Source organism: Paraburkholderia sp. FW306-2-2C-D06C, from assembly GCF_058781505.1.
Genome location: NZ_JBYSWU010000011.1, coordinates 1 through 55,939, shown reverse-complemented (window position 1 = coordinate 55,939; position 55,939 = coordinate 1). Strand labels below are relative to the sequence as shown.

Annotated in this window: 55 protein-coding genes (1 of these 55 cut by a window edge); 27 read left to right on the top strand and 28 right to left on the bottom strand. The window is 63.9% G+C overall.

Annotation, left to right across the window (positions count from 1 at the left end):
- The 3 genes from AC3WLT_RS10805 to AC3WLT_RS10795 form a co-directional block, all read right to left on the bottom strand.
- Nucleotides 1-519, bottom strand: the 5' end (the start) of a protein-coding gene (locus AC3WLT_RS10805; RefSeq protein WP_492591873.1) for an ABC transporter substrate-binding protein. 606 nt of this gene lie to the left of the window's left edge; only the first 519 of its 1,125 coding nucleotides appear in the window; the start codon lies at nt 517-519; its stop codon lies beyond the left edge, outside the window.
- Nucleotides 520-632: 113 nt separating this feature from the next.
- The gene (gene ugpQ, locus AC3WLT_RS10800) at nt 633-1,418 is read right to left on the bottom strand and encodes a glycerophosphodiester phosphodiesterase (RefSeq protein WP_492591974.1); all 786 of its coding nucleotides are present in this window, start codon (nt 1,416-1,418) and stop codon (nt 633-635) included.
- Nucleotides 1,419-1,454: 36 nt separating this feature from the next.
- Entirely contained in the window at nt 1,455-1,787 is a 333-nt protein-coding gene (locus AC3WLT_RS10795; RefSeq protein WP_492591872.1) for a hypothetical protein, read from the bottom strand.
- A 197-nt stretch (nt 1,788-1,984) separates the two neighbouring features.
- Here AC3WLT_RS10795 and AC3WLT_RS10790 point away from each other — a divergent pair, with 197 nt between their 5' ends.
- Complete coding sequence (locus AC3WLT_RS10790) at nt 1,985-2,755, top strand: DeoR/GlpR family DNA-binding transcription regulator (RefSeq protein ID WP_492591871.1); 771 nt, start codon at nt 1,985-1,987, stop codon at nt 2,753-2,755.
- Nucleotides 2,756-2,816: 61 nt separating this feature from the next.
- Here the strand turns inward: AC3WLT_RS10790 and AC3WLT_RS10785 are convergent, their stop codons facing one another.
- A complete protein-coding gene (locus AC3WLT_RS10785) occupies nt 2,817-4,484 on the bottom strand; it encodes a Na/Pi cotransporter family protein (protein ID WP_492591870.1) in 1,668 nt (555 codons plus the stop codon).
- 212 nt (nt 4,485-4,696) lie between these two features.
- Here AC3WLT_RS10785 and AC3WLT_RS10780 point away from each other — a divergent pair, with 212 nt between their 5' ends.
- Nucleotides 4,697-5,380, top strand: a complete 684-nt coding sequence (locus tag AC3WLT_RS10780; RefSeq protein ID WP_492591869.1) for a histidinol-phosphatase — start codon at nt 4,697-4,699, stop codon at nt 5,378-5,380.
- Between the two features lie 54 nt (nt 5,381-5,434).
- Here AC3WLT_RS10780 and AC3WLT_RS10775 read toward each other — a convergent pair whose 3' ends face one another.
- From AC3WLT_RS10775 to AC3WLT_RS10750, 6 genes are all read right to left on the bottom strand, one after another.
- Nucleotides 5,435-6,304, bottom strand: coding sequence for an ABC transporter permease subunit (locus AC3WLT_RS10775; protein ID WP_492591868.1), 870 nt, complete (start codon nt 6,302-6,304; stop codon nt 5,435-5,437).
- Nucleotides 6,301-7,098: a taurine ABC transporter ATP-binding protein gene (locus tag AC3WLT_RS10770; protein ID WP_492591867.1), complete on the bottom strand. Its 798-nt coding sequence runs from the start codon at nt 7,096-7,098 to the stop codon at nt 6,301-6,303. Before AC3WLT_RS10770 ends, AC3WLT_RS10775 begins: the two co-directional genes overlap by 4 nt.
- Before the next feature lie 44 nt (nt 7,099-7,142).
- Nucleotides 7,143-8,165, bottom strand: coding sequence for a taurine ABC transporter substrate-binding protein (tauA, locus tag AC3WLT_RS10765; protein WP_492591866.1), 1,023 nt, complete (start codon nt 8,163-8,165; stop codon nt 7,143-7,145).
- A gap of 300 nt (nt 8,166-8,465) precedes the next feature.
- Nucleotides 8,466-9,485 carry a lipoyl synthase gene (gene lipA / locus AC3WLT_RS10760; protein WP_492591865.1) on the bottom strand — a complete coding sequence of 340 codons (1,020 nt, stop codon included), beginning with the start codon at nt 9,483-9,485 and terminating at the stop codon, nt 8,466-8,468.
- A gap of 13 nt (nt 9,486-9,498) precedes the next feature.
- Complete coding sequence (gene lipB, locus AC3WLT_RS10755) at nt 9,499-10,224, bottom strand: lipoyl(octanoyl) transferase LipB (RefSeq protein ID WP_492591973.1); 726 nt, start codon at nt 10,222-10,224, stop codon at nt 9,499-9,501.
- 96 nt (nt 10,225-10,320) lie between these two features.
- Complete coding sequence (locus tag AC3WLT_RS10750; RefSeq protein WP_492591864.1) at nt 10,321-10,647, bottom strand: DUF2917 domain-containing protein; 327 nt, start codon at nt 10,645-10,647, stop codon at nt 10,321-10,323.
- 98 nt (nt 10,648-10,745) lie between these two features.
- Here AC3WLT_RS10750 and AC3WLT_RS10745 point away from each other — a divergent pair, with 98 nt between their 5' ends.
- Entirely contained in the window at nt 10,746-11,714 is a 969-nt protein-coding gene (locus AC3WLT_RS10745) for a transcriptional regulator GcvA (RefSeq protein WP_492591863.1), read from the top strand.
- Between the two features lie 6 nt (nt 11,715-11,720).
- Here AC3WLT_RS10745 and AC3WLT_RS10740 read toward each other — a convergent pair whose 3' ends face one another.
- The 10 genes from AC3WLT_RS10740 to AC3WLT_RS10695 all read right to left on the bottom strand — a co-directional run bounded on the left by AC3WLT_RS10740 (nt 11,721) and on the right by AC3WLT_RS10695 (nt 20,452).
- Nucleotides 11,721-11,933 carry a DUF493 family protein gene (locus AC3WLT_RS10740; protein WP_492591972.1) on the bottom strand — a complete coding sequence of 71 codons (213 nt, stop codon included), beginning with the start codon at nt 11,931-11,933 and terminating at the stop codon, nt 11,721-11,723.
- A 28-nt stretch (nt 11,934-11,961) separates the two neighbouring features.
- Nucleotides 11,962-12,921 (bottom strand): D-amino acid aminotransferase, encoded by a 960-nt coding sequence (locus tag AC3WLT_RS10735; RefSeq protein WP_492591862.1) that lies wholly within the window; start codon nt 12,919-12,921, stop codon nt 11,962-11,964.
- A 13-nt stretch (nt 12,922-12,934) separates the two neighbouring features.
- Nucleotides 12,935-14,164, bottom strand: a complete 1,230-nt coding sequence (locus tag AC3WLT_RS10730) for a D-alanyl-D-alanine carboxypeptidase family protein (protein WP_492591861.1) — start codon at nt 14,162-14,164, stop codon at nt 12,935-12,937.
- A 321-nt stretch (nt 14,165-14,485) separates the two neighbouring features.
- Nucleotides 14,486-15,130 (bottom strand): alpha/beta hydrolase, encoded by a 645-nt coding sequence (locus AC3WLT_RS10725; RefSeq protein ID WP_492591860.1) that lies wholly within the window; start codon nt 15,128-15,130, stop codon nt 14,486-14,488.
- An 8-nt stretch (nt 15,131-15,138) separates the two neighbouring features.
- Complete coding sequence (locus AC3WLT_RS10720; RefSeq protein ID WP_492591859.1) at nt 15,139-15,462, bottom strand: (2Fe-2S) ferredoxin domain-containing protein; 324 nt, start codon at nt 15,460-15,462, stop codon at nt 15,139-15,141.
- 121 nt (nt 15,463-15,583) lie between these two features.
- Nucleotides 15,584-16,744, bottom strand: coding sequence for a VanZ family protein (locus AC3WLT_RS10715; protein WP_492591858.1), 1,161 nt, complete (start codon nt 16,742-16,744; stop codon nt 15,584-15,586).
- 31 nt (nt 16,745-16,775) lie between these two features.
- Nucleotides 16,776-17,402, bottom strand: a complete 627-nt coding sequence (locus AC3WLT_RS10710) for an ABC-type transport auxiliary lipoprotein family protein (RefSeq protein WP_492591857.1) — start codon at nt 17,400-17,402, stop codon at nt 16,776-16,778.
- Between the two features lie 38 nt (nt 17,403-17,440).
- Entirely contained in the window at nt 17,441-18,427 is a 987-nt protein-coding gene (locus tag AC3WLT_RS10705) for an MlaD family protein (protein ID WP_492591856.1), read from the bottom strand.
- Nucleotides 18,428-18,443: 16 nt separating this feature from the next.
- Nucleotides 18,444-19,322, bottom strand: coding sequence for an ABC transporter ATP-binding protein (locus AC3WLT_RS10700; RefSeq protein WP_492591855.1), 879 nt, complete (start codon nt 19,320-19,322; stop codon nt 18,444-18,446).
- Nucleotides 19,319-20,452 carry an MlaE family ABC transporter permease gene (locus AC3WLT_RS10695; RefSeq protein ID WP_492591854.1) on the bottom strand — a complete coding sequence of 378 codons (1,134 nt, stop codon included), beginning with the start codon at nt 20,450-20,452 and terminating at the stop codon, nt 19,319-19,321. Before AC3WLT_RS10695 ends, AC3WLT_RS10700 begins: the two co-directional genes overlap by 4 nt.
- Nucleotides 20,453-20,557: 105 nt before the next feature.
- Here AC3WLT_RS10695 and AC3WLT_RS10690 point away from each other — a divergent pair, with 105 nt between their 5' ends.
- The 3 genes from AC3WLT_RS10690 to AC3WLT_RS10680 are packed head-to-tail and all read left to right on the top strand — an operon-like array spanning nt 20,558 to nt 22,565.
- Nucleotides 20,558-21,463, top strand: a complete 906-nt coding sequence (locus tag AC3WLT_RS10690) for a biotin--[acetyl-CoA-carboxylase] ligase (RefSeq protein WP_492591853.1) — start codon at nt 20,558-20,560, stop codon at nt 21,461-21,463.
- The gene (locus AC3WLT_RS10685; protein WP_492591852.1) at nt 21,460-22,275 is read left to right on the top strand and encodes a type III pantothenate kinase; all 816 of its coding nucleotides are present in this window, start codon (nt 21,460-21,462) and stop codon (nt 22,273-22,275) included. Before AC3WLT_RS10690 ends, AC3WLT_RS10685 begins: the two co-directional genes overlap by 4 nt.
- A 50-nt stretch (nt 22,276-22,325) precedes the next feature.
- Nucleotides 22,326-22,565 carry a hypothetical protein gene (locus AC3WLT_RS10680; RefSeq protein ID WP_492591851.1) on the top strand — a complete coding sequence of 80 codons (240 nt, stop codon included), beginning with the start codon at nt 22,326-22,328 and terminating at the stop codon, nt 22,563-22,565.
- Between the two features lie 36 nt (nt 22,566-22,601).
- On the opposite strand, the gene rfaE2 is transcribed toward AC3WLT_RS10680, so the two are convergent.
- The 6 genes from rfaE2 to AC3WLT_RS10650 form a co-directional block, all read right to left on the bottom strand.
- Nucleotides 22,602-23,084 carry a D-glycero-beta-D-manno-heptose 1-phosphate adenylyltransferase gene (rfaE2, locus tag AC3WLT_RS10675; RefSeq protein ID WP_492591850.1) on the bottom strand — a complete coding sequence of 161 codons (483 nt, stop codon included), beginning with the start codon at nt 23,082-23,084 and terminating at the stop codon, nt 22,602-22,604.
- Between the two features lie 146 nt (nt 23,085-23,230).
- The gene (locus tag AC3WLT_RS10670) at nt 23,231-24,103 is read right to left on the bottom strand and encodes a ferritin family protein (protein WP_175151516.1); all 873 of its coding nucleotides are present in this window, start codon (nt 24,101-24,103) and stop codon (nt 23,231-23,233) included.
- 591 nt (nt 24,104-24,694) lie between these two features.
- Complete coding sequence (locus tag AC3WLT_RS10665) at nt 24,695-25,525, bottom strand: PhaM family polyhydroxyalkanoate granule multifunctional regulatory protein (protein ID WP_492591849.1); 831 nt, start codon at nt 25,523-25,525, stop codon at nt 24,695-24,697.
- Nucleotides 25,526-25,720: 195 nt separating this feature from the next.
- A complete protein-coding gene (locus AC3WLT_RS10660) occupies nt 25,721-26,617 on the bottom strand; it encodes an enoyl-CoA hydratase/isomerase family protein (protein WP_492591848.1) in 897 nt (298 codons plus the stop codon).
- 48 nt (nt 26,618-26,665) lie between these two features.
- Nucleotides 26,666-27,886: an ABC transporter substrate-binding protein gene (locus AC3WLT_RS10655; protein WP_492591847.1), complete on the bottom strand. Its 1,221-nt coding sequence runs from the start codon at nt 27,884-27,886 to the stop codon at nt 26,666-26,668.
- A gap of 324 nt (nt 27,887-28,210) precedes the next feature.
- Complete coding sequence (locus AC3WLT_RS10650) at nt 28,211-29,194, bottom strand: fumarylacetoacetate hydrolase family protein (protein ID WP_492591846.1); 984 nt, start codon at nt 29,192-29,194, stop codon at nt 28,211-28,213.
- Between the two features lie 163 nt (nt 29,195-29,357).
- On the opposite strand from AC3WLT_RS10650, the gene AC3WLT_RS10645 reads away from it, so the two are divergent.
- From AC3WLT_RS10645 to AC3WLT_RS10615, 7 genes are all read left to right on the top strand, one after another.
- Complete coding sequence (locus tag AC3WLT_RS10645) at nt 29,358-30,266, top strand: IclR family transcriptional regulator (RefSeq protein ID WP_492591845.1); 909 nt, start codon at nt 29,358-29,360, stop codon at nt 30,264-30,266.
- Nucleotides 30,267-30,350: 84 nt separating this feature from the next.
- Nucleotides 30,351-31,661: a DUF3108 domain-containing protein gene (locus AC3WLT_RS10640; protein ID WP_492591844.1), complete on the top strand. Its 1,311-nt coding sequence runs from the start codon at nt 30,351-30,353 to the stop codon at nt 31,659-31,661.
- Between the two features lie 161 nt (nt 31,662-31,822).
- Nucleotides 31,823-32,611: an alpha/beta fold hydrolase gene (locus tag AC3WLT_RS10635; protein WP_492591843.1), complete on the top strand. Its 789-nt coding sequence runs from the start codon at nt 31,823-31,825 to the stop codon at nt 32,609-32,611.
- Between the two features lie 118 nt (nt 32,612-32,729).
- On the top strand, nt 32,730-32,987 hold the full coding sequence (locus AC3WLT_RS10630) for a BTH_I0359 family protein (protein ID WP_007179533.1): 258 nt from the start codon (nt 32,730-32,732) through the stop codon (nt 32,985-32,987).
- A gap of 363 nt (nt 32,988-33,350) precedes the next feature.
- Complete coding sequence (locus AC3WLT_RS10625) at nt 33,351-34,421, top strand: homocysteine S-methyltransferase family protein (protein ID WP_492591842.1); 1,071 nt, start codon at nt 33,351-33,353, stop codon at nt 34,419-34,421.
- Nucleotides 34,422-34,508: 87 nt separating this feature from the next.
- On the top strand, nt 34,509-37,235 hold the full coding sequence (gene metH, locus AC3WLT_RS10620) for a methionine synthase (RefSeq protein WP_492591971.1): 2,727 nt from the start codon (nt 34,509-34,511) through the stop codon (nt 37,233-37,235).
- A 158-nt stretch (nt 37,236-37,393) separates the two neighbouring features.
- A complete protein-coding gene (locus tag AC3WLT_RS10615) occupies nt 37,394-37,603 on the top strand; it encodes an acid-shock protein (protein ID WP_492591841.1) in 210 nt (69 codons plus the stop codon).
- 148 nt (nt 37,604-37,751) lie between these two features.
- Here the strand turns inward: AC3WLT_RS10615 and AC3WLT_RS10610 are convergent, their stop codons facing one another.
- Complete coding sequence (locus AC3WLT_RS10610) at nt 37,752-38,078, bottom strand: DUF1840 domain-containing protein (protein WP_492591840.1); 327 nt, start codon at nt 38,076-38,078, stop codon at nt 37,752-37,754.
- Nucleotides 38,079-38,523: 445 nt separating this feature from the next.
- On the opposite strand from AC3WLT_RS10610, the gene argS reads away from it, so the two are divergent.
- The 6 genes from argS (at nt 38,524) to AC3WLT_RS10580 (ending at nt 45,486) form a co-directional block, all read left to right on the top strand.
- Nucleotides 38,524-40,314 (top strand): arginine--tRNA ligase, encoded by a 1,791-nt coding sequence (gene argS / locus AC3WLT_RS10605; protein ID WP_492591839.1) that lies wholly within the window; start codon nt 38,524-38,526, stop codon nt 40,312-40,314.
- A 61-nt stretch (nt 40,315-40,375) separates the two neighbouring features.
- Nucleotides 40,376-41,194, top strand: coding sequence for an SPOR domain-containing protein (locus tag AC3WLT_RS10600; protein ID WP_492591838.1), 819 nt, complete (start codon nt 40,376-40,378; stop codon nt 41,192-41,194).
- Between the two features lie 170 nt (nt 41,195-41,364).
- Nucleotides 41,365-42,003 carry a thiol:disulfide interchange protein DsbA/DsbL gene (locus AC3WLT_RS10595; RefSeq protein WP_115099464.1) on the top strand — a complete coding sequence of 213 codons (639 nt, stop codon included), beginning with the start codon at nt 41,365-41,367 and terminating at the stop codon, nt 42,001-42,003.
- Nucleotides 42,004-42,019: 16 nt separating this feature from the next.
- Nucleotides 42,020-42,793, top strand: coding sequence for an SDR family oxidoreductase (locus tag AC3WLT_RS10590; RefSeq protein ID WP_492591837.1), 774 nt, complete (start codon nt 42,020-42,022; stop codon nt 42,791-42,793).
- Nucleotides 42,794-42,796: 3 nt separating this feature from the next.
- The gene (locus tag AC3WLT_RS10585; RefSeq protein ID WP_492591836.1) at nt 42,797-43,645 is read left to right on the top strand and encodes a helical backbone metal receptor; all 849 of its coding nucleotides are present in this window, start codon (nt 42,797-42,799) and stop codon (nt 43,643-43,645) included.
- Nucleotides 43,646-43,899: 254 nt separating this feature from the next.
- Nucleotides 43,900-45,486: an ABC transporter substrate-binding protein gene (locus tag AC3WLT_RS10580; protein ID WP_492591835.1), complete on the top strand. Its 1,587-nt coding sequence runs from the start codon at nt 43,900-43,902 to the stop codon at nt 45,484-45,486.
- 99 nt (nt 45,487-45,585) lie between these two features.
- On the opposite strand, the gene AC3WLT_RS10575 is transcribed toward AC3WLT_RS10580, so the two are convergent.
- The gene (locus tag AC3WLT_RS10575; protein ID WP_492591834.1) at nt 45,586-46,659 is read right to left on the bottom strand and encodes an MBL fold metallo-hydrolase; all 1,074 of its coding nucleotides are present in this window, start codon (nt 46,657-46,659) and stop codon (nt 45,586-45,588) included.
- 187 nt (nt 46,660-46,846) lie between these two features.
- On the opposite strand from AC3WLT_RS10575, the gene AC3WLT_RS10570 reads away from it, so the two are divergent.
- The 8 genes from AC3WLT_RS10570 to AC3WLT_RS10535 all read left to right on the top strand — a co-directional run bounded on the left by AC3WLT_RS10570 (nt 46,847) and on the right by AC3WLT_RS10535 (nt 55,582).
- A complete protein-coding gene (locus AC3WLT_RS10570) occupies nt 46,847-47,251 on the top strand; it encodes a MerR family transcriptional regulator (RefSeq protein WP_492591833.1) in 405 nt (134 codons plus the stop codon).
- Nucleotides 47,252-47,482: 231 nt separating this feature from the next.
- A complete protein-coding gene (gene aceK / locus AC3WLT_RS10565) occupies nt 47,483-49,321 on the top strand; it encodes a bifunctional isocitrate dehydrogenase kinase/phosphatase (RefSeq protein WP_492591832.1) in 1,839 nt (612 codons plus the stop codon).
- A 94-nt stretch (nt 49,322-49,415) separates the two neighbouring features.
- Complete coding sequence (can, locus tag AC3WLT_RS10560; protein ID WP_492591831.1) at nt 49,416-50,192, top strand: carbonate dehydratase; 777 nt, start codon at nt 49,416-49,418, stop codon at nt 50,190-50,192.
- The gene (locus tag AC3WLT_RS10555) at nt 50,185-51,378 is read left to right on the top strand and encodes an acetyl-CoA C-acetyltransferase (protein WP_492591830.1); all 1,194 of its coding nucleotides are present in this window, start codon (nt 50,185-50,187) and stop codon (nt 51,376-51,378) included. The genes can and AC3WLT_RS10555 overlap by 8 nt, the downstream gene beginning before the upstream one ends.
- Nucleotides 51,379-51,387: 9 nt before the next feature.
- Entirely contained in the window at nt 51,388-52,065 is a 678-nt protein-coding gene (locus AC3WLT_RS10550) for an SDR family oxidoreductase (RefSeq protein WP_492591829.1), read from the top strand.
- A 36-nt stretch (nt 52,066-52,101) separates the two neighbouring features.
- Complete coding sequence (locus AC3WLT_RS10545; RefSeq protein WP_492591828.1) at nt 52,102-53,232, top strand: acyl-CoA dehydrogenase family protein; 1,131 nt, start codon at nt 52,102-52,104, stop codon at nt 53,230-53,232.
- Nucleotides 53,233-53,239: 7 nt separating this feature from the next.
- Entirely contained in the window at nt 53,240-53,689 is a 450-nt protein-coding gene (locus AC3WLT_RS10540) for a YchJ family protein (protein ID WP_492591827.1), read from the top strand.
- A 621-nt stretch (nt 53,690-54,310) separates the two neighbouring features.
- Complete coding sequence (locus AC3WLT_RS10535) at nt 54,311-55,582, top strand: dienelactone hydrolase family protein (protein WP_492591970.1); 1,272 nt, start codon at nt 54,311-54,313, stop codon at nt 55,580-55,582.
- The last annotated feature ends 357 nt before the right edge of the window (nt 55,583-55,939 follow it).

Genomic DNA, 55,939 nt, shown 5'->3' with positions numbered 1-55,939 from the left:
CTTGAGCAGATCGCTCCAGTCGGCCGGCGCCTTGTCGATCATGTCGGCATTCACTTCGAACGACAGCACGCCGTAGTAATCGCCGTACCAGTAGCCGTCGGCATCTTTCGACTCTTTGGGAATCGAGTTCCACGATGCGACCTTATACGGCTGCAACAGACCTTCCGCCTTCGCGCTCGGACCGAAAGACAAGCCCACGTCGATTACGTCAGGCGCTTGCGGACCTTTATTGCCCTTGTTCGCCTTGATCGCTTCGATTTCGTCGCCCGAGCCAGCATCCGGATTCAGCTCGTTGATCTTGATGCCGTATTTCTTCTGAAAGCCGGCGACCAGCTGACCGTAGTTGCACCAGTCGTGCGGCAACGCGATCACGGTCAGTTGACCTTCCTGCCTGGCGGCGGCGATCAGTGCGTCGAGCGGCGCGGCCGAAGCGCTGCTCACGCCGGCTGCGGCAACACCCGCAGCGGCGGACATCGAGAGTAAGCGTGCTAACGCGCGAACTAACGCGGTACGGTTCATGGTCTTCCCCATCCTCTGCCGAAATTGCTACGTTTGGAAAATTTCTGATGCGAGTTCTGTGGGCGCACTTGCGCTTGTTTGTGCATGCCTGGATTCACGCGCCCACGCCATGCTCAGCCCGGATTCGCCGGTGCGGAAAACATGTCGTGGTCCAGTTTATCGATGCGATCCGTGCAAATCATGTCAACGCCCCACTGCGCTAGAAGCCGCGCGCGCGCCGGGTCGTTCACCGTATAGGCCAGCACGCGCAAGCCGGCCGCGTGGATCTCGGCGACCAGCGGCTCGGTCAGATGCCGGTGACTCGCGTGCAACGACACGCAGTCCAGTTCGCGCACGATGCGCAGCCAGTCTGCCGGCACATCCTCGAACAGCATGCCGCGCTGTAGTGAAGGCGCCGCGTCGCGCGCTGCGGCGAGCGCGTCGAAAGAAAACGACGAAAGCAGTGGCGGCGTCCGAGCTTGCCAAAGCGTCAGCGCGCCGCTTGCCACCAGACGCCCGGTGATCTCGTCACGGCCCGGACACGGTTTGATTTCGATGTTGGCAGCGATGCCGTCGCGCGCGCAGCGCTCGGCCGCTTCGGCGAGTGTCGGCAGGCGCGTGCCGGCGAATTGCGGCCCGAACCAGGCGCCAGCGTCGAGCCCGGCGAGTTGCTGCCACGTGTGCCCGGCGGCTGCGCCGTGGCCGTTGGTGGTGCGCTCGAGCGTGTCGTCGTGCAGCAGAAAAAGCTGGTTATCGGCGGAAAGCTTGGCGTCGAATTCGACCATGCGGTAGCCGTAGCGTATGCACGCGTCGAAACCGGCGAGCGTGTTCTCCGGCGCCAGCGTGCCGCCGCAGCGATGCGCGACCAGCCTCGGATACGGCCAGTCTGCGGATATAGCGCGATCAGTCCCGTTCCCCACGTTTTCCACGTCTCGCCACCTTCCCGATAGAGCGGTTTAAATAGGCTCCAGACACGCTTTCAACTGCCACTGCCGCCATGACGATCGCTGTTGCGTGCAGCCTTCACGCGCGAATCCCACGCGTAGTATCGCGCGAATGGATGACGCTGCGATAGCTGGCCACACGTCCAATGCCTCGACGGCATCGGCATCGGCAGTTTCATCATCAGGATGACGAATCGTGCAGCGTTCCAGCGGCGCCACGTGCATCGGCAAATCGTTCGGCCGATGAATCCCACGATCCATTATGGCAACGATACAGATCAAACAAATTGCCAAGAAACGCCGCAAAATGCTCGAAACAGGACATTCCAATTCCTTTGCGAACATTTCGCGTTCGAAATAGGCGCGGGCGTCCGATCTGCGAAGGCTAAGGTCAAATACACAAACTTGCAAGCTACCAAAAAAATACAACACAATTCGGCTAAAGTAGTACGCTTGACATCGTCTGGACACACATCCGTGCCAACGATGTAGTGATTGAAACAAAGCCCCGTGAACGCGCGTTCGCATCCAAGGAAAATTGCATGTGGCAGGAAGACCGCCATCAGAGAATTCGCGCTTTGCTGTCGACGCTTCAACGTGTGTCGACCGAACGCATCATGGCGGACCTCGGCGTATCGCGCGAAACGGTGCGGCGCGATTTACTCGATCTCGAAGCGCTCGGTGAGTTGCGGCGCGTGCACGGCGGCGCGATCAAACCCGCCGACGAAGCGCCGATCGCCGAGCGTGCGCACATGCGCGTCAAATCGAAGACAGCGATCGCCAAGGCGGCAACCGGTTTGATCGCCAGCGGCCAGACGCTGTTCATCGACGCGGGCACCACCACCGCGGCGCTGGCCGAAGAACTGGCGAAACTGGCGAACCTGACGATCGTCACCAACTCGATCGACGTCGCACTGAAAATGCGCGGCGCCGCCGAGCAAGCCGAAGCGGCCAACGAAGTCATCCTGCTGGGCGGCTCGATCAGCGATCGCGCGATGGCAACCACCGGCGCCACCACCGTGCTCGACATCCAGCGCTATCGTGCAGACATGGCGCTGCTGTCGCCGGTCGGCATCGATCATCGGCACGGCGCGACCAACTACGATCACGGCGAAACCGAAGTGGCGCGCGCCATGGTCGCCAACGCGGACCGCGTGGTGATCCTCGCCGACTACAGCAAGATCGGCCAGCGCAGCCGGATTTCGTACTGTCCGGTCGATCGCATCGACGTGCTGATCACCAACAAAAAGGCGGCCGAAGCCGCCGACTTCGCATCGCTGAAAAGGAAGCTGGAAGAGATCGTTCTGGCCTAGCGCTTCGTGTGGGCGCGGGTGGCCTGTGAACCGCGCTGGCGATCGACAGCCGGCGAGCGGCCTATTCCCTCACATGCATCGTGTCGAGCACACGCTTGCGCAAGCGCGTGTCGCGCAGCGCGCCGGCAGCGTCGAGTACTGGATAGGCGGTGGCGCAGAACAGCGAATTGAGCCGCTTCATGTCGCTGATCAGATCCAGATGCAACGCGCTGGTCTCGATGCTGCGCAAGCTTTGCCCCGCGAGCCGGTCCAGATGCTTGTATGAATACGCGCGCTCCAGATCGCGAAAACGCTCCTTCTCCGCCAGCAAGCGCTCCGCGCAGCGCAGATCGTTGTTCAGAAACACGGATAGCCCGAGTTGCAGATTGGTGACGAGACGCGTCTGCAAGTCGTCCAGTTCACCCAGCCCTTCCTCGGAGAACGACAATCGGTGCGCGATCTTCTTCTCCTCGATATCGCTCACGATCCGCTCGATGATGTCGCCCGCATGCTCCAGGTTGATCGTCAGCGAAATGATGTCGGTCCAGCGGCGGCTGTCGGCCGCGTCGAGCTGCTCGCGGGAGATCAGCGTCAGATAGGTTTTGACCGCGGTATAGAGTTCGTCCACGTCGTCGTCCATGCGGATTGTTTCGCGCGCTTTGTCGAGATCGTTGCGATGGATCAGTTCCGCGACGTTGTCGAGCATGGTACGCACGATGTCGCCGATGCGCAGCACCTCACGCGCGGCATGCGCGAGTGCGAGAGCCGGCGTGGAAAGCGCCGCGGCATCCAGATGCAGCGGACGCAGTTCGCCGTTCGGCTGCGGCCGGTCCGGCAACACGCGCGTACAAATGCGCGCCACCGGATCGATCAGCGACAGACACGCGCAGCAGCGCAGCGTGTTGTAGATCAGGTGAAAGCTGACCACGGCTTCGCGCGGATTCGCGATCAGCACGGGCAGGCCGCGCGCGAGCAGCGGTGTGAACGGCAGGATCAGCAGTGCGCCGGCCAGTTTGAACGCAAGGCTGCCCAACGCCAGACGCCGCGCCGCCGCGTTTTGCGCGACAGTACCGATAAGCGCCAGCAAGCCGCTGCCGAGATTCGCACCGATCACGAGACACAACGCCACCTTCAACGAGATCACGCTGGACGACGCGAGCGTCGCGGTCAGCAATACCGCCGCGAGGCTCGAATAGGAAAGCATCGCGAATGCCGCGCCGACCAGCGCATCGAGCATGGTGTCGCCGGTCAGCGCGCCGAACATCACGCGCACGCCGGCGCCTTGCATCATCGGCTGTGCGGCCGCGACGATCAGGTGCAGCGCCAGCAGGATCAAGCCAAGCCCGATGAGCGTGCGGCCAATCTGGCCGACGCGTGTCTGCTTGCGCGACAAAAAGAACGGCACACCGAACAGAATCAGGATCGGCGACAGCCATGACAGATCGAGTGTCAGCACCCTCGCCATCAACGCGGTGCCGACGTCGGCGCCGAGCATGATGGCGAGGCCGCTGGTGAGCGGCAGGAGACCCTGCGCCGTAAACGACGTGACGATCACCGCGGTTGCATTGCTGCTCTGCACGAGGCTCGTTACGCCGACGCCGGAAAGGAAGGCCCGCCAGCGGCTGCTGGTGCTGCGCCCGAGCGCGCTGCGCAGATCGGCGCCGAGGACCCGCAGGATGCCGGTGCGTACGATGTGCGAGCCCCATACGAGCAGCGCAACACCGGCTAGAAGGTTAAGGAGAATCAGCATAAGGCACTACGCGTTCCGTTCCTGCTGCCATGACCCGAACCGCATGCCGTGCGAACCGGCACCCGGGGCGTATGACAGCAGTGTTGCACATTTTTGCCTTATTGTAATTTTGTGCTTTTAAATATACGCTCGCGCAAAGCCGTGGATTGCTGTGCGCCGACGGGATCGGTAGCGCACCAGTCCGCTCGACCACCTGATGCCGAGGAATCCCGATGAGCCGCAACCTTGCGCTGTTCGACCTGGACCACACGCTGCTGCCGCTCGACAGCGATCAGGCATGGGCGCATTTCATCGCTGGATTAGGGATAGAAGGCGCTGCGCGGCATGCCGAGGAAATCGACGGCTACTACCGGCAATATGTAGCCGGCACGCTCGATATGGCCGCCTATCTGGACTACACGCTGGCGCCGCTCGCCCGCCATTCGCGCGAGCAGCTCGACGCATGGCATGCCCAGTTCATGCGTGAGGTGATTACGCCGGCGATCCTGCCGGCAGCGTGCGAACTCGTGCAACGTCACATCGAAGCAGGCGACCTGTGCTGCATCGTGACTGCGACCAACGTGTTCATCACCATGCCGATCGGCAAGGCGCTCGGCTTCGAACATCTGCTCGGCATCGAGCTCGGCACGGAAGGCGGCGATCCTTTGGCGCGCTACACCGGAACCGCAGTCGGCGTACCCACCTTCCGTGAAGGCAAGATCACCCGCACCGAGAATTGGCTGGCCTCGCTCGGCCATCGTTTGCAGGATTTTCCGCGGAGTTATTTCTACAGCGACTCGATCAACGACGTGCCATTGCTGGAGCGCGTCACGCATCCGGTCGCGACCAATCCCGATCCTCGCTTGCGGGACATCGCCACGAAACGCGGCTGGCCGGTGATCGAACTGTTTGCCTGATGATTGCTCCGGGTTGCCCTGCGCACGCGGCCACGCAGGCATGAGCCGCCGCGGCTAGACGCGCCCTTTCCACGGCGCCAGCCGCCGCTCCAGCGCGCGCATGCCGAGATCGAACAGCCACGCGACGAGTCCGATCAGCACGATGCCCATCACCACGACGTCGGTGCGTAGAAAGCTCGATGCGTTGAGCACCATCTGGCCGAGTCCCGCGGTGGCGGCGACCATCTCGGCGGCGACCAACGTGGTCCAGCCGAAGCCGATCGCGATACGCAAGCCGGTCAGAATCTCGGGCAACGCCGCCGGCAAGACCACGTGGCGCACGATCTGCCCAAAGCGGCCGCCGAGAGAATAAGCCGCATGAATCTGTTCGATGGTCGCGCTGCGCACCCCGGCACGCGCGGCCATCGCGATCGGCGCGAAACAGGCGAGATAGATCACGACGATCTTCGCCGTCTCGTCGATGCCGAACCAGATCACCACCAGCGGCAGATACGCGAGCGGCGGCAACGGCCGGTAGAACTCCAGCGGCGGATCGAGCAAGCCGCGCGCGACCCGGCTCACGCCCATCAGCAGACCGATCGGCACTGCGGTGAGCGCCGCCAGTGCGAAGGCGCCGAACACGCGCAGCGCGCTCCATGCGAGATGCTGGGAGAGCGGCAGGCCGCCCTGAATGCGTCCGTGCCACGCGTCCAGAAAAGCGGCCCAAACGGCTTCGGGCGTCGGCAGGAACAAAGGCGGCAGCCAGTGCAAATGTGTGGCGAGCCACCACAGCGCCGCGAGCGTCGTCACCGAGACGGCGCTCAGCGCCGCGGTCGGGCCTTCGCCCGGCAAGCGCCAGCCGCGTACCGGGCGCGCATTCCTGCGCGACGGCTCTCCCGCCCGGGCCAGCGGCAGATTGCCCAATGATTCGCGCGAAGCCGTCATGACGCCACCTCCTCCTGGTGCCGTTCATGCAGACGGCGCACCAGCCGCTCCCGCCATTCGATGAAATCCGGTGACGACTTCACCGCGCGTGCATCGCGTGTCTCGAGAAAACGTCGCGCGAACGGCAGGTCGTAGCTGTCGGCGATGCGACCAGGGCCTGGCGTCATCACCACGACACGGGTTGCCAGAAACAGCGCCTCTTCGACGCTGTGCGTAATGAAAAACACCGTCTTACGCGTACGTCCCCAGACGTCGAGTACGAGTTCCTGCATCGACTCGCGAGTCATGGCGTCGAGTGCGCCCATCGGTTCATCCATCAACAGCACTTGTGGATCGCTCGCCAACGCGCGTGCAATGCCCACGCGCTGCTGCATGCCGCCCGACAACGCATAGACCCGCGAGCGCGCATGCTGTTCGAGGCCCACCAGCGCCAGCATCTGCCGTGCGATACGCTCGCGCTCCGCCTTCGGCACACGTTGGAAGCGCAAGCCGAGCGCCACGTTCTCGAGCACGTCGAGCCATGGCATCAACGCGTACTTCTGGAACACGACGCCGCGCTCCGCGCCCGGCCCGAGCACGGGTTCGCCGTTTAGCCGCACGTCGCCTCCGGTCGGTTGAATGAAGCCGGCGATGCAGTTCAGCAAGGTCGTCTTGCCGCAACCTGACGCCCCCAGCGCGACGACGAACTCGCCCGGTTCGATGCGCAGATCGACGTCGGCGAGCGCGACGTGCGGCGCCGCGCCGCGCTCGCCTTCATAGGCGACCTGCAATCGCCTGATCTCAAGACCGCTCATCGCCGATCCTTATCATCGTGCTTACGGGAAACAATGCCTGCGGGTCAATGCGCTGCACGCTGCACGAACTGCGGATCGACGCCGGACGAGTAATCGGCCAGCACATTCTGAATCGTGCCTTGCGTCTTCAGAAACGCAGCGGTGGCGGCCAGCGATTTCGCCGCGCCGGATTGCGCGCCGCCACCCAGCCACACGTTCGAAGCCTGCTGCGCCGGCGTCGGGAAGGCATACAGCGCGAGGCTCGCCGACACGTCCTGCGCGGCGGCGCCGGACTCCTTCGCAACGGCTTCGACCTGCGGCGAAGCCGCGGTCCACGCCGACGTGTGATCGCGGTAGCTCGCATCGGTCGCGGCCAGCACCTTCACGAAACGCGCGACGAACTCGGCGTTCTGACTGGCGAACTTTCGATCCACAACGAAGCCGTCGAAGGTCGCCTTGCCGGTCTGCTGCGCAACCTGCCCCGACGTGATCAACACCTTGCCGTTCTTCTTCACCTTCGCCAGCACCGGGTCCCAGATGTAGGCCGCGTCGATGTCGCCGCGCGCCCACGCTGCCGCGACTTCAGGCGGGCGCAGGTTGACGATCTTCACATCCGACGGATTCACGCCGGCGTTCTGCAGTGCGACCAGCGTATGAAAGTGCGAGGTCGACACGAACGGCACGCCGATCTTCTTGCCCTTCAGTCCGGCGACGCTCGTTACGTTGGAACCGTCGCGCGCGACCAGCGCTTCGGCGTCGTTGATGTTGTCGAGAATCCAGAACAGCGAAATATCGACGCCTTGCGACAACCCTGCCGCGATCGGACTCGACCCCGCCTCGCCGAGCTGCACCGAGCCGGAGGCCAGTGCGCGGATCACGTCGGCGCCGCTACCGAGCTTGCGATAGGTGACCTTGTAACCGGTGGCTTTCTCGACTTCGCCGGTGGCCTGCGCATAACGCCAGGGCACGACCATGTCCTGGTACGCGATCACGACTTCTTTGCTATCGGCGTGTGCGGCGGAGGTAAACGGCGCGGACAGTGCGAGCAGCGCAGAGATCGCGGCGAGCGGGCGGAGAAAGCGGTTCATCGGGAAGCCCCTTTAGTGTGTGTTGTCTGGGAGGCTTTCGACTATAGGGAGTTTGTGCGCGCGCGGTTCTATTTAATCCGCGATTGCTAATCTCGCCGTTCGAACATTGCTTTTCGTGTTGAGTTGGATAGGGGTGGTTGCTGCTGCGTGCAGCGGATCCGCTCTAGCGGATGACGGCTGATTCTTCGAGTCAATGTCGAGGTGCGGCTCCAGTACCCCAACCCGGCACCTGTCCGAAATAAACAAAGCCCGCAACAAGTGCGGGCTTTGTATTTTCAACCGACCAACCAGTCAAACCGCTTAGACCACCCCAGCTCCATGCGCCTGCAAATCAGCGTGGTAGCTCGAGCGCACCATCGCGCCAACGGCGGCATGCGTGAAGCCCATCTTGTACGCTTCTTCCTCGTACATCTTGAACGTATCCGGATGCACATACGAGCGCACCGGCAGATGATGCTCCGACGGTTGCAGATACTGGCCGATCGTCAGCATATCCACGTCGTGCTCGCGCAGATCGCGCATCACTTGCAGGATTTCCTCTTCGGTTTCGCCGAGACCGACCATCAGACCCGACTTGGTCGCGACGTTCGGATGCAGCGCCTTGAAGTCTTTCAGCAACTTCAGCGAATGCGCGTAATCCGAACCCGGACGCGCTTCCTTGTACAGACGCGGCACCGTTTCGAGGTTGTGGTTCATCACATCAGGCGGTGCGGCGTTCAGAATGCCGATCGCGCGGTCCAGACGGCCGCGGAAGTCCGGCGTGAGAATTTCGATGCGCGTGTCCGGCGACAAATCGCGCGTCTGACGGATACATTCCACGAAGTGAGCAGCGCCACCGTCGCGCAAATCATCGCGGTCGACGCTGGTGATCACCACGTACTTCAGCTTCAACGCCGCGATGGTGCGAGCGAGGTTGCCCGGCTCGTCCGCATCGAGCGGATCGGGACGGCCGTGGCCGACGTCGCAGAACGGGCAGCGGCGCGTGCACTTGTCGCCCATGATCATGAACGTCGCGGTGCCCTTGCCGAAGCATTCGCCGATGTTCGGGCAGCTCGCTTCTTCACACACGGTATGCAGGTTGTGTTCGCGCAGGATCTGCTTGATCTCGTAGAAGCGCGAATTGCCGGTGGCCGCTTTGACGCGGATCCAGTCGGGTTTCTTCAGCTTTTCGATCGGGACGATCTTGATTGGAATACGGGCGGTTTTGGCTTGCGCCTTCTGCTTCGCGGTGGCGTCGTAAGCCGTGCCAGCGGCGGCAGCCGGCACGGCATCGGTAGCGGTAGCAGGAGAAGCTGCGAGGTTCGCGGTAACGTCAGTCATTCGTTCGGTCCAGTCAGGCGGTGAGCGCACCGGCCTGCGGTTGGGCGACGGCCGCGGGACTGCCGTCGAGGTTTGCGGTGAGGCATGCAGCAAAGGTTCGGGCCACTTCGTCCCAGCCGGCAGCGACGCCCAGCGTCGCCATATCGACTGTTTCGAGCCCCGCGTAGCCGCATGGGTTGATGGCCAGAAACGGCTGCAGATCCATCTCCACATTCAGGCTCACGCCGTGATAGCTACAGCCGTTGCGGATTTTCAGACCCAGCGCGGCGATCTTGGCGCCAGCGTGCAGCCCGGCGTCCGGCCCGGGCGCCACATAGATGCCCGGGGCGCCCGCCTTGCGTTCTCCGGCGAGATTATACGCCGCGAGGGTGTCGATCACGGCCTGCTCGATCCGCGTGACCATCTCGCGCACCATCAGCTTGCGCCGGCGCAAGTCGAGCAGCAGATAGGCGACCACCTGGCCTGGCCCGTGATACGTGATCTGCCCACCCCGATCGACCTTGACCAGCGGAATGCCGCTGTCGGCCGCAAGCAGATGCGCCGGGTCGCCGGCCTGGCCGAGCGTGAAGACGGGTGGGTGCTCAACCAGCCAGATTTCGTCGGGGGTGTCCGCCGTGCGCTCGTCGGTGAACGCGCGCATCGCGGCGAAACTGGCTTCGTAAGGTTCGCTGCCGCGCCAGCGCAGCGTGAGCGGCGCCGTGGCGGGCGGGGGAGACGGGGAAACCGGGGTGGCGCACATAATGCGCGTCAGTTTACCGAAATCCGGCAATCCCCGCCGGAAGTGCTCACGGCGCCACGGCCCGCCGCCGTGGCGCCGTCTATGCTCAAAAGAGGCTCAAACCGTGCGCCAGCCACCGCGCATCCGCGCCGCCAACCGTTCGCCGACCCGCGCGAACCAGTTCAGCGCCCGCTCGTCGCACCGTGTCGGCACCGAAAACGCCACCCTCGCTTGCGTGTTGCCCTCGGCGCTCAGCCACAGGCGCTCGCCGCGCCGCAGCCGCAGCGTGTGGCCGGGCTGCAGCCAGTAGTCTTCGGTGTCGTCACTGCGTGTCACCCATACGGCGCCGCCGTGCACGACCAGCCTGGTGCTGCGTGCCACCTTCATGGGTACGGTTTCGCCGTTACGGATTTCAAACGCGATGCTAGAGGAAATTTCTCGCATGATGCCCTCGCCAAAATTCGTTTCGTGGCTACAATCGTAGACGTAGCAAGGGTTTACGCAAAACGATCTATTTTCACCTCTATGTGAGAAATATTGCGATGGACCTAAGGCAATTGCCCGCGCTGAACGCCATCAAGGCTTTCGAAGCCGCCGCCCGCCACGAGAGCTTCTCGCGCGCCGCCGACGAACTGTTCGTCACGCACGGCGCTGTCAGCCACCAGATCCGGGCGCTGGAGGCGGAGCTGGGGGTCACGCTGTTCGCCCGCGACGGCAAGCGCGTGCGTCTTACGGAAACCGGCCGGCGTTATGCCACCCGCGTGCGCACCGCGCTGATGGCGCTCGCCGACGCCACCCGCGAAATCCGCGCCGGCGATCGCGAGCGGCGCCTCGTCGTATCGATGCTGTCGTCGTTTGCGGCGCGCTGGGTGACGCCGCGAATCGGCAGCTTCATCGAGGCGCACCCGCAGTGGGATCTCGAACTGCTGTCCACCAACGCGCTAACGGACTTCGCGCGCGACGACGTCGACGTGGCGATCCGCTTCGGCTTCGGCAAATATTCGGGGCTGCATTCGGAACTGCTGCTGGAGGAAATTTTCTTTCCGGCCTGTGCGCCGAACTTCAACGGCGGCAAGCTGCCGCAAGTTCCCGCCGATCTGGCCAAGGTCCCGCTGCTGCGCTCCGACGACGAATTGTGGCGCCCATGGTTCGACGCCGCCGGCCTCACCGACTGGCCGGAGCCGAAGCGCGGCGTGCTGTATCAGGATTCGTCGAATTTGCTGCAGGCGGCCATCGACGGCCAGGGGGTCGCGCTCACGCGCCGCTCGCTCGCGATGCACGAGATCGCAGCGGGCCGCCTCGTGCGTCTCTTCGACGTGGATGGGCCGAGCCCGTGGCAGTACTACTTCATCTGCCCGCCGCAAATGCTCGAAACCGCGCGGGTCAAGGCTTTCCGCGCTTGGGTATTCGACGAAGTGGGACGGTTCAAACAGCTTTTCGACCGGGCTTGCGCGGCAGGACCCGCGGCGAGCTCCGCTCAGCCGGCGGACGCATTGCGCGTCACGCCGTGACTTCGCTTAAAGCACCACTTTCACCATCGGATGACCGGTGAGCGCACGATAGATATCGTCAAGCTGCACCTGGCTCGTCGCGCGCACCGTGACCGTCAGACCGGTGTAATTACCACCGCTGGACGGTCGCGTTTCGACACGCTCCGGGTCGACTTCGTTATCGAACTGCCGCACCACCGCGACGATGGTCCCGGCGAACTCGGGATGCGACTTGCCCATGATCTTGATGGGAAAATCGCACGGAAACTCAAGCAATGATTCTTTCGCGGGATGATTCACTGTTCACTCCTTGCTGCGCCTCAAGCGCTTCTTTTGCCTTGGCACGCTGGTACGCCGCATACAGCGCCGCAAAGACCGCGCCCGGCTTACCGTTGCCGACCGGCCGGCCGTCGAGCTGCGTGACCGGCAGCAGTTCCTTGGTGGCCGAGCTGACCAGGATCTCGTCCGCGGCGCGCAGTTCGGCTTCGGCAATCTCGCGCGCTTCGAAGCGGATGCCGCACTCCTGCGTGAGCTCCTCGATCAGGCCATAGCGAATACCTTCGAGAATCTTCCGGCTGCGCGGCGGCGCAAACAGCACGCCGTCCTTCACGACCCAGACATTCGACGACGACCCTTCGGTCAGCAAGCCGTCGCGAAACTGGATCGTTTCGAACGCATCGTTTTCCGCCGCGTACTGCGCCATCAGCACATTGCCGAGCAGCGACACCGATTTGATGTCGCAATTCAGCCAGCGAAAATCTTCGGCGCTTACGCAACGCACGCCGTGGGTGCGCAGCGCGGCGCCCGGCAAGTTCAGCGGGCTGACCATCACGAATACGGTCGGCTGGATGCCGGCCGGAAATGCATGACCGCGTTTCGCGACCCCGCGCGTCACCTGAACATAAACGATCGCGTCCTGAGCGGCGCGCAAGCCGCCACCCGCTTCGTTGGCGGCGACTACGCGTTCGATCAGTGCGCGCCAGCCGGCGGCGTCGAACGGATTGACAATGCCGATCTTCTCCAGCGAACGCGCGAGACGCGCCAGATGGTGTGCGAAGCGAAACGGCGTGCGGCCGCTGGCGTGCGCATACAGCGGCGCGACTTCATAAATGCCGTCGCCGAAGATAAAACCGCGGTCGAGAACCGGCACGCGCGCTTTGGACAACGGCACCAGTTCGCCGTTCAGATAGACGATCGAGTCGAGCGGAGCATCGGAAACAGCGGTCATCGGCGTCAGGCTCTTACTTCTTCTTGTTGAACATCAGCATCAGCGAATCCCACACGCGGCCCACCACGCCGGCTTGCGACACGGCCTGCAACGCGACCACCGGGAATTGCGCCAGCACCTTGCCGTCGGCGACCAGCTTCACGGTGCCGACCTGCTGACCGTTGGCGAGCGGCGCGATCAGCGGGTCGATCTGTTCGATCTGCGGCTTCACCTTGTCGCCCATGCCCTTCGGCACGGTGATGTACTGATCGCCCTTCACGCCGATCTGCACGGTGTCCTGCGCCCCCTTGTAGACGCGCGGCGCGCCGACCACCTGATTCGCCTTGTACAGACGCACCGTGTCATACGCGGTGTAGCCGTAGTTCAGCATCTTCAGGCTGTCCTGCACGCGGTCGTGTTCCTTGGTCTCGCCCATCATCACCGAGACGAGACGGCGCGACGCGTCGTTCGCGCCCGCCAGCGGCCGCCTGGCGCTCGCGATCAGGCAGTAGCCGGCAGCTTGCGTATGGCCCGTCTTCAGGCCGTCCACCGACGGATCGATCCACAGCAGACGGTTGCGGTTCGGCTGCTTGATCTTGTTGTAGGTGAAATCCTTGACCGAGAAGATGTTGTAGTAGTCGGGGAAATCGCGGATCAGGCGCGCCGACAGGATTGCGAGGTCGCCCGCGGTCGTGTAGTGCTGCGGGTCGGGCATGCCGTTCACGTCGGCGAAATGCGTATGCGTCATGCCGAGGCGCTGGGCTTCGGTGTTCATCATGTTGACGAACTGCGCCTCGCTGCCGCCAACCAGTTCGGCCAGCGCGATCGCCGCGTCGTTACCCGACTGGACGATCATGCCGTAGACCAGATCGTGCACGGTCACCGGCTTGTTCGCCTCGATGAACATGCGCGATTCGTCCGTGCGCACGCGGCGCACCGCTTCGCTCGGCATCACCGTCTGTTCCATCGTGATCTTCTTCGTCTGCAATGCTTCGAAGACGAGGTACGCGGTCATCAGCTTGGTGAGCGACGCCGGTTCGACGCGTTCGTCGGCATTGCCCGAGGCGAGCACCTGATTGCTGGTTGCGTCGACGAGCACCCACGAACGCGCGTTCACCCCGGGCGGCGGCACTTGCGCGAACGCCGTGCTGGCAACGAGGGTCGCCGGCAACACGATGCCGAGGGTCACGGCACGGCTAAGCGTAGGGGAAACGAAGGAAGCAACTGAGGGAAATGACGTGCGGCCGGAGATGGAAAAACGCATAGGGTCGGTTCGTGCAGAAAAATGCATCGCGCGCAGGGCGCGGAGTTTGGGAGAGCCGGTCAGCGAGCGTCAGCCGTGTAAAACACGGCACGGCGCCCGTTGGACTTCCGGCCACGCGATCGGTTCGCGCAGCACGCCTCGCATCAGGCACCGCTGCGCGCGCAGAGTGCTACGCGTCGCGCGAACTGCCGGGTGGGCTGTGCTGCGCCAAAAAAAGACCGCTCATTATACGCGCGCTATCCTGGTAACTTTGCGCAATGGGCGGCGATAAATTTCGGTTTGTGCGGACCTGTACCCCGGAAAACACGCGCCGGGCACCGTTCACCGCCACGCGTCGACGATGATCCGCTTCAGAATATGCAGCTTGCGGTGCAGAAAATGCTCCGCCCCCGGAATCACGACAACCGGCAATTCCTGCGGCCTCGCCCAGTCGTAAACCGATTGAATGGGAACCGTCTCGTCGGTTTCGCCGTGAATCACGAGCGTGTTTTCCGGCACGGGCGCGACGTCCCAGCGACTCGCCGCGGTGCCGACGAACACCATGCGCTCGATCTCCTGGCCGTCTTCGCGCAGCTTCGCGGCCACATGCGACAAGACGAACGTGCCGAACGAGAAGCCCGCGAGCACGAGGGGCAGATCGCCCTGCCCCGCTTCGGCGCGCATATGGTCGAGCACCGCGCGCAGATCGTCGCGCTCGCCGATGCCGTTGTCATGCTCGCCCTGCGTTTCGCCCACGCCGCGAAAATTCGAGCGATAGGTCGCGTAGTTCAACTGCACAAGCGTGCGCGCGAGCGTTTGCGCGACCTTGTTGTCCATCGTGCCGCCGAACAGCGGATGCGGGTGCGCGACGAGCGCGATGCCACGCGGCGCGGCGCCGTTTTCGCGGGTTTCGTCAGGCAGATCCCGCGCGACTTCGATCTTGCCGACCGGGCCGTCGATCAGATATTTCTTTGTATGAACGTTCATGGCGCGGCTTATTGATCGATCTTCAGACGCTCGACAATCTTGCCGTTCGCAAGATGCGAATCGACGATTTCGTCGATGTCGCTCTCGTCGACATACGTGTACCAGACGCCTTCCGGATAAACGACGACCGTCGGCCCGAGTTCGCATCGATCCAGACAGCCGGCCTTGTTGATCCGCACTTGTCCCGGGCCGGCGAGGCCAAGTTGCTTCACGCGTTTTTTCGCGTACTCCTGCATCGCCTGCGCGTTGCAGTTCGCGCAGCTCGGGCGTTCCGCGCCGGGATCGCGCTGATTGAGGCAGAAGAAGACGTGGTACTTGTAGAAGGAGTCCATGGTGTCCGGAGGCGAGGCTGTAAGAATGGGGAACGGCGCTGGGCGCGCTGCGGCGCCTCTGTGGTGCGGTCGATTATAGCGAGCGAGGCTCGGGGCCGCTCATGCCCCGCTTATGCCACGCTCATGCCCCGCTCGCGCGCCGCTTGAGCCACACGCGCTCGACCAGGAACGCCAGCCACACCAGCGCCGCATACGGCCAGATCCACGCGAGCCATTGCGCGAGGCCATTGAAGTGCAGATAACGTCCTTGCCGCCAGTCGGCCAGCACGACATCGAAATACGGATTCACCGGCAGCAGATTGACGAGTGCCAGCGTGACCGTCAGCGCACAGGCCGCGAGCGCCGCGCGCGAACGGCGCCGCAGCCGCAGTGCAAGCAGCGCCGCGGCCGTGCCGCAGACGAGACCCGCCAACGCGCCGGGCGTCGCCCAGTTGAACGCAAGGCCCGATTGCGATTGCAGGAACGTCGCGCCCGCCTTCACGCACAAGGCTATGACGATAAAAGCGGTCAACAGGCGCACGCGCGGCGCGTGGCGGCGCATCGGCAGCGACGCCAGCGCGAGCGCGGCGAACAGATTGAGCGTGGTGACGGCGGCTTCCCAGCCGTCGTCGGGCAGCCAGGCGGCGGCCAGCGCCGGCCACGCGCCGACGTGCCAGCCAGGCGGCGTCCATGCGAGCAATGCCTCCTGCGTGGTCGAATCGAAACTCAGCCACAGCGCGCGCGGCCAGTTGCCGAGCCCGAAAAGGCGCGGCGCCGGATACATCGTCGCGAACGGCCACAACGCGACGATGCCAGCGAGCGCCGCGCTATCGCGCTCGAACCACAGCAGCCGCAGGCGGCGCAGCAAGCCGCGATCGAGCAGCGCGCCGGTGGCCGGCGACACCATCGCCGCACCGAGCAGCGCGCCGAGCGCATTGGCGGCCAGATCGAGGTTGGAGGCGACGCGCGTCGGCAGATAGGTCTGCACGGCTTCCATCACGCCCGACAACAGTCCGCCGAGCACGAACGCGAGCGCGACCGCCAAGGTGCCGCGCCAGCGTGGATAGACCGCGAGCACCACCAGCGCGCCGAACGGCATGTAGCCGAGCACGTTGGTGACGACGTCGAACGCCGTCAGGTACTGCGGTGGCATGGGATCGAACAGATAGTCGAACGGACCGAGGCCGAGCGAACGCCAGCCGGAAAACGGGTACCACGACCCGTAGACGATCAGCGCGGCATACAGCCCCAGCGCCAGCCGGGCGAGCGCCGACGGACGGTGCAGCCAGGGTTTGTCGTTCATGCAGCGCTCCGTTGCGCGCGCTGCAGCCGGGTCATTGCGCCGCGACCAGTGCCTGCACGCCGAGCCATGCGCCGATCTGCGCGACGAGGTCGTCGCTGGCGGCGGCGAGCGCCTGCGCGCCGCCGGCGGCATCGGCCGAACTGGACGGCGCGCGCGCAATGAAAGTGCGCTGGCCGATCACCTTGCCGCTCTGCGTCAGCGTGGCGCGCGCGGTCACCGCGCCGTGACTTTCCGACTGGCTGTCGAAGACCTGCTCGAACTCGCTCAATTCGATCTTCAATACCGGCGCACGCACGCCGTCCGCACCGGTCAGCACGGTGCCGCGCGAACTGAGCGCGCCGCGCAGACGCTGGGTGAGCAACTGCGACGGCGCCATGGTCCAGTGGCTATTCGCGTACGACGCCGTCTGCTGCGCATCGGCGTAGCTGAGCCGGTAGATCAGCTTGTCGGACTCGAGCGTGTCGGGCGCGCTCACATCGAGCACCTTGACCGGCGGCAGCGTGCCGGCCGAAGCAACCGGGTTCGGCGGCCCGAGGTCGTAGCGGATATCCGCGATCGCCGCGGGCGTGCCCGCGCAGCCCGCAGCCAGCACGCCGAACGCGAGCAGCACCGCAAGCGCGGCGCTCGAGGAAAACAAGCGGTGAATCGAGCGTGACATAACCATGTTCCTTCTTCAAAACCTTCAATTCATTCAATTCATTTGGCGACGGGCGTAGCGGCGGGCGTAGCGGCGCGGCCGGCGGGCCACGCAAAGCCGGCTTCGCCTGGGCCGGGCGCCGCCTGCGGCGCGCCGAACAGCACGCTGCGCGGATTGGTGCTGAACGTCTCGGCCGCGCGGTCCACCGAACGCGCGGCCGAGCGCACGTCTTCGGCAAGCGAATTGACGCGCGGCAGCGTGTCGTAACCGACTCGCGCCGACAACTCCTGCAACGAGCCATCCATCGACGCCAGCGCATCGCCCGCCTGCTGCGCTGCCTTGCCGACCTTGTTCAGGTTGGTCTCGAACGGGCCGTCGGGGCGGTTCAGACCGGTGATCAGCTGATTGGTCGACGCCAGCGTGCGATTCAGCTGGTTGATCGTGGCCGGCAGCTTGCCGGCGGCCGGCGCCATCTGCTGGGTCAGCGTGGCGACGCCGTCAGCGGCTTTCTGGATGCTGGCCGCCGTGCCCTGCAACTGGCTGACCATCTCCGGCGACAACAGATTATCGACGTCGTCGGTGACTCTTTCGAGCTTGCGCAGCAGCACGTCGCCGCGTTGCTGCAACTGATCGAGCAAGCCCGGGCGCATCGGCAATTGCGCCACGTGCCTAGGCGATGACGGCAATGGCGACGGATCGCGCCCAGTGTCGTCCAGCTGGATGAACGCGATGCCCGTGACGCCCTGGAAGCCCAGGCTGCCGAAGGTCGAATGGGTAATCGGCGCGTGCGTGTCGACGAGGATGCGGATCAGGATCTGACCCGGATGAGACGGATCGAATTTGATCGACTGCACCTTGCCGACGTCGAGCCCGCGATAACGCACGGCAGCGTCGGTATAGAGCCCGGTCACGTTGGTGCGCGCAATCAGATCGTACGGCACCCGCACCGAACGGTCGACGTTGAACAAAAAAGCCGCCAACGCGATGGCAATCAGCAAGACCACCGTGAAGAGCCCTGCCCAGAAGGCATGTGATTTGTTTTCCATGGTCAGGTTCCCTGGTTCACAGCGGCAATTCGGACGATGCCGGTTCGAGCGCCGCACGCGGCAGCTTCGCGCGGCGTTCCGGCGGCAGCGCCTGCAGCGCGCGACGCCCGCGCAGGCCGAGGAAATATTCGCGAATAAACGGATGATCGACGCCCGCCGCTTCTTCGACCGGCGCGGCGACCAGCACCGTGCGATCGGCCAGCACGGCCACGCGGGTGGACAGCGCGACCATCGTGTCGAGATCGTGCGTGACCATCACCACCGTCAAACCCAGCGCGCGATGCAAGGCGGCGATCAGCTCGACGAATTCATCGGACGCCTGCGGATCGAGGCCGGCGGTCGGCTCGTCGAGAAACAGCAGTTCGGGTTCGAGCGCGATCGCGCGCGCAATGCCCACCCGCTTGATCATGCCGCCCGACAGCGCCGACGGCATCTTCGACGCATGTTTGCACGGCAGGCCGACCATTTCGAGCTTGAGCATCACGATGTCGCGCAGCAGGTCTTCGGGCACTTTGCCGAGTTCGCGCAACGGCTGTGCGATGTTGTCGAACACCGAGAGCGACGAGAACAGCGCCCCGCGCTGAAACAGCATGCCGGAGCGGCTGCGCATCAGCTGCGCGGTTTCCGGAGATATCGTCGCAAGGTCCTCGCCGAACAGCTTGATGGTGCCGGACGACGGCCGCTCGAGACCGAGAATCTGCCGCACCAGCGTGGTCTTGCCCGAGCCCGAACCGCCGACGATCGACACGATCTCGCCGCGCCGCACGTCGAAATTCAGATGCTGGTGCACGATGTTGCGGCCGTAGCGCTTGGTGATGTCGATCACCTCGATCACCGGCTCGGCGATCTCGGGCACCGGTTGGCCGCGTACGGCCTGAGTGAGTGGCGCAATCATCCGAGCCCCACGTTCTGGAACAGAATCGCGAACACCGCGTCCGCGAGAATCACGATGGTGATCGAGGTCACCACCGAGGTCGTCGTGCCTTCGCCGAGACTCTGCGAATTGGCCTTGATGCGAAAACCGAAGTGACAGCCGACGATCGCGATCAGCATGCCGAACGCAACGCCCTTGCCAAGGCCGATCCACAGGTTCGCGACCGGCACCACGCTCGGCAACGCGCGCGCGAAGTAGTTCATGTCGATGCCGAGCACGATCTTCGCGGCGACCGCGCCGCCGGTCAGCGCGATGATGTTGGTCCACATCACGAGGAGCGGCATCGCCACGCCGAGCGCGACCACCCGCGGCAGGATCAGGCGCAGCCCGTGCGGGATGCCCATCACGCGCATCGCGTCGAGTTCTTCGGTGACGCGCATCACGCCGATCTGCGCGGTGATCGCCGAGCCCGAACGGCCCGCGACCAGAATCGCCGACAACACCGGTCCCAGTTCACGGATCACCGAAAGTCCGAGAATATTGACGATGTACTGGTTTGCGCCAAAAAGCCGCAGCTGCTGCGCGGACAGATAGCTGAGCACGATGCCGATCAGAAAGGCGACCAGCGCGGTGATCGGCAGCGCCTTAGTGCCGGCGTTGTAAACGTTCGCGGAGATTTCGGTCCACGGCGTGATTTTCGGGTTACGCAGGATCGCCAACAGATCCAGCACGACGCGCCCGAACATCGCGACGCCGCCGTACAGATGCTCGAGGAACGAAAAGATCGCCATGCCGAGCCGCGTGAACGGATCGAACCTGGGCACCGGTTCGGCCTTTTCGCGCGCGGTGTCGAGCAAGGCAATGCGCTCGAAGATGTCGCGTTGCGTGTCGGTGAGCGTGGTGTCGGCCGGCATCTTGTGGCCCCACACGCGCCACAGCGCCTGGCCGCCGACGTGGTCCATCCGGTCGACGCGCGACAGGTCCCACTGGCCGATGCCTTCGGCGCCGATCAGCGAGCGCAACTGGGGAATCACATGGCCGGTGGCGCGGTCGCGCGCGAGCGCAAGCGCCGTCCACTGGCCCGAGAGCCGGACGATCTTGCCTTGGCTGCCTGCCGCGACTTCGAGGCCGGGCGGAGTGTCGTAGTTCAAGGATCGCTGGAATCTGGTTATCGGATTACGGGCCATTGTAACGAAGGCGCGGGCGATGGACCGTGCTCGCGGGCTCGCCGTGTTCGCTATCGCTACAATATGAAGATGAACGCTTCCAAGACCCCACCCAAAGCCGCCGAGGCTGGCGACTGGCGTATCGACCGGGCGCGCGCCGTCGCACTGTTCGGCCCGCAAGCGCATGACTGGCCGATCGAAATCGTCGAAGAAACCGGCTCGACCAACGCCGACCTGATGACCCGCGTCAAAGCGCTGCCGCGCAAAGCCGGCGCACTGCCGCGGCCGATCGTGCGGGTCGCGTATCTGCAGACCGCGGGCCGCGGCCGCCGTGGCCGGCCCTGGTATGCCGAGCCGGGCAATGCGCTGCTGTTTTCGGTGGCGTGCGTGCTGCCGCGTCCGCTAGAAGGGCTGGCGGGCTTGAGCCTCGCCGTCGGCGTGGCGCTCGTCGACGGTCTGCGTTCGCTGCCGGTCGCGGGACCCGGCCAGATCGCGCTGAAGTGGCCCAACGACGTGCTGCTCGAAGGCGACAAGCTGGCCGGCATCCTGATCGAAACCGCGTGGAGCACGGACGAAGCGAGCGCGGTGGTGATCGGTATCGGCACCAACGTGAAAGGCGCGGACGAGCTCGCCGCCAGGGTCGGCGCGCTGAACGCCGACGTGCCGGCGCAAGCGCGCGGCACCATGCCGACCGCGCTGCAACGCGCGCTGCCCAACGCGAACCTCACCGACACGCTGGCCGCCGAACTGAACGCGCTCGAACCGGCGCTGCAGCGCTTCGGCGCCGAAGGCTTCGCGCCGTTCCAGCCGCGCTGGAACGCGGTGCATGCTTATGCGGGCCGCGAAGTGGTGCTGCTGGAGCAAGGCGAAGAACTTGCGCGCGGCGTGGCGGCGGGCGTCGACGAACGCGGCCAGTTGCTGCTCGACACGGCCTCGGGCCGGCGGACCATCGCGACCGGCGACGTCTCGCTGCGTCTGGCCGACGGTGCCGCATGACGAGCGGCGCGCCTTATCTGTTGATCGACGCGGGCAATAGCCGCATCAAGTGGGCGCTGGTGCAGCGCGACGGCACGCAGAGCGCGGCCGGTGCGCTCGCGCATGGCGGCGCCGATCAACCCGACTGGTCGAATCTGCCGACGCCAGGCAGCGCATGGTTGTCGAACGTCGCGGGCGAGACGGTGGCAGCCCGGATCGGCGCGTTGCTCGACGCTCATTGGCCGCAACTGCCGCTCACGACGATCCGTGCCTGCGCGCAGCAATGCGGCGTGACCAATAGCTACACGACGCCGCACGCGCTCGGCAGCGATCGCTGGGCCGGCCTGATTGGCGCGCATGCGGCATTTCCGGGCGAGCATCTGTTGATCGCGACCTTCGGCACGGCGACCACGCTGGAAGCCTTGCGTGCGGACGGCTGCTTTATCGGCGGATTGATTGCGCCAGGCTGGACCTTGATGATGCGCTCGCTCGGCGAGCACACGGCGCAACTGCCGACGCTCGACGCCAACGCCGCACGCGGCCTGCTCGACGATGGCGATGCGCCTGACGGTGAGCGTCGCGGTCCATTCTTCGCCACCGACACCCCGCGTTCGTTGTCGGCGGGCTGCACGTTGGCGCAAGCGGGTTTGATCGAGCGGATGTGGCGCGACCTGCAGGATGAATGGCGGGTGCCGGTGCGGCTGGTGGTGAGTGGCGGCGCCGCGGACGAAGTGACAGGTGCGCTGAAAGTACCGCATACTCGCCACGATTCGCTGGTGCTGTCCGGGCTTGCGCTGATTGCCGCCGAGAGCGCGCCGGCGCGGGACGCCTGAACGGTGACGATAGAAACGGCGGCTCAATTTCTGGACGGGGAATATTAACGATGCTGCGCTGGCTGATTGCCATCTTGTTTCTTGCCAACATGCTGGCATTCGTCGCGATGCGCGGCGTATTCGGCACGACGCCTACGGCTGGCGGACGCGAGCCGAACCACCTGAATCGCCAGATCCATCCTGAGTGGTTGAAGATAAAACCTTTGACAGCCGCCGAAGCCGTGGACCAGGCCGTAGTAGGCGGCCCTGCGCCGACGGCGCCGATTGCGGCGTCGGCGCTGCCGCAGTGAAGAAGAGAATGGCGCAGCCCAAGGCAAAAATGAGCATCACTCCTGTGCCCGAACTTTCCTCAAAAGCGCAGTGGTCGAGCGGTCATGCTCGAACGGAATAGCCAACGCCCGCCCGCCCCATCCGCGCACAATTGCCGACTCCGGCAGAGCATCCATATCGTAGTCACCGCCTTTAACGAGCACATCCGGCCGCAAGACCGAAATCAACTCGACGGGCGTCTGCTCCCCAAAGCAAACCACATAATCGACACTCTCCAAAGCCGCGAGCAAGGCCATCCGGTCAGCCTCGTTATTGATAGGCCGATCATCCCCTTTCCCCAGCATGCGAACTGAAGCATCGCTATTCACGCCGACGATGAGGCAAGCCCCAAGCGCTTTAGCATCGGCAAGATAAGTCACATGCCCGCGATGCAGGATATCGAACACGCCGTTGGTAAAGACAACCGGCGCCGGCAGCGAAGGACGAAGCTCGGCCAGCGCATCGCGCGTAAGAATCTTGCGTTCGAAAGTAGCAGCCATAACGGAGTCAGAAAGAAAAAAGAAGTTTCGCCACAATACACGCCGAACAGCATCAAGCAAAACGGCCCAGCAAGCTCACGCCTGCCGGGCCGTTCTCGACACCAACAAACCGGTACGTGGCGTAGACGCCCGCGTACCTGAAACTATCAAGCCGGCTGTTCGGCCGATTTCTGATCGGCCTGCAACCGCGCGACCACTTCCTTGCGATAGCGGTTCAATTCCTGCGCCGTATTGAACGTGCGCTCGAACAGAATCGACAGGTTATGCAGAATCCGTTCGACCACCTTCTTTTCCCAGCCGTCGTCGAAACGGATCTGCTCGTCGAGCCAGCGTTCGAGCCATTCCGGATCCGGCAGGCGCGATTGAATCGTGTCGCGCGGGAACAGCGCCTGATTCACGTGCAGGTTGGTGGGGTGCAGCGGCTTTTCAGTGCGGCGCGCCGATGCCATCAGGACGCCGATCTTGGCAAACGCAGCACGCGCGATGTCGCCGGTTTGCGCCATCGCTTTCTTCATGTAGCGCAGGTAGGCGCCGCCATGCCGCGCTTCGTCGCGCGAAATGGTTTCGTAGATGGCCTTGATGACCGGCTCGGTATGCCATTCGGCCGCGCGGCGATACCAGTGATTCAGGCGGATTTCGCCGCAGAAGTGCAGCATCAGCGTTTCGAGCGGCGGAGCCGGATCGAATTCGAAGCGCACGGCGTGCAGTTCTTCTTCGGTCGGGCACATTTCCGGCTTGAAGCGGCGCAGATATTCCATCAGCACCAGCGAGTGCTTCTGTTCTTCAAAGAACCACACGCTCATGAACGCGGAGAAATCGCTGTCGTGATGGTTGTCACGCAGGAACATTTCGGTGGCGGGCAACGCTGACCATTCGGTGATCGCGTTCATCTTGATTGTCGCGGCCTGCTCGTCGGTCAATAGCGATGCATCGAACTTGTCCCAGGGAATGTCTTTCTCCATGTCCCATCGAACGGATTCGAGCGATTTATAAAGTTCCGGATAAAGCATGGTGTTCATAGTCCCACCCCTGTTCTGCGCATACTGTCTGTGTCTGTTACTACTACGTGTAGCACTTTTGCTTACGACGAACGGAACGCACCGTTTGCCGGCCAACATTCAATTTTACGCGGTAATCGGCTGCCTGGACGCACTGGGCAGCAAAGAAGTCCTTGGCGTTTGCGCGGCGGCGACAACCATAGGTTATGCGCTGCGCGGCCAACCGTGGGTGAGGGATACCCTGTGCCTGAGGTCGAGCCAGTCTGCGATGAAAACCGCACCGTCCAGCCCTACGCCGGTTGTGCCGGCGGCGAATGGAGCAAGGGCGGCTGGATTGGTTGTTTTTCAGCGCACGCCCAAAAGCCAAATAAAGCTCAGACAATGATAGCACGCTGACTTTACGGAACCCGCGCGCTTAGCGCCGCAATTCCAGCGTCCGATTGACCGGCCTCAATAAACGCGCAATTACGCGAGTATGACCGGCGATCATGGTCAAAACCGTGACAGGCGGCGAATTCACATTCGAATTCACATTCGTTCGCGCCGCCTGCGCGTGGTTCGCGTGCCGCCCCCGCTTCTTTCCTGGCTTCTTTCCTGGCTTCTTTCCTGCGGTTAAATGGATTTTTTCGTTGCACGCGGACTGGCAGTCGAACTACTTGCGCGCCTCGCGGACGACGTCGCCCGTTTCGCCGCGGGACGTTTCGCCGCTGCCTCGGCCACGCCACCAGCCTTCGCCGACGCGCCAGCCGGCTCATCGACCGACGCCGCTTGCTCATCGGTTTCCACTTCTTCCGGCGACGCCGGCGCGCTCCCGCTCGCCGCGTCTGTGGCCGCGGCGCCCGGCTGCGTCATCGCGAACTGGGCAATCTGGTTGAATTGCGATTGCAGCAGATTCCACCAGGCGGAGGCGTCGAAGGGCGGCGTGGCGGCGGTATCGGCAGTGTGGGTGTTGGCGTCAGCGTCGGCTTCGGCGCTTTCCGGCGAACCGGCACTCGACGCGCTCGACGTACCCGCTGCGCTCGACGTCTCCGGATGCGGCCAACCCGCCGTCGGCGAAGGACTCGGCGCGGCGGACGGCGAAGCCGGCTGCGCCATCGCCGACTGCGCGAACGCGCCGAACGCACGCAGCGTCGCGAGTGTCGCGCGCTGCACTTCGAGCGCCTGAATGGCGGACTGCAGCATGCTCAGATTCAGCTTGAGCCATTGCTCGACCGCGCGCATGTCGGTAATGCGCTTGTCGAGTTCTTCGACGCTGGTGAGCGGCGCCATCATGTCGGACATCATCGACAGTGACGGCCCGATGCCGCCGCCGGGCTCCGCGCCCGAAAAAGCCGAACCGAACGGCGAAAGACGCATCATGCCCCACATGCGATCGAGCATTTCAGCGGGCGGAAAACCGGGAAAGCCCGGAAAGGGCGGCGTTGAACCAGGTGTATCGGTCATGCTTGTCGCCTCGCAGCAGAAAGGGAAGGAAGTAGCGCCATCCCGCGCGCGTCTGAGTCGATCATACCGCGCGCGGCATAGCTTCCGTGGTTCGTTTAGGCCGTTGTCCGGCCTGTTGGTTAGCCTGCTATCTGGGCCGGGTGTCCGGCCCGTTTGACACTTTTCATGCAGCACCTCGCACGCCGGCATCCGGCATCACGAACGCTCACCGCCCGAAGTGCCGCCACGCGGCGCCCGTTGCGAATGTCCGCTCCACGGGTCCGCGCCGCCGAAGTCCGGTGCGCGCCGCTCGCGCAGCGAGGTCACGCCTTCGCGCACATCCGGTCCGGCAAAGCCCATGAATTCCAGCGCCAGCGACGTATCGAACGCCGGTCCCGCGGAGCGCAGCCAGTTGTTCAACGCGTACTTGGTCCAGCGAATCGCCGTTTGCGAACCGTTGGCCAGTTTCTGTGCGACTTCGAATGCCTTCGGCAGCAGATCGTTTTCGTCGACGGCGAGCGACACCAGCCCGATTCGCTCCGCCTCTTCGCCGCTCACCGGCTCGCACAGCAGCAGGTAATACTTGGCCTTCGCCATGCCGCACAACAGTGGCCAGATGATTGCCGCGTGATCGCCGGCGGCGACACCGAGGCGCGTATGACCGTCGATGATGCGCGCCGACTTCGCCGCAATCGAGATGTCCGCGAGCAGGCCTGCCACGAGCCCGGCGCCGACCGCCGGCCCGTGCATCGCCGAGACGATCGGCTTGCTGCAATTGATCACGTTGTAGACCAGATCGCGCGCCTCGCGCCAGACCCGCGCGCGCACGTCGAAATCGGTCGCCATGTCTTCGACCAGTTGCAGGTCGCCCCCCGCCGAAAACCCCTTGCCCTCGCCGCGAATGATCGCGACGCGTGTTTCGGGATCCCGATCGATATCGCGCCAGATTTCGGCGAGTTCGTAGTGCATCCGCGCGGTGGCCGTCGCGAGCCCGCTCCGGTTCGCGCCCTCGCCGCTCATCACGACTTCGAGCACGCCGTGCGGATGCCGGCGCAATTGCAGCGACCGGTAGTGCGCGTAAAAGGGATCGTTGCTGTGGGGGGCTTGAGACATGGTGAGCAATCCGTCCATCGGTATGTCTGTCAAAAGCCGCGCGCGAGGTCAGCGCGGCTGGTAAACCCACTTGGCGTTCTGAATCTCGACCATCACGCGGGCCCGTTGATCGAGCCCGAGGTGATCCGTGGCGCTCATATTGACCACGCCGTTGGTGTTCGCGAGCGCGCGCGTCGCTTCCAGCGCATCGCGCAGCGCGCGGCGAAATTCCGGCGTGCCGGGCGCGGCTTGTGTCAGTGCGATCGGCACGGCGTTGCCGAGCAGCATGCCCGCGTCCCACGTGTAGGCGCCGAACGCCGACACGCTGCCCGGTCCGCGCAGCGCCTCGAAGCGCGCGATGTAATCGAGCGCGAGACGCTTGGCCGGATGGTCCGTCGGCAGTTGCGCGGCGACCAGCACCGGGCTGGCGGGCAGGAAGGTGCCGTTGCAATCGGCGCCGCATACCCGCAGGAAGTCGTTATTGCCGACTCCATGGTTGTGATAGATCAGGCCTTTGAAGCCGCGCTCCCTGAGCGTCTTCGGCGGCAATGCGGCCGGCGTGCCGGCCGCGCCCACCACCACCGCATCGGGTTTGGCCGCGAGAATCTTGAGGACCTGGCCGGTGACGCTCGGATCGGTGCGATTGAAACGCTCGCTCGCCACCACGTTGACGTGGTGCAGTTGCGCGAATTTCGCGACCTCGGTGTAGAACGTCTCGCCGAGCGCGTCGGCCTGGCCGATGAACGCGATCGTTTTGACGCCATGCGCGCTCGCATGTTCGGCGATCGCCGAAGCCATCATCGCGTCGGTTTGCGGGGTCTTGAATATCCAGTGGCGTTTCGCGTCGACCGGATCGATGATTTTCGCCGACGACGCCAGCGAGATCATCGGCGTTTCGCCCTCAGCGACAACGTCGATCATCGCGAGTGAATTCGGCGTGATCGACGAACCGATGATCACGTCGACGTGATTTTCGGAGATCAGCTTCTTGGTGTCCTGCACGGCCTGGGTGGTGTCGGACGCGTCGTCGAGCACGATGTATTCGACTTCCTGACCGCCGATCTGTTTGGGCAGCAGCGTGGCGGTATCGCGCGCGGGAATGCCGAGCGACGCGGCCGGCCCGGTCAGCGACAGCACCAGACCGATCTTCACCTGCGCCAGCGCGATGCCCGGCAACGCGGCGCCCAGCGCGGCAGCCAGACAGCGGAATCGATACCGCAGTGTCGTCGCATGCAAACCCGATGCGCGAGCACGCCGGGTTGCCGGCTCAGACGATTCGAATCGCGGCATGCTGTTTCCTCACGTGGGTTATTCGTTCTGACGTACTGTGCCGATGGACTGCGTCCGTCATGCGTCCTTCATGCGTCCTTCATGCGTCCTTCATGCGTCCTTCATGCGTCCTTCATGCGTCCTTCATGCGTCCTTCATGCGTCCGTCATGCGTCCGTCATGCGTCCATCACGCGGCGGATCGGCGGCCATCCCCCCAAGGCGCGCCGCCGCGGCGTTCAGTGTAACGGTGCGCTCTAATGGCGGCATCGGGCGAAACCCTTTCGTATGCTGAGAACCTTGCGCGGACGCCGGCCCGACGCCGCGTTGCGCACAAAACCGGTGCGTCAGTCCAGCGGCGCGATGCCCTGGTCGATCGAGCCGAAAATCGACTTGCCCGCTTCGTCGAACATCTCGATCTTCACCGTATCGCCGTATTTCATGAACTCGGTCTGCGGCGCGCCGTGCTCGATGGTTTCGAGGCAGCGCTTCTCGGCGATGCAGCAATAGCCGCGCTTCGCGTCCTTGTTCGACACGGTGCCCGAACCGACGATCGCCCCGGCACGCAGATTGCGCGTTTTCGCCGCGTGCGAGATCAACTGGCCGAAGTGGAACACCATGTCGGTGCCGGCGTCCGGCTGGCCGACTTTCCTGCCGTTCCAGTGGACGATCATCGGCCGGTGCACGCGGCCTTCGCGCCAGTGTTCGCCGAGTTCGTCGGGCGTCACTGCGACCGGCGCGAACGAGCTTGCCGGCTTGCTCTGGAAAAAGCCGAAGCCCTTCGCGAGTTCGGCGGGAATCAGATTGCGCAGCGAGACGTCGTTGACCAGCGTAATCAGACGCACGCCTTTGAGCGCCTGATCGGGCGTGGCGCCCATCAGCACGTCGCCGGTGATCACGGCGACTTCCGCTTCGAAGTCGATGCCGAATTCTTCAGACGCACACAGTACGTCGTCTTTCGGGCCAATGAAGTCGTCGCTGCCGCCCTGATACATCAGCGGATCGGTCCAGAATTCCGGCGGCATTTCCGCGCCGCGAGCGCGCCGCACCAGTTCAACATGGTTCACGTACGAAGAACCGTCTGCCCATTGGAAGGCGCGCGGCAGCGGCGCCATGCAGTTCTTCGCATCGAACGGGAACGCATTGCGGGCGCGCCCCTGATTGAGCGCGTCGTACAGGTCGTGCAATTGCGGCGCATAGAAGGCCCAGTCGTCGAGCGCGCGCTGCAGCGTGGGCGCGATCGCGTCGGCGATCGCCGCGGTGTGCAGGTCGCGGGACACGACGATCAGCTGGCCGTCGCGCGTGCCGTCCTTCAGCGTGGCAAGTTTCATAGAGGAATGAGCCGTATTGGTGACGATAGAGGGAATCTATTCTACGATGGTGAATCGCCGCGGCCCAAGCGCCGCTGCCCGGCCGTCGCTTGCGGGCCGCGGCAGCCTGGCCGTTCCGCCTGTTTTCTGACCGTCTTTTGAATGCGCTCCGTGCGCCTCGCTCATGCCTTCACTTGCCCGCCCCGGCGCGATCCATCCCGACGCCGACCCAGCCGACCCAGCTGACCCGCTCGACCGCGCTGAATCCGCTGATCCCTCCGACGACGAAACCGTCGAAGCCAGCGAGGAGAAACTGCGCTCGGGCATTCAGTCGATCGAAGTCGGTTTCAGGCTGCTCGACGTGCTGACTCACGAACCGCGCGCGATGATGCTGCGCGATCTGGCGCAGCGCGCCGGCATGAGTCCGGCCAAGGCGCATCGCTATCTGGTGAGTTTTCTGCGGCTCGGCGTGGTCGCGCAGGATCCGCTGTCGGGCCGCTACGAGCTCGGCGGATTCGCCTTGCAATTGGGACTCGCGCGGCTCGCGCGCGTCGACGGCGTGAAGCTCGCGCGCATCGCGCTCGCCGAACTGCGCGACCGGCTCGATCTGACCGTGGGCATCGCCGTGTGGGGCAATCAGGGTCCGACGATGGTTCACTGGATGGAGTCGAGCCACCCGGCGAAGGCGTCGCTCAAGCTCGGCGACGTGATGCCGCTGCTCAGTTCCGCCACCGGCCTGCTGTTTGCCGCCTATCTGCCGCCCAGCAAGACCGCCGCGATGCTGGAGCGCGAGCTGGCCGATTCGCGCCGCTCGTCGCAAACCAGCGGACCGCGCACGCGGGAAGAAGTCGAACGCGTGTTGGCCGAAGTGCGGCAGCATGAGGCGGCACGCGTCGAAGGCATGTTGCTGCCGACTATCCACGCATTCTGCATGCCGGTGTTCGACTCGACCGGCGATCTCGCGCTCGGCCTGGTCGCGCTTGGTCACGAAGGCGCGTTCGATATCCGCTGGGGCGGCGAGATCGATACGGCCCTGCGCGAATGTGCGCAAAAGCTGTCGTATGAGCTGGGGTATAGTGCGACGCCGCGCTGACGCGCTGCACGCGTCCGCCAACCCGTTCACTTTCCGTCGCCTAACTTCCGTCGCCTAACTTCCGTCGCCTAATTTCACTCGCCGATGTCCTCACCATCCATCACACGCCGCTCCGACCGCACGCAGCCCATCGCCGCGCTCCGCGATCCGCGCGCGTGGCGATGGATTGCCGTGCTGCTGGTGGTGGCGGTTCTGCACTGGATCGCCGCGCAATGGGTCGAGCGTAATCGCGCGACGCTGAATGCAGCGGACAAGGAACATATTCCCGTGCAGGTCGCGCTGCTGACGCCCGAGCGCATCGAGCGCAGGCCCGCCGACGCCTCGCAGCAACTGCAACCTCAGCCGGCGCATAAAGCCATCCCCCGAAAACCGCGCGAACATGTGCTGACCGCTACGCAGCCGGGAACCGCAGCGCCCGCTCCCGCCAAGGCTGCGCCGGATGCCGCAGCGAGCGCATCGGCTGCGGCAAGCAGCGCCGTTGCTTCATCGAACGGCACGGCCAGCGCGCCCGCTGCCGTCAGTGCGCCGCAAGCCTCATCCGGCGTGAAGTTCTCCGTCCCGCCGTCGGGCGAACTGCAATACGACTCGTTCTACAACGGCGTGCGCAACCAGCCCGGCACCATCCACTGGACCAGCAACGCCCAGAGCTACGAAATGGTCGTATCCGTGCCGCTGCCGTTCGTCGGCGCATTTGTGTATTCGAGCCACGGCCGCATCGACGCATTTGGCCTCGCCCCCGAGCAATACATCGAAAAGCGCGGCCGCCGGGCCGAAGACGTGTCGATCTTCAACCGCGCCGTCAGACAGATCGCATTCACGCGCACCCCGGCGACGCTGCCGCTGCCCGATGGCGCGCAAGACCGTTTCAGCATGGTGATGCAACTGGCCAGCCTGGTGCGCGGCGACCCCGGCGCATACAAGCCCGGCGTGACGCGGCAGTTCTTCGTCGTGGATAGCGACAGCGGCGAGAACTGGCCGGTCGAGACAATCGGCGACGAGACGATCCGCACCGCGCAGGGCTACCTCGATACACGCCACTTCAAGCGGCGGCCCCGCCATGAAGGCGATCAGCGCCGAATCGACGTGTGGCTCGCGCCATCGCTCGGCTGGTTGCCCGCGCGAATCGTGCAGACCGAACCGAACGGCACACAATTCGAACTCGTGTGGCGCGGCAAGCTCGATGCTGCGGGCGGCGGCGGTTCGGCCAGCGGTATGGAGAACAGTAACAACAGCGACAACAGCGGCGGCAACGGTTCGCCTGACAATTCGGTCAACCCGGCACCATCCGCGCCATCGGCAGGCGCAACCGAAGCGCAGCCCACGTCCTCGCCCACTTCGCCAGTCGATTCGCCGGTCGATTCGACCGATTCCGCCAGCACGCCCGAAAAGCCCTGAACGCGAGCAGGGTCTCGAAGAAATCGCCGAAACTTCCGCGGCGACGCTTACTCGCACGAAGAGTTGCAACCGTTCGCGCGGCCACTGCGTATGTCTATCCAAGGCGAGGCAGTGCACGCGCAAACGGCTCTTTCCACTGTGTTCCCTTTCAAGGAGCCCGCATGCAAGTCAACATCAACGGTATCGAGACCCGCTATGTGATGAGCAACGAAGGCGGCGGCCCATGGCTGACGTTCATCCACCAACTGGGCGGCGACCTGTCCGTGTGGGACCAGCTCGCCGGTTATTTCCGCGACGCTTACACCGTGCTGCGCTACGACCTGCGCGGCCACGGCAAGAGCGCCGTATCCGGCCGGCCGTTTGGGGTGGCCGATCTGTCCCGCGATCTGGCCGCGCTGCTCGATGCGCTCGATGCACCAAGCACGCATCTCGTCGGCATGTCGTTGGGCGGCATGATCGCGCAGCAATTCGCGCTCGACTATCCGGCCCGCGTCGACAGCTTGACGCTTGCCGACACCACGGCCGGCACGCCGCCCGAAGGCCGCGCGATCTGGGATCAACGTGCCGCGGCGGCCCGCAGCGATGGCGTCGCGTCGCTCGCGCCCGCAACTTTGAGCCGCTGGCTGACAGCCGATTTTCAGGCAGCGCACCCCGAAGCTGTCGAGCAGATTCGCGACGTGCTGACCCATACGTTGCCAGAAGGCTACGCCCTCGCATGCGAAGCGCTGCGCGATTTCGATGTCCGCGGTAAGCTGGGGACGTTACATCTTCCCACCCTCGCGGTGGCGGGCCGCCACGACACAGGCACGCCGCCTGCTGCGACACAAGCCATGGCAAACGCCATCGAGGGCGCACAGTTCGAACTGCTCGAAGCCGCTCATCTTGCGCCGATCGAGCAATCTCACCGTTTTGCTGCACTGCTTGAAACGTTTCTTGCAAGGCCGGTCTAACCGGTAGGTTCGGAACCTTTACAGGCATCAATCCGGACCCACCCCTTGAATTCCACACCAAATGCTCCACCTACGGTGCAGAAACGGCCAGGAGCCAACGGAAATAAGGAGTGTCGCCATGCAAATGATCTACAACAGCCCCAACTATTGTGTCGTCGAGTTTCCGCCGCAGGAAGGTCCGCTGGCCATGAAGTCCGGTGGCTACGAGATCGTCGACAAGAACATGCAGCGTGAAATCTATATCGACGGTGCAATGGCTGCGCGCTTTCGCGAGCACGTGCAAAAACTGATCGAAGAGGAGCCGTCGCTGGACGAGGTAGACGAATTCCTCGGCCAGTTCGACAGTCTGATGCATCAACCGGTGATTCTTCACTAACCTCGAGGTTCGGCTTAACAGTTTGGCGACATACATCGACCGCGCCGTCCGGCACAGCCGGCGGCCTTAAAGTCGGTCAGCATCGATAGAACGGCCCAGCAGGCTCATGCCTCGCTGGGCCGTTTTCTTTTCTCTGTTCCCCTTCCCGCGTTTCGTGCGTTTGCGTTCGCTTGCGTGCGTTTGCGCGCGTTGTCGCGCGTTGTAGTTTTACGTGCGCTTGCGCGTGCTTGCGTGCGCGTTGGTTGCCAGGTGGACGAATCCGTCGCGCCCACGGCGGTTGCGCCTCCCGCGCCCGGCGGAACCGCCCCGCAGCGGCTACAATGACAGGTTTCCCGAACAAGCCGGCGCAAGCCCACGTCCGCCATGAACCAGCCTGCTCAAACCGCCACGCCAGTCCGTCCTGATGCCGCCTATACGCGCGGCACGGCGCTGCCCGCGCTGCTCAAGTCGCGCATCCTGATCCTGGACGGCGCGATGGGCACGATGATCCAGCGCTACAAGCTCGACGAAGCCCGCTACCGTGGCGAGCGCTTCAAGGACTACGGGCGCGACATCAAAGGCAACAACGAATTGCTGTCGATCACGCAGCCGCAGATCATCAGCGAGATCCACGAGCAATATCTCGCGGCGGGCGCGGACATCATCGAGACCAACACGTTCGGCGCCACCACGGTCGCGCAGGCAGACTACGGGATGGAAGGCCTCGCCGTCGAGATGAACCTCGAATCGGCGAAGCTCGCGCGCGCCGCTTGCGACAAATATTCGACGCCTGACAAGCCGCGCTTCGTCGCCGGCGCGATCGGACCGACGCCGAAAACAGCGAGCATTTCCCCTGACGTGAACGATCCGGGCGCGCGCAACGTGACGTTCGACGAATTGCGCGCGGCGTACTACGAGCAGGCCAAGGCGCTGCTCGACGGCGGCGCCGATCTGTTCCTCGTCGAAACGATCTTCGACACGCTCAATGCGAAGGCCGCGCTGTTCGCGCTGGATGAACTCTTCGAGGACACCGGCGAACGTCTGCCGATCATGATCTCGGGCACGGTCACCGATGCATCGGGCCGCATTCTGTCGGGGCAGACTGTCGAAGCATTCTGGAATTCGCTGCGTCACGCGAAGCCGCTCACGTTCGGCCTGAACTGCGCGCTGGGCGCGGCGTTGATGCGCCCGTACATCGCCGAACTGGCGAAGCTGTGCGACACCTACGTGTCGTGCTATCCGAACGCCGGTTTGCCGAATCCGATGAGCGACACGGGCTTCGACGAATTGCCGGCGGATACGTCGGGATTGCTGAAGGAGTTTGCGCAGGCAGGTCTCGTGAATATCGCGGGCGGGTGCTGCGGCACGACGCCGGAGCATATCGCGGCGATTGCCAAGGCGCTGGCCGACGTGAAGCCGCGCAAGTGGCCGACGCAATATCGCGACGCAGCCTGAGTTCGCGGCTCTGCTCTGACCCGCCGCTCTTCCGCTATCGAAACAGACGCACCTAATCGTACGCAATCCCGCACGCAATCGAACCGCATACACGCCATGACCGATCACACCATGCGCCTTTCCGGCCTTGAGCCGTTCAACGTCACGTCCGGGACGCTCTTCATCAACGTCGGCGAACGCACCAACGTGACCGGCTCGAAAGCGTTCGCACGAATGATCCTGAACGACCAGTTCGACGAGGCGATCGCGGTCGCGCGCCAGCAGGTCGAGAACGGTGCGCAGATCATCGACGTGAATATGGACGAGGCGATGCTCGATTCGAAAGCGGCGATGGTGCGCTTCATGAATCTGATCGCGTCGGAGCCGGACATCGCGCGCGTGCCGATCATGATCGACTCGTCGAAGTGGGAGGTGATCGAAGCGGGTCTGAAGTGCGTGCAAGGCAAGGCGATCGTCAATTCGATCTCGCTGAAGGAAGGCGAAGAAGCGTTCCGCCATCACGCGAACCTGATCCGCCGTTACGGTGCGGCGGCTGTGGTGATGGCGTTCGACGAGCAAGGCCAGGCCGACACGTTCGCGCGCAAGACCGAGATCTGCAAGCGCTCGTACGATTTCCTCGTGAATGAAGTCGGCTTCCCGCCGGAAGACATCATCTTCGATCCGAACATCTTCGCGATCGCCACCGGCATCGAAGAGCACAACAATTACGCGGTCGACTTCATCAACGCGACGCGCTGGATCAAGGCAAACCTGCCGTACGCGAAGGTGAGCGGCGGTGTCTCGAACGTGTCGTTCTCGTTCCGCGGCAACGATCCGGTGCGCGAAGCGATCCACACCGTGTTCCTCTATCACGCAATCCAGGCGGGGATGGACATGGGCATCGTCAACGCGGGCCAGCTCGGCGTGTATGCCGAGCTCGATCCGGAACTGCGCGAACGCGTGGAAGACGTGGTGCTGAACCGTCGTGAAGACGGCACCGACCGTCTGCTGGAAATCGCCGACAAGTTCAAGACCGGCGCGGCGAAGAAGGAAGAGAACCTCGAGTGGCGCAACCAGCCGGTCGAGAAGCGCCTGTCGCACGCGCTGGTGCACGGCATTACGAACTTCATCGTCGCAGACACCGAGGAAGTGCGCGCGAAGATCGCGGCCGAAGGCGGCCGCCCGATCAACGTGATCGAAGGCCCGCTGATGGACGGCATGAACATCGTCGGCGACCTGTTCGGTCAGGGCAAGATGTTCCTGCCGCAGGTGGTGAAGTCGGCGCGCGTGATGAAGCAGGCGGTCGCGCACCTGATCCCGTTCATCGAAGAAGAAAAGAAGCAGCTCGCGGCCGCCGGCGGCGACGTGCGCGCGAAGGGCAAGATCGTCATCGCCACAGTGAAGGGCGACGTGCACGACATCGGCAAGAACATCGTGTCGGTGGTGCTTCAATGCAATAACTTCGAAGTGGTCAACATGGGCGTGATGGTCCCGTGCAACGATATTCTCGCGAAGGCGAAGGTCGAAGGCGCGGACATCATCGGCCTGTCCGGGCTGATTACGCCGAGCCTCGAAGAGATGGCGTACGTCGCGTCCGAAATGCAACGCGACGACTATTTCCGCGTGAAGAAGATTCCGCTCCTGATCGGCGGCGCGACCACTTCGCGCGTCCATACCGCGGTGAAGATCGCGCCGCATTACGAAGGCCCGGTGGTGTATGTGCCGGACGCGTCGCGCTCGGTCTCCGTGGCGTCGAGCCTGCTGTCCGACGAAGGCGCGGCCAGATACGTCGACGAACTCAAAGCCGACTACGACCGCATCCGCGACCAGCACGCGAACAGGAAAGCGCTGCCGATGGTCACGCTCGCCGAAGCCCGTGCGAACAGGACCAAGGTCGACTGGGCCAGCTACCAGCCGGTCAAGCCGAAGTTCATCGGCCGCCGGGTGTTCAAGAATTTCGATCTGAACGAACTGGCGAACTACATCGACTGGGGCCCGTTCTTCCAGACCTGGGATCTTGCCGGCCCCTACCCGGCCATCCTGAACGACGAGATCGTCGGCGAATCGGCGCGGCGCGTGTTCTCGGACGGCAAGTCGATGCTGGCGCGCCTGATCCAGGGCCGCTGGCTGCAGGCCAACGGCGTGATCGCGCTCTTGCCCGCCAACACCGTCAACGACGACGACATCGAAATCTACACGGACGAATCGCGCAGCGAAGTCGCGCTCACATGGCGCAACCTGCGCCAGCAGAGCGTGCGGCCGGTGGTGGACGGCGTGATGCGGCCGAACCGGTCGCTCGCCGACTTCATCGCGCCGAAGGAATCAGGCGTGGCCGACTACATCGGCATGTTCGCGGTCACGGCGGGCCTGGGCGTCGACGTGAAGGAAAAGCAGTTCGAGAAGGACCTCGACGACTACAGCGCGATCATGCTGAAGGCGCTCGCCGACCGCTTCGCCGAAGCCTTCGCCGAAGCGATGCACGCCCGCGTGCGGCGCGACCTGTGGGGCTACGCGAACACCGAAACGCTCTCCAACGACGACCTGATCGCCGAAAAGTACCGCGGTATCCGCCCGGCGCCGGGCTATCCGGCTTGCCCGGATCACCTCGTGAAGCGCGACATGTTCGACGTGCTGCAAGCCAACGAAATCGGCATGAGCGTCACTGAATCGCTGGCGATGCTGCCGGCGGCGAGCGTCTCCGGCTTCTATCTGGCGCACCCGGACAGCACCTATTTCTCGGTCGGCAAGATCGGCCAGGATCAGCTGGAAGACTACGCAAAACGCATGTCGTTGTCGAAAACGGACGCCGAACGGGCCTTGGCGCCGTTGCTGTAAGCCTTTGCGTGGCGGGAAACCCACTATATCGGGCGGGAAAGACTGAATATTTGCGGCAGCGTAATTTTCGGCTTTGTAGACTGAAACAGCTTGACCCCGCCAGACGCGGCCAAAACGCGTCGGCTTATCCAATTGCAATCGTCAACGGAGAAAATCGTATGAAGAAGCTGACGCTGTTATTGACTGCTGTTTCGCTCGCCGTCGGCGCCTCGGCGGCGCTGGCTCAGACGGCCGCTCCGGCCGGCTCCAGCGCGGTCAGTTCGTATTCGCCGCCGGTAGAGAAGCACGTCAAGAAGCCGAAAAAGAAGAAAATGAAAAAGGGTGCGTCAGCGCCAATGGCCGCACCGGCGGATGCCGCCAGCCAGTAAGCAGCCTGGACAGGCCGCCCGTTCGGCCCCGCAATAGACAAAGAGCCCGCGCGAAGCGGGCTCTTTTTATTGGCACACCATTGATTGGCGCATAAGGGTCTGCGGCGCGAGGCGTACCGCACGCCGCGACCGGCGGGCAGGCCCGAAATCAGAGGCCCCAGACGATGTCCGCGTTTTCCTTCTGCGCCGCGCGCAGCATGTCGAGGAACGGATACGCGCGCTGCGAGAGTCCGGGCGGAATCTCATGCGGCTCGTGGCCTTCTTCGCCTTCGTGGAAATGACCGTCGTGCTCGGCGCGCTCCTGCTTGTCGGTATTGATGGCCGACTCGAGTTTCGTGATCGCAGTACCCACTTCGTCGTGGGTAATGACACCACGCTCACCGAGACGCTTGCCGACGATGCCGACCAGGTACTGAGCGAGATTTTCCAGCATCACCACGTCCGGCGCAGCGCGACATTTGAAAGTAATCAGCATGACTGTTCCCTTTTTCGTTATGTTGGATCGCCGCGCAAGCGGCGGAACAGCAGCCGCCGGCGCGCGTTTCGTTGACACGCCGATCGGGCACGGCGGCCACGGCCCTTAGTGGGCATCTCATTGAACATATTAGCACCTGCTAAAATCCGTCTGGACGGAAAAGCGCGCCGCCATACGCCGCGCGCGGCCTGGCGGAAGTCGCGCGGCCGGACCCGCTGGCCGCGGTTCGCTGCATGCCGCTCTCAGCAAGCGCCTCGGCATGACGCTACGCACCGCGCCAGCTGCGTCGCAGGCCATGTGCCGGATGCCGCGCCCGAGCGGCGTGCCCGATGCATCCTGGCGGGCGCGCCGCCGCTTTCCACGCTTCTGACGAATCGGCTGCGCCTGCCGCGCGGCCGGCGCCTCTTCCGCATCACCGGATTGCCTCACTGGACTCGCAACAAGCATGCTGCCTGCACATAAACACACACTCGAAACACTGCTCGCCGACACGGTGAAGCACGTTGCGCAAGCGTCCCAGGGCGCGAGCGAAGCCACTTTCGTCGCGCCCGCGATCACGCTGGAGCGCCCCAAGGTCGCCGCGCACGGGGACATCGCCTGCAACGTGGCGATGCAACTCGCCAAGCCACTGCGCGCCAACCCGCGCCAGCTGGCGCAACAGATCGTCGACGCGCTGCTTGCGCAACCGCAAGCCAGGGGTCTCGTCGATGCCGCCGAAGTAGCCGGCCCCGGCTTCATCAACCTGCGCCTCGCGGCCGCCGCCAAGCAGGCGGTCATTGCCGCCGTGTTCGCCGGCAAAGACGCGTTCGGCCGCTCGCAACGCGACGCCGGCAAGCACGTGCTGATCGAATTCGTCTCGGCCAACCCGACCGGCCCGCTGCACGTCGGCCATGGCCGTCAGGCTGCGCTCGGCGACGCGCTCTCGAACGTGCTGGCCTCGCAAGGCTATGACGTGCATCGCGAGTTCTATTACAACGACGCCGGCGTGCAGATCCACACGCTCGCCGTGTCGACCCAGGCGCGCGCCCGCGGCCTCGCCCCCGGCGACGCCGGCTGGCCGGCATCCGCGTACAACGGCGAGTACATCGCGGAGATCGCGCAAGACTATATGAAGGGCGTCACCGTTGCCGCGAGCGACGGCGAGCCGGTGACGGGCGCGGGCGACATCGAAAACCTCGACGCGATCCGCCGCTTTGCGGTGGCGTACCTGCGCCGCGAGCAGGACATGGACTTGCAGGCCTTCGGCGTGAAGTTCGACCAGTACTATCTGGAGTCTTCGCTGTACAAGGAAGGCCGGGTCGAGAAGACGGTCGAGGCGCTGATCGCCGCCGGCAAGACCTACGAACAGGAAGGCGCGCTGTGGCTGCGCACCACCGACGACGGCGACGACAAAGACCGCGTGATGCGCAAGAGCGACGGCACCTACACGTACTTCGTGCCGGATGTCGCCTATCACGTCGCCAAGTGGGAACGCGGCTTCACCAAGGTCATCAACATTCAGGGCTCGGACCACCACGGCACGATCGCGCGGGTGCGCGCCGGCCTGCAAGGGCTCGGCATCGGCATTCCGAAGGGCTATCCCGACTATATCCTGCACAAGATGGTCACGGTTATGCGCAACGGCGAGGAAGTGAAGATCTCCAAGCGCGCCGGCAGCTACGTCACCGTGCGCGACCTGATCGAATGGTCGGGCGGCGCGACGCCGGGCTCGGAAGCCGCCGTCGACCTGATCGACGAAGAGACGATTCGCCGCGGCCGCGACGCCGTGCGCTTCTTCCTGATCTCGCGCAAGGCGGATACGGAATTCGTGTTCGACATCGATCTGGCGCTGAAGCAGAACGACGAAAATCCGGTGCATTACGTGCAGTACGCGCACGCGCGCATCTGCTCCGTGATCGCCGAGTGCAAGGCGCGCTACAACACGGACGAAAGCACGCTGGCCGAGGTGGACGTGTCGCCGCTCACGAGCGAACGCGCGATGGCCTTGCTGAACAAGCTCGCCGAGTTCCCGGACATGCTTCAGCATGCCGCCGACGAACTCGCGCCGCACGCGGTCGCGTTCTACCTGCGCGAGCTCGCCGGAGAATTCCACTCGTTCTACAATGACAAAGCCGAACGCGTGCTGGTCGACGACGCAGCCGAGCGCAACGCACGCGTCGCGCTGCTCGCGGCCACGCGCCAGGTGCTGGCCAACGGCCTCGCGACGATCGGCGTCTCCGCTCCCGTCAAGATGTAAGTCCTCCGGCGCAGCATGCATGCGGCCGTCGTTATAATCGACGGCCGTTCCAGGATTCTTTTTGCAGGTGATTCATACGATGGCAAAACCACGCCGCACAACAAAGCAATCGAAACAAACCGGGGGCACTTTTCTCGGCATCGTGCTGGGCCTGATCGTCGGCCTTGCGATCGCGGTAGTGGTGGCGCTGTATATCACTCGTGCGCCCACGCCGTTCGTCTCGAAGGTCGCGCCGCCCGCGGCGTCGGATTCCGGCGCGAGCCAGCCGCAATACGATCCGAACCGTCCGCTGCAAGGCAAGACGCCGGGCCTGCCGGTGCCGCAAGCCGCACAACCGGCGCCGCCGAACACCGCCCCGGGCCAGACCAATTCGCAGACGCAGTCGGGCATGCTGGAAGAGCCGCAGATCGTCGAGGTACCGCCGTCGAACGGCAGCGCAAACGGCAATGCGAACGGCACGGCGGTTGCACCGAAGCCCGCGCAGGATAACGGCAACGGCGCCGCGGCGTCGGCGAAGAAGCCGCAAACCGGCAGCGCGCCTTCGGCCGCGGCGGCCACCTCGGCGCCGAAGAGCAACTCGTCCACGGCGGTCGCCAGCATCAAGCCGGGTTCGAATGGGGCGCCCACGCCTGGCGACGCCAATACCGGCTACTTCCTGCAAGTGGGCGCGTACAAGACCGCGGCCGATGCCGAGCAGCAGCGCGCGCGTCTCGCCTTCCAGGGCTTCGAATCGAAGGTCACGCAGCGCGATGCGGGCGGCGTCACGTACTACCGAGTGCGCATCGGGCCGTTCTCGAAGTTCGAGGACATGAATTCGAACCGTCAGCGTCTGTCCGACGCAGGCGTGGATACCGCTGTGATCCGCTTTACGAAACAATGAGCCAACAATAAGCAAACGGTGATTTGCCGTGACGCGCCGCCGCCGAACTATCGGCGTGCGGCGCGTGTCACAGGCAAAACAGACAAACAAGACGTTTAACGCCGATTTAAAAACGGTGACGGGCATTTGCGTGGCGCCACCGCTTTACCGCCTACCTGGGTCAACACAACATGAAAAAATTGCTGAGCATTCTGTTCCTCTCGCTGGGCCTCGTTGCCGCCACGGCGCACGCATCGCCCACCGCACCGGTGTCCGGCAAAGACTTCACCGTGCTGTCGGCGGCGCAACCTACCGACGCGCCGGCCGGCAAGATCGAAGTCACCGAATTCTTCTGGTACGGCTGCCCGCACTGCAACGAATTCGACCCCTTCCTCGAAGCTTGGGTCAAGAAGCAGGGTCCGGACGTCGTGTTCAAGCGCGTGCCGGTCGCCTTCCGCGACGATTTCATTCCGCACTCGAAGCTGTACCACGCTGTCGACGCACTCGGCCTCGCTCAACAGCTCACGCCGAAGATCTTCAACGAAATCCACGTCAACAAGAACTACCTGCTGACGCCGGAAGATCAGGCCAAATTCCTCGCGAAGAACGGCGTCGATTCGAAGAAGTTCATGGACGCGTACAACTCGTTCTCGACGCAAAGCGCGCTGCAAAAAGACAAGAAGCTGATGGAAGACTACAAGATCGACGGCGTGCCGACCCTGGCCGTGCAAGGCAAGTATGAAACCGGTCCGGCGGCGACCAACAGCCTGCCGGGCACGATCCAGGTGCTCGACTACCTGGTCCAGCAAGTCCGCGCCAAGAAGATGTAACGTCCGAGGCGCCGGAATGAGCTCCCCCCTGAAGGTTTTCATTACCGGCGCATCGAGTGGCATTGGCCTCGCGCTCGCCGCCGAATATGCGCGGCGCGGCGCGATTCTCGGCCTGGTTGCCCGCCGCGGCGACGCGCTCGCCGCCTTCCAGCAGTCCCATCCCCAGAACACCGTCTCGATCTATTCCGTCGACGTCCGCGACGCCGAGGCGCTCGCGGAAGCGTCTGCACAATTCATCGCGCGGCACGGCTTGCCGGACGTCGTGATCGCCAATGCCGGCATCAGCCGCGGCGCGGTCACCGGCCACGGCGATCTGCGCACTTTCCGCGAAGTGATGGACATCAATTACTTCGGCATGGTCGCCACCTTCGAGCCGTTCGCCGCCGCAATGGTCGACGCAAGGAAAGGCACGCTGGTCGGCATGGCCAGCGTGGCCGGCGTGCGCGGCTTGCCGGGCTCTGGCGCCTACAGCGCGTCGAAGTCGGCGGCGCTGAAGTATCTCGAAGCGTTGCGCGTCGAAATGCGGCCGTTGGGCGTCGGCGTGGTCACGATCGCGCCTGGCTACATCCGCACGCCGATGACCGCGCACAACCCATACGCCATGCCGTTTCTGATGGATGCCGACCGCTTCGCGGTCAAGGTCGCGCAGGCAATCGAACGGCAAACCGCCTTTGCGGTGTTCCCGTGGCAGATGCGCATCGGGGCCATGCTGCTGCACGTATTGCCGCGCTGGCTCTACGACCGAGTCTTTGAGCGCGCGCCGCGCAAGCCCCGCGCCGCCACCGAGTAAATCATGCAGCCGCGTGCGGTCGATGCAGCCGGCGTCGCGCACGAAGTTGCGGGCGCCGAAGCGTCGGGCGCCGCTGCGTCGGGCGCCGGCGTGCGCATCGTCTCGCTGGTGCCGAGCATCACCGAATTGCTGTTCGCGCTGCAACTCGACAGGCAAATCGTCGGACGCACCGGCTTTTGCGTGCATCCTCGCGACAAGGTGCGGCAGGTGCGCAAGGTCGGCGGCACCAAGGCCGTGAATATCGACGCGATCCGCGCGCTGCGCCCCACCCATCTGATCGTCAATATCGACGAAAACGAGCGCGATACCGTCGATAAACTGCGTGCGTTCGTGCCGCATATCGTCGTGACTCATCCGCTGACGCCGCAGGACAATCTCGCGCTGTACGCGCTGCTCGGCACGATCTTCAACCGCGAGCAGGAAGCCCGGCGCTTGAGCGAGGCGCTCGAAGCGCGCCTGCACGAAGCCGCGGCGCGCACGTTTCCCGCTCAAAACGTGCTGTATCTGATCTGGCGCGAACCCTGGATGACGGTCGCACGCGACACCTACATCGCCGCGATGCTGCGGCTCGTGAACTGGTGGACACTGCCCGACGTGCAAGGCGGCGCGGCGGGCGCCGCGCGCTACCCAACCATCGACTTCGACCACGCGCCGTGGCTTGCCGGGGTCGACCGCATCCTGCTGTCCAGTGAGCCGTATCGCTTCACGCAGGCGCATTGCGACGCGCTGAAGCGCGATCCGCGCCTCGCCGGCAAGCGCATCGAGTGGATCGATGGAGAACGGGTGTCGTGGTACGGCGTGCGCGCAATCGAAGGCATCGGTTATCTGCTGCACCGCGCCGCCGCGCCGTGAGCGCGTTTCGCCGCACCCATATGGATATGCGGATTAAGTTGTTGTCGCCGCAACCACCCTTCGATAAGCTTTCGCGAAGGCCGAGGCGCGCGGGTATTGGCGGGTAAGTGCAGCACCCAAACCATGCGCCGGCCCCGGAAACGTATCACAATAAAGACGACGGCCACGCCGACTGCCAGTTGCCGTCACTCGTCAACGAAACATAACCACACCACCAGACGCACTGCCTGACTGCGCTCGTTATGGGAGATCCTATGCGCTTCAAACTGCTCGCAGCCGCCGTACTGTTCACGGCGCCCGCGCTCGTGCTCGCCAAACCGCTGACCGTCTGTACCGAGTCGAGCCCTGACGGCTTCGATGTCGTGCAGTTCAATTCGCTGGTGACGACCAACGCGTCGGCCGACGTGATCTTCAATTCGCTGGTCTCGTACGACGAGGCTGCGAAGAAAGTGCTCCCGGCGCTCGCCGACAAATGGGACGTGAGCGCCGACGGCCTCACCTACACGTTCCATCTGCGCGCGAACGTGCAGTTCCAGACCACCGACTACTTCAAGCCCACCCGCACGCTGAATGCAGACGACGTCGTCTTCACATTCGACCGCATGCTCAACGACAGCAATCCGTGGCACAAAGTGGCGGGCGCGAGCGGCTTCCCGCATGCGCAGTCGATGGGCTTGCCGAAGCTGATCAAGTCCATCACCAAGGTCGACGACAACACCGTCAAGTTCGAACTGAACGCGCCGGATGCCACCTTCGTGTCGATCCTGACGATGGGTTTCGCGTCGATCTATTCGGCTGAATACGCCGACCAGTTGCTCAAGGCCGGCAAGCAGGCCGATCTGAACTCGAAGCCGGTCGGCACGGGTCCGTTCGAGCTGAAGAGCTACACGAAAGACGCTGTGATCCGCTACGACGTGAATCCGGCCTACTGGGGTCCGAAACCGAAGATCGACCGCCTGATCTACGCGATCACGCCGGACGCCACCGTGCGCGCGCAGAAGGTGAAGGCGGGCGAATGCCAGATCGCGCTGTCGCCGAAGCCGCAGGATCTCGCCGACGCGAAGAGCGACAAATCGCTCGCCATCGTGCAGACGCCCGCCTTCATGACAGCGTTCGTCGCGCTGAACACGCAGAAGAAGCCGCTCGACAACCAGAAGGTCCGCGCCGCGCTGAACATGGCGTTCGACCGCGGCACGTATCTGAAGACCGTCTTCGACAACACCGCGACGCCGGCCAACAATCCGTATCCGCCGAACACGTGGAGCTACGACAAGTCGGTCAAGCCGTGGCCGTACGATCCGGCGAAGGCGAAGAAACTGCTCGCGGACGCAGGCTATCCGAACGGCTTCGAAACGACCATCTGGGTGCGTCCGAACGGCAGCGTGCTGAATCCGAATCCGAAGGCCGGCGCCGAACTGCTGCAAGCCGACTTCGCGAAGATCGGCGTGAAGGCCGACGTGAAGGTGATCGAATGGGGCGAGCTGATCAAGCAGGCCAAGCAGGGCCAGCATGACACGCTGTTCATGGGGTGGGCCGGCGACAACGGCGATCCGGACAACTACCTGTCGCCGCTCTTCAGTTGCAACGCGGTGAAGTCGGGCATCAACTTCGCGCGCTTCTGCGATCAGGATCTGGACAAGCTGATCGCCGACGGCAAGGCCACGCCGGATCAAACCAAACGCGCGAAAGCGTATGAACAGGCGCAGCAGATCATCCACGATCAGGCGCTGTGGATTCCGCTGGGATATCCGACCGCCGCGGCGATTACGCGCACGAACGTGAGCGGTTATCACGTGAGTCCGTTTGGCCGGCAGAACTTTGGGACGGTGGCGGTGCAGTAAGGCCTGGTAGTAAAGCGATGCGGTAAGCTTCAGCGACACCACGTCAACAAAAAAGCCCGGTTGCGAAAGCACCGGGCTTTTTTCATGTACGCGTGACGCTCACCGGGCCGCAAACCGGATCACGCCATCCGCATCCTGCGTGCGCTTCAATTCACCGGCAAGCCACAGCAGATGCAAGTGAGCCAACGCTTCGCCCATCGCAAACGTCATCTGGTGAATATCGAGTTGGCGCCTGAACATCAGCGGCACGATATCGGCCGCGCTCTGCGGCTTCTCGGCGCACGCCTCGCGCACTTCGGCCAGACGCGCGTCGTGATGCTCACGCAGTTGCGCGATCCGCGTACGCACGCCGCGAAACGGCTTGCCGTGCGACGGCAGCACCAGCGTCTCCTCAGGCATCGTCTCGTAGCGGCCGAGCGATTCCAGGTACAGCGCGAGCGGTGAGCCCTCCGGCTCCATGTCGAACACCGACACGTTGGTCGAAATGCGCGGCAGCACCATGTCGCCCGAGATCAGCACGCCCGTCTCTTCGCAGTGCAGCGCGCAGTGTTCCGGCGCATGGCCATAGCCGGTCACCACACGCCACGTCTTGCCGCCGATCTTTACGCCATCCGCTTCGCGCAGCCGCCGATACTGCCCCGGAATCGCCGGCACGAGGCTCGAGTAGTAGCTCTTGCGATTGCGCAGCTTCTCCAGCGACTCTTCGTCTTTCACGCCATGCCGCGCGAAGTGCCGAGCCGCGCCCTCGCCGCCCGCGTTGGAACCATCGCCGGCCGCCATCACGCGGGCTTGCATGTATTCGCCGAGCGTCATCCACAGCCGCACGTCCCAGCGCTGCTTGTCGCCGCCGGCGCAGATCCAGTGCGCGAGGCCGATGTGATCAGGATGGCAATGCGTGACAATCACGCGCAGCACCGGCAAACCGTCGAGCACCGAGTCGAACACCTTCTCCCAGTTCTCCTTGATCGCGTCCGACGTAATGCCGCAGTCGACCACGGTCCAGCCTTGCTGACCGTCGATTTCATCGCGTAGCAGCCAGAGGTTGATGTGGTCGAGCGCGAACGGCAGCGGCATGCGCAGCCAGAACACGCCCGGCGCGACTTCCACCGCGTGGCCCGGTTCGGGCAAGGTGTCTTTGAACGGATAGTCCAGTTGATGTTCGAGGGCATTCATTGTGAGTGTCTTCCTCCGTCGGCCATCCGGCATGGCGAGGTATGCGATGTCCGATAGCGTGGTTGCGGCGCGTTCGCGAAATCAGCGTGCCGTATTGCGCCTGGTTGCGTTTCGATCAAGTTGACGATAACGTAAACGTCGATTCTATCGTTCAATCCGATTTTCTGCCCGGCCACGGGATGCCCTGATGAATACGCAATACACGATCACCGATCTCGCGCGGGAATTCGACGTGACGCCGCGCGCGATCCGTTTCTACGAAGATCAGGGTTTACTCGCACCGAGCCGCGAGGGATCGAGCGGCTTGCGGCGCGTCTATTCGGGCCGCGACCGAACTCGCCTGAAGCTGACGCTGCGCGGCAAACGGCTCGGCTTCACGCTGTCGGAAATCCGCGATCTGCTGGACGTCTACGAATCGCCGACCGACACCGTGCCGCAATTGCACGCGTTCCTCGCGACGGTGGCCCGGCATCGCGGGGTGCTCGAACGTCAACGGGAAGACCTGAACGCGACGCTCGAAGACCTCGCGCAATACGAAGCCCAGGCCCAGGCGCTGCTCGAAAGCGGCACGCGCGAAGCCAAGCCGGCATGAGCGTGGATGCGTGCCGGACATGAACAGGCAGTAAATATTTTTTGCCGAAAGTTGAGCCGATTAAGGCATGCCAAACTGCGGCATTGAGCGGAGATAGTCTGAAAGTCGGCGAACGCCTGACAACGCCCGCGAGGCGGCAAGGCGCGAGTCGAGCGGCGCGATGCGTCGCAGGTCCGCCCGGACGATACAATCCCGGGTGTCTTCACGACATGGGACGAATGCACGGTCGACATGAATCACTTCCCCAAACTGCTGTCGTCGCAGATCGGCTTTGACGTTGCGCAGACGATGCTCGAAGGCTTCAATCGGCACTACCGGATCTTCCGCGACGCTGCGATCCGTGCCAAGACACTCTTCGAAGCCGCCAACTGGCACGGTCTGCAAAAGCTCGCGCGCGAGCGCATCACCTCGTATGACGAACGCGTCGAGGAATGCGTCGAATTGCTCGAAGACGAATACGACGCGGAAAACATCGACGGCGAAGTGTGGCAGCAGATCAAGCTCCACTACATCGGTCTCCTGACCACGCACCGGCAACCCGAGTGCGCGGAAACGTTTTTCAATTCGGTGTGCTGCAAGATCCTGCACCGCTCGTATTTCAACAACGACTTCATTTTCGTGCGCCCGGCGATCTCGACCGAATACATCGAGAACGACGAACCGGCGGCGAAACCGACCTATCGTGCGTATTACCCGGCCAAGGACGGTCTTGCCGCGACGCTCGAGCGCATCGTCACGAACTTCCAGCTGGAGCTGCCGTTCGAAGACCTGAGCCGCGACGTCGGTTGCGTGATGCAGTCGATTCACGACGCGTTCGGCGCGTTCGACGCAGCGGCCAACTTCCAGATTCACGTGCTGTCGTCGCTGTTCTATCGGAACCAGTCGGCGTATATCGTCGGACGGATCATCAACGGCGACTTGCTGCTGCCGTTCGCGGTGCCGCTGCGTCATGTGAAGCCCGGTTTGCTGGCGCTCGATACGGTGCTGCTCAAGCGCGACCAGTTGCTGATCATCTTCAGCTTCTCGCATTCGTACTTCCTCGTGGATATGGAGGTGCCGTCCGCGTATGTCGAGTTTCTCGGCACGATCATGCCGGGCAAACCGAAGGCGGAAATCTATACGTCGGTCGGTTTGCAAAAGCAGGGCAAGAATCTGTTCTATCGCGATCTGCTGCACCACCTGTCGCATTCGAGCGATCAGTTCATCGTCGCGCCCGGCATCAAGGGGCTCGTGATGCTGGTGTTCACGCTGCCTTCGTTTCCGTACGTGTTCAAGCTGATCAAAGACAGTTTCCCGCTGCCGAAGGAAACCACCCGCGCGCAGATCAAGGAAAAGTATCAGCTCGTCAAACGGCACGACCGTCTGGGCCGCATGGCCGACACGCTCGAATATTCGAGCGTCGCGTTGCCGGTCCCGCGCCTCGACGAGGCGCTCGTGCGCGAACTCGAAAAAGAAGTGCCCTCGCTGATCGAATACGACGGCGGCAATCTGGTGATTCGCCATCTGTATATCGAACGCCGGATGGTGCCGCTCAATCTGTTCCTGCAAAACGGCAGCGACGAAGACATCGATCACGGCATCAAGGAATATGGCAACGCGGTGAAGGAACTGATGCAGGCCAACATCTTCCCCGGCGACATGCTGTACAAGAACTTCGGCGTGACGCGTCACGGCCGCGTCGTGTTTTACGACTACGATGAAATCGAGTATCTGACCGACTGCAACGTGCGCGCGGTGCCGGCGCCACGTCACGAAGAAGACGAAATGTCGTGCGAGCCGTGGTACTCGGTCGGCCCGCACGACATTTTCCCGGAGACGTACGGCACGTTTTTGCTCGGCGACCCACGCGTGCGCCGTTCCTTCATGCAGCATCATGCGGATTTATTCGATCCCGCGCTGTGGCAACGGCACAAGGATCATCTATTGAAAGGCGAACTGCCCGACTTCTTCCCGTACGACAGCAACGTGCGCTTTTGCATCCGTTATCCGGAACGCTTCGCCGATGCGGCGTCCGAACTATCGGAGACGCCGGATAGGCAAACCGATCGGCGCACCGCGCGCGTGGCGTGAGCATCATGCGCCGCGAGCATTTTTGCACGTATCGTCCGAACCTCATGTAACGACACCGACCGGTCAATCGGTCGGGCAACCGCCCAGACGCACCATGAACACGAACGCTTCTTCCCTTCCCAACCCGCTCGCGCATCTATTCGACAACAACGACGCGTGGGTGGCCCGCAAGCTGTCCGAAGACCCCGAGTATTTCTCGCGTCTCGCCGATCAGCAGACGCCCGAATACCTGTGGATCGGCTGCTCCGATTCGCGGGTGCCGGCCAATCAGATCATCGGCCTGCCGCCGGGCGAAGTATTCGTGCACAGAAACATCGCCAACGTCGTGGTGCATACCGATCTGAACTGCCTGTCGGTGATCCAGTTCGCCGTCGATCTGCTGAAGGTCAAGCACATCATGGTGGTCGGCCACTATGGCTGCTCCGGTGTCGGCGCTGCGTTGCACGGCCGTCGCGTGGGTCTCGCGGACAACTGGCTGCATCACGTGCAGGACGTGCGCACCAAGCATGCCGCGCTGCTCGCGGAATGGCCGCTCGGCGAAGCGCGTCATCGGCGTCTGGTCGAGCTGAATACGATCGAGCAGGTGGTCAACGTGTGCCGCACCACCATCGTCAACGACGCATGGGCGCGCGGCCAGGAACTGACGGTGCACGGCTGGGCGTATGGCGTGCACGACGGCAAGGTGCGCAACCTCGGCATGACGATCAGCGAGCCGGGCGAGCTCGACCCGACCTATCGGAATTGCGTCGCGGCGGTGTCGGCAAGCCGCGCGCACCAAGCGGAGAACGACGTGGTCGCCGCCGATGCGGCCAAGCTCGGCGATGTGCCGGCAATCGTCGAAGGTGTGATCAAGGAGATCAAACATGAGTGAGACAAAATCCGATCCGATCGTGATCGTTTCAGCAGCCCGCACGCCGATGGCGGCATTTCAGGGCGATTTCGCGTCATTGACCGCGCCGCAACTCGGTTCGGTCGCGATCGAAGCCGCCGTGCAACGCGCGGGCCTGAAGCCTGAGCAGATCGATGAAGTGGTGATGGGCTGCGTGCTGCCCGCCGGTCTCGGCCAGGCGCCCGCGCGCCAGGCCGCGTTGGGTGCCGGCTTGCCGTTGAGCACCGGCAGCACGACCGTCAACAAGATGTGCGGCTCCGGCATGCGCGCGGCGATGTTCGCGCACGACATGCTGGCCGCGGGCTCGGTCGAGGTGATCGTCGCGGGCGGCATGGAGAGCATGACGAACGCGCCGTACCTGTTGCCGAAAGCGCGCAGCGGCATGCGCATGGGCCACGGCCAGGTGATCGACCACATGTTCTACGACGGCCTCGAGGACGCGTACGAGAAAGGCCGCCTGATGGGCACCTTCGCCGAAGAATGCGCGGCGTCGTTCGATTTCACGCGTGAAGCGCAGGACGCGTTCGCCGTCGAATCGCTGAACCGTGCGAAGCGCGCGAACGAAGACGGCTCGTTCGCGTGGGAAATCGCGCCGGTGAAGGTGGAAAGCCGCAAAGGCGAAGTCACCATCGATCGCGACGAACAGCCGTTCAAAGCGAACCTCGAAAAGATTCCGACGCTCAAGCCCGCGTTCAGCAAGACCGGCACGGTGACGGCGGCGAATTCGTCGTCGATTTCGGACGGCGCCGCGGCGCTCGTGATGATGCGCGAGTCGACGGCGAAACGACTTGGCGTCGAACCCATCGCGCGCGTGGTCGGCCACTCGACCTTCGCGCAGGAACCGGCGAAGTTCACCACCGCGCCGGTCGGCGCGATTCGCAAGCTGTTCGAGAAGAACGGCTGGCGCGCGGACGAAGTCGATCTGTACGAGGTCAACGAAGCGTTCGCGGTGGTCACGCTGGCCGCGATGAAGGAACACGGTCTGCCGCACGACAAGGTCAACGTGAACGGCGGCGCCTGCGCGCTCGGTCATCCGATCGGCGCATCGGGCGCGCGGATTCTCGTCACGCTGATCGGCGCGCTGAAACAGCGCGGCGGCAAGCGCGGCGTCGCCACGCTGTGCATCGGCGGCGGCGAAGCGACGGCGATGGGTATCGAACTGGTTTGAGGTGATTCGATGAAAACAGTGTTGATCGTCGGTGCTTCGCGCGGCATCGGCCGGGAATTTGTGCGGCAGTACAGGAAGAGCGGCTGGCGCGTGCTGGCCACCGCGCGCGATGGCGCCGCGCTCGACGCGTTGAACGAGCTCGGCGCGGAAACCTTTTCGGTCGACGTCAGCGCGCCCGACGAGATCGCCGCCCTCGGCTGGAAGCTCGACGGCGAACAGCTCGATGCGGCGATACTGGTCTCGGGCGTGTACGGCCCGCGCACCGAAGGCATCGAGACGATCACCGCCGAAGACTTCGACCACGTGATGAGCACCAACGTCCGCGGTCCGATGCAGTTGATGCCGATCCTGCTGCCGCTCGTCGAAGAAGCCGGCGGCGTGTTCGCGGTGATTTCGAGCAAGATGGGCAGCATCAGCGACGCGAGCGGCACGAGCGGCTGGCTGTATCGCGCGAGCAAGGCGGCGCTGAACGACGCGTTGAAGATCGCGTCGCTGGAAGCGAGGCGCGCGACCTGCATCTCGCTGCATCCGGGCTGGGTGCGCACCGACATGGGCGGCGCACAGGCCGCGATCGATCCGGCGCGCAGCGTGACCGGCATGCGTGAAGTGCTCGCGCAGGCCACCGCCGCACACGAATCGTTCAACGGCCGCTTCTTTCAATACGACGGCACACCGCTCGACTGGTGAGGAGACGAATGAGGAGACTGAGGAGGAGACCGAGCCATGGTGCTTGACCAGGATCACCTGATGGTCCGCGATGCGGTGCGCACCTTCGTACGCGAAGCAGTCACGCCGAATGCAGCGCTTTGGGACCGCGAGCGCATCTTCCCGAAGGACGTGCATCGGCAGCTCGCCGAACTGGGCGCGTATGGCGTGCTGGTGCCCGAAGCGTACGGCGGCGCCGGCATGGACGCGCTGGCGCTCGCGCTGATCCTCGAAGAAATCGCCGCGGGCGACGGCGGCACGTCGACGGCGATCTCCGTCAACAACTGCCCGGTGTGCAGCATCCTGCTGACCTACGGCAGCGACGCGCAGAAGCGCGACTGGCTCACGCCGCTCGCGCGCGGCGAGATGCTCGGCGCGTTTTGCCTGACCGAACCGCAAGCGGGCTCGGACGCGTCCGCGCTGCGCACCACGGCCACCCGCGACGGCGACGCGTACGTGCTGAACGGCGTCAAACAGTTCATCACGAGCGGCAAGAACGGCAACGTCGCGATCGTGATGGCGGTGACCGACAAGAGCGCGGGCAAACGCGGCATCAGCGCGTTTATCGTGCCGACCGATACCAAGGGTTATATCGTCGCGCGAGTCGAGGAGAAGCTCGGCCAGCATTCGTCGGACACCGCGCAAATCCTCTTCGAAGATTGCCGCGTGCCGGCGGCGAACCTGATCGGCGCGGAAGGCGAAGGCTACCGGATTGCGCTGTCGGGGCTCGAAGGCGGGCGCATCGGCATCGCCGCGCAAAGCGTCGGCATGGCGCGTGCCGCGTTCGAGGCGGCGTTGAGCTATGCAAAGGAACGCGAAAGCTTCGGCCAGCCTTTGTTTTCGCACCAGGCCGTACAGTTCCGTCTCGCCGACATGGCGACCCAACTCGAAGCGGCGCGCCAGCTGATCTGGCACGCGGCTTCGCTGAAGGACGCCGGCCTGCCGTGTTTGACCGAAGCCGCGATGGCCAAGCTGTTCGCGTCGGAAGCCGCCGAGCGCATCTGCTCGGCGGCGTTACAGATCCACGGCGGCTATGGCTACCTGAGCGATTTCCCTGTCGAACGCATTTACCGCGACGTGCGCGTGTGCCAGATCTACGAAGGCACTAGCGACATCCAGAAGATCCTGATTGCACGCGGTCTTGACTGAACGTCTGATGAATAAGCCATTGTTGTCGATACAACGACCTTCCGACTGTCCTTGCGGCGGCTCAGCGCCCGATCAGCGCAGTGCGCCCAAGGCGCCCCGCTTCGCGCAATGCTGTGGCCGGTATATCGACGGCGGCGAAGCGGCGCCGCGCGCGCTCGAACTGATGCGTTCGCGCTACAGCGCTTATGTGCTGGGCGCAACGGATTACCTGCGCGCGACCTGGGCGCCGCACACCTGTCCGGCCGATCTCGACGCCGACCCCGCCGCGCCCGACGCGCCCCGTTGGCTCGGACTCCAGATCAAGGCCTTCGCCGAAACCGACGCCGGGCATGCCACGGTGGAATTTGTCGCGCGCTATAAGGTGGGCGGCCGCGCGCATCGTCTGCACGAGCTGAGCCGCTTTGTACGCGGCGAAGACGGACGCTGGCGTTATGTCGACGGCGACGTGAGCGAATAACGCAATCCTTTCTGCGCCTTACAGCGCAACATGACAACCGGCGTGACCGACGCCTTGAAGCACGCTACGGCGAACTGAATAGCGACGTCACATATGGCCCTCAAAACAGGGGCTTTTTTCATGTTGGCTCTACGCCACAGCGCGTTCGTGTGCTGATTGGCGCAGCGATTCCTTCGTGGAGCCAATCACCGCCGGAGCGCCAGTCCCGCAGCCCCATCACCCCCGATCCCTGCACGGTAAATATTTCGTCGCGGGTTCTCCTTGATTGCACAAAACAAAATTGTCGTGCCAGGATGAGGCCGTAGGTTTATGACGCCACGTTGTGAGAGCCGGTCGATAACGGCTCCGCAAAATGCGCAGGCGCCCTGCCGCTAACGGGTTGATTCGTTGCGGCGGCGGTTTCCAAGCAGCAGGTGTGGCGCTCATCATCGGCGCGTGGGGTCACGTCGGCCGTTTGGGTTCATCCCGTGCAATCTCGATTGGCGTGCGCGCGCTTGACGCACTACGTACGCGAGTGTGTTTCTGTTTGTCGAAAACGCCAATGAAAGGCAAATGTCAGCAATGACTTTCGACAAACAGGCGCCACGGTGTCAAGGGCAGATTTTTGAGGCAGGTGCGTCAATGGTGTTCAGCAAGGTTTTGACGAAGTGTGCGGTGATGTGTGCAACGGCGACGTGCGCTGTCGCACTCGCGCATGCCGACCCGCTCGCCGACCCCCTGGCAGGACCGCTGACCCGCGCTCACGTACCGCGCATTGCCCTTGACGACGATGTCTATCTGCCGAGCGCGAGCCTCAACGAGCGGATTGTGCGAGTCCCGGTCGACGCTGCCGGCTCGATTACGCTCGAAACGACGATTTACAAGCCGGACGGCGCAGGCCCGTTCCCGATGATCGTCTTCAATCACGGCAAGATTCCCGGTGACCCGCGCATGCAGGAGCGCAGCGATCCGCGGCCGTTCGCGCGTGAATTCGTGCGGCGCGGCTACGTGGTGGTGGCGCCGAACCGCCAGGGCTTCGGCCATTCGGACGGCGCCTATCAGCAGAATGGCTGCGATGTCGAACGCAACGGCATCGGCCAGGCCGGCGACGTCGCCGCGACGATCAACTACATGACGAAGCAGCCATACGTGGACGCAGCCCACATCGTGGTGGCCGGCACCTCGCACGGCGGTCTCGCGACGATGGCCTACGGCACCGAAGCCGCACCAGGCGTTCGGGCATTGATCAATTTCTCTGGCGGGTTGCGGCAGGACGCGTGCGCCGACTGGCAGGGCAACTTGACGCGCGCGTTCGGCGCGTATGGCGAGAAGTCCAAGGTGCCGTCGCTGTGGTTGTACGGCGAAAACGATTCGGTCTGGACGGCGCCTTTGGTGGCCGGCATGTATGCCGCTTATGCCGCGCATGGCGCGAGCGCCAGGATGGTGGATTTCGGCAACTACAAGAACGACGCGCATCGGCTGGTGGGCGATCGCGATGGCGTGCAGATCTGGTGGCCCGCGGTTGAGGCTTTCCTGGCGCGAGCGGGGATGCCAACTGGCGTGCAATATCGCGTGTCCGATCCTTCTTTGCCGAAGGCTAGCGGGTTTGCCGCTGTCGATGCGGTCGACGCCGTGCCGTTTGTCGATGAAGCCGGACGCAATGGGTATCGGAATTTCCTGCATCAGTATCCTAGCCGCGCGTTTGCTGTTTCGGGTACGGGGGCCTGGTCGTGGGCTGAAGGCGGCGATGATCCGATGTCGGTAGCGATCGCGAATTGCCAGAAGCAGAGTTCGGCGCCTTGCCGGTTGTATGCGGTGGATAACTCCGTTGTCTGGGGGACGCAGTCTTCGCAGACGGCTAGTTCGTCTGCTGACTCGGGCGCTGAAAAGCGGGCTATTGCTAGTCGGGAGTAGGGTTTTTGCCTTTGGCGGCGGCATTGTTCGGTGTGCTTTCCTTGATTTTTTGCCTTCGCGGCGCTTTTGTTCTTGCTGCCTACGGCGTTGGTCTTCCCTTGATTTTTTGCCTTCGCGGCGCTTTTGTTCTTGCTGCCTACGGCGTTGGTCTGCCCTGATTTTTTGCCTTCGCGGCGCTTTTTTTGTTGCTGCCTACGGCGTTGGTCTTCCCTGATTATTTGCCCTGTGCGGCACTTATGGTGGTGCTGCCTGCGGCGTTGGCTTTTCCTTGATTTGGTATTGGTCTATTAGCTTTCCCCCTGTGCGGGGGAGCACCTACTTTTCTTTGCCGGCCGCAAAGAAAAGTAGGCAAAAGAA

Coding starts and splice junctions, on each gene's coding strand:
- AC3WLT_RS10690 (WP_492591853.1), top strand. CDS start 20,558: ATGAACGCTTCCAAGACCCCACCCAAAGCCGCCGAGGCTGGCGACTGG.
- AC3WLT_RS10550 (WP_492591829.1), top strand. CDS start 51,388: ATGAAAACAGTGTTGATCGTCGGTGCTTCGCGCGGCATCGGCCGGGAA.
- AC3WLT_RS10570 (WP_492591833.1), top strand. CDS start 46,847: ATGAATACGCAATACACGATCACCGATCTCGCGCGGGAATTCGACGTG.
- can (WP_492591831.1), top strand. CDS start 49,416: ATGAACACGAACGCTTCTTCCCTTCCCAACCCGCTCGCGCATCTATTC.
- AC3WLT_RS10590 (WP_492591837.1), top strand. CDS start 42,020: ATGAGCTCCCCCCTGAAGGTTTTCATTACCGGCGCATCGAGTGGCATT.
- AC3WLT_RS10585 (WP_492591836.1), top strand. CDS start 42,797: ATGCAGCCGCGTGCGGTCGATGCAGCCGGCGTCGCGCACGAAGTTGCG.
- AC3WLT_RS10725 (WP_492591860.1), bottom strand. CDS start 15,130: ATGAACGTTCATACAAAGAAATATCTGATCGACGGCCCGGTCGGCAAG.
- AC3WLT_RS10680 (WP_492591851.1), top strand. CDS start 22,326: ATGCTGCGCTGGCTGATTGCCATCTTGTTTCTTGCCAACATGCTGGCA.
- AC3WLT_RS10775 (WP_492591868.1), bottom strand. CDS start 6,304: ATGACGGCTTCGCGCGAATCATTGGGCAATCTGCCGCTGGCCCGGGCG.
- argS (WP_492591839.1), top strand. CDS start 38,524: ATGCTGCCTGCACATAAACACACACTCGAAACACTGCTCGCCGACACG.
- AC3WLT_RS10665 (WP_492591849.1), bottom strand. CDS start 25,525: ATGACCGATACACCTGGTTCAACGCCGCCCTTTCCGGGCTTTCCCGGT.
- AC3WLT_RS10715 (WP_492591858.1), bottom strand. CDS start 16,744: ATGAACGACAAACCCTGGCTGCACCGTCCGTCGGCGCTCGCCCGGCTG.
- AC3WLT_RS10705 (WP_492591856.1), bottom strand. CDS start 18,427: ATGGAAAACAAATCACATGCCTTCTGGGCAGGGCTCTTCACGGTGGTC.
- AC3WLT_RS10745 (WP_492591863.1), top strand. CDS start 10,746: ATGGACCTAAGGCAATTGCCCGCGCTGAACGCCATCAAGGCTTTCGAA.
- AC3WLT_RS10610 (WP_492591840.1), bottom strand. CDS start 38,078: ATGCTGATTACTTTCAAATGTCGCGCTGCGCCGGACGTGGTGATGCTG.
- AC3WLT_RS10580 (WP_492591835.1), top strand. CDS start 43,900: ATGCGCTTCAAACTGCTCGCAGCCGCCGTACTGTTCACGGCGCCCGCG.
- tauA (WP_492591866.1), bottom strand. CDS start 8,165: ATGAACCGCTTTCTCCGCCCGCTCGCCGCGATCTCTGCGCTGCTCGCA.
- rfaE2 (WP_492591850.1), bottom strand. CDS start 23,084: ATGGCTGCTACTTTCGAACGCAAGATTCTTACGCGCGATGCGCTGGCC.
- AC3WLT_RS10710 (WP_492591857.1), bottom strand. CDS start 17,402: ATGTCACGCTCGATTCACCGCTTGTTTTCCTCGAGCGCCGCGCTTGCG.
- AC3WLT_RS10640 (WP_492591844.1), top strand. CDS start 30,351: ATGTCCTCACCATCCATCACACGCCGCTCCGACCGCACGCAGCCCATC.
- AC3WLT_RS10795 (WP_492591872.1), bottom strand. CDS start 1,787: ATGTTCGCAAAGGAATTGGAATGTCCTGTTTCGAGCATTTTGCGGCGT.
- AC3WLT_RS10545 (WP_492591828.1), top strand. CDS start 52,102: ATGGTGCTTGACCAGGATCACCTGATGGTCCGCGATGCGGTGCGCACC.
- aceK (WP_492591832.1), top strand. CDS start 47,483: ATGAATCACTTCCCCAAACTGCTGTCGTCGCAGATCGGCTTTGACGTT.
- AC3WLT_RS10635 (WP_492591843.1), top strand. CDS start 31,823: ATGCAAGTCAACATCAACGGTATCGAGACCCGCTATGTGATGAGCAAC.
- AC3WLT_RS10720 (WP_492591859.1), bottom strand. CDS start 15,462: ATGGACTCCTTCTACAAGTACCACGTCTTCTTCTGCCTCAATCAGCGC.
- AC3WLT_RS10615 (WP_492591841.1), top strand. CDS start 37,394: ATGAAGAAGCTGACGCTGTTATTGACTGCTGTTTCGCTCGCCGTCGGC.
- AC3WLT_RS10630 (WP_007179533.1), top strand. CDS start 32,730: ATGCAAATGATCTACAACAGCCCCAACTATTGTGTCGTCGAGTTTCCG.
- lipB (WP_492591973.1), bottom strand. CDS start 10,224: ATGTGCGCCACCCCGGTTTCCCCGTCTCCCCCGCCCGCCACGGCGCCG.
- AC3WLT_RS10790 (WP_492591871.1), top strand. CDS start 1,985: ATGTGGCAGGAAGACCGCCATCAGAGAATTCGCGCTTTGCTGTCGACG.
- AC3WLT_RS10780 (WP_492591869.1), top strand. CDS start 4,697: ATGAGCCGCAACCTTGCGCTGTTCGACCTGGACCACACGCTGCTGCCG.
- AC3WLT_RS10540 (WP_492591827.1), top strand. CDS start 53,240: ATGAATAAGCCATTGTTGTCGATACAACGACCTTCCGACTGTCCTTGC.
- AC3WLT_RS10750 (WP_492591864.1), bottom strand. CDS start 10,647: ATGCGAGAAATTTCCTCTAGCATCGCGTTTGAAATCCGTAACGGCGAA.
- AC3WLT_RS10670 (WP_175151516.1), bottom strand. CDS start 24,103: ATGAACACCATGCTTTATCCGGAACTTTATAAATCGCTCGAATCCGTT.
- AC3WLT_RS10655 (WP_492591847.1), bottom strand. CDS start 27,886: ATGCCGCGATTCGAATCGTCTGAGCCGGCAACCCGGCGTGCTCGCGCA.
- AC3WLT_RS10555 (WP_492591830.1), top strand. CDS start 50,185: ATGAGTGAGACAAAATCCGATCCGATCGTGATCGTTTCAGCAGCCCGC.
- AC3WLT_RS10785 (WP_492591870.1), bottom strand. CDS start 4,484: ATGCTGATTCTCCTTAACCTTCTAGCCGGTGTTGCGCTGCTCGTATGG.
- AC3WLT_RS10700 (WP_492591855.1), bottom strand. CDS start 19,322: ATGATTGCGCCACTCACTCAGGCCGTACGCGGCCAACCGGTGCCCGAG.
- AC3WLT_RS10660 (WP_492591848.1), bottom strand. CDS start 26,617: ATGTCTCAAGCCCCCCACAGCAACGATCCCTTTTACGCGCACTACCGG.
- lipA (WP_492591865.1), bottom strand. CDS start 9,485: ATGACTGACGTTACCGCGAACCTCGCAGCTTCTCCTGCTACCGCTACC.
- AC3WLT_RS10595 (WP_115099464.1), top strand. CDS start 41,365: ATGAAAAAATTGCTGAGCATTCTGTTCCTCTCGCTGGGCCTCGTTGCC.
- AC3WLT_RS10625 (WP_492591842.1), top strand. CDS start 33,351: ATGAACCAGCCTGCTCAAACCGCCACGCCAGTCCGTCCTGATGCCGCC.
- AC3WLT_RS10645 (WP_492591845.1), top strand. CDS start 29,358: ATGCCTTCACTTGCCCGCCCCGGCGCGATCCATCCCGACGCCGACCCA.
- AC3WLT_RS10740 (WP_492591972.1), bottom strand. CDS start 11,933: ATGGGCAAGTCGCATCCCGAGTTCGCCGGGACCATCGTCGCGGTGGTG.
- AC3WLT_RS10730 (WP_492591861.1), bottom strand. CDS start 14,164: ATGCGTTTTTCCATCTCCGGCCGCACGTCATTTCCCTCAGTTGCTTCC.
- AC3WLT_RS10735 (WP_492591862.1), bottom strand. CDS start 12,921: ATGACCGCTGTTTCCGATGCTCCGCTCGACTCGATCGTCTATCTGAAC.
- AC3WLT_RS10575 (WP_492591834.1), bottom strand. CDS start 46,659: ATGAATGCCCTCGAACATCAACTGGACTATCCGTTCAAAGACACCTTG.
- AC3WLT_RS10770 (WP_492591867.1), bottom strand. CDS start 7,098: ATGAGCGGTCTTGAGATCAGGCGATTGCAGGTCGCCTATGAAGGCGAG.
- AC3WLT_RS10685 (WP_492591852.1), top strand. CDS start 21,460: ATGACGAGCGGCGCGCCTTATCTGTTGATCGACGCGGGCAATAGCCGC.
- AC3WLT_RS10535 (WP_492591970.1), top strand. CDS start 54,311: ATGGTGTTCAGCAAGGTTTTGACGAAGTGTGCGGTGATGTGTGCAACG.
- AC3WLT_RS10650 (WP_492591846.1), bottom strand. CDS start 29,194: ATGAAACTTGCCACGCTGAAGGACGGCACGCGCGACGGCCAGCTGATC.